Origin of the sequence: Sulfitobacter sp. G21635-S1 (assembly GCF_027213915.1) — a bacterium.
Taxonomy (GTDB): Bacteria; Pseudomonadota; Alphaproteobacteria; order Rhodobacterales; family Rhodobacteraceae; genus Sulfitobacter.
The window spans coordinates 1-55,394 of the sequence record NZ_JAPWGV010000002.1; the positions used below are offsets into that span (position 1 = coordinate 1).

The window sequence follows — 55,394 nt, forward strand, 5'->3', positions numbered from 1 at the left end:
TGCTGCGCTCACATCAGGGCGCCAGCGGCAAAATCCGTCTCGCGCGGGTGGGCGACAATGAATGTCAACACGACCTAGCCTGCCCGCGCAACAAGACCACCATCGCGACAGCGGTTATTTGCAAAGAATAATACGCCCGCCGGGGTCAAAGCTCCTGACCCTTTTTGCGCAATTCCTCCAGCAGCCCGCGATAGATCTCGCTGCTGTCGCCGCCGCCGAATATTGCCGCCCCGCCGGAATAGGCGGTGCCATAGGTGCGCGCCACGGTGATCGTCTGGACCAGACCCGACAGGAACTGATCCTTTTCAAGCGGCGACAGCGGATGAATGAAGACCCCCCAGAGCCGCCCGTGCGCAACCGCATAGCGCGCATCAAGGGCCGCGTCGAAATTCGCCTGCATCAGGCGCAGCAGATCCGCCTGTGTCAGGCCTTCCACGCTGGCGATGGGCACCATGGCGCGCATCCGGTCGGCCCGCACGTCCGTGATCACGATCACCGGAATATCCTCAAGGGTGAATTCCATCGCAGGTCCCTGCACCCGCATGTCCGGGTCCAGCGCCCGGATGATCCCGGCCATCCGCGCCAATGTCATCGGCGCTTCGCCCTGCTGGCCCTGCGGGGCTTCGGGCAGATCAGGCGACGCGGTCTGCGCCAGCGCGGCACCGGAGGTGAGCAGGGTCAGAACAACAAGGCTTCGGGCAATGATGCGGAACATGGCAATCTCCTCTGCCCCATCCTGCGCCGGAACAGCGTGAAATACACGTCACCTCTGAGTGAGCCGCGCCGAAAGGCCTGTTCAGGCAGAGCCCGCCATCTTTGCCTTGATCAGGGAAACGGCAGCTTCGACCGCCACCGCGATCTCCATCTCCGATGTGTCGATCTGCACCGCATCCTTGGCCGGTTTCAGCGGCGCATCCGCGCGGCCCATGTCGCGCGCATCGCGGGCCTGAACATCGGCCAGGACCTCTTCGAAGGTGGTCTCGATCCCCTTGCCCTGCAGCTCGGCAAAGCGTCTGCGGGCACGGACATCCGCATGGGCGGTGACAAAGAGCTTCACCTGCGCATCCGGGCAGATCACTGTCCCGATGTCGCGCCCGTCCAGCACCGCGCCACCTGCGCGGGTGGCAAAACTGCGCTGGAAGTCGACCAGGGCGGCGCGCACTTCCGGCACCGCGGCGACCCGGCTTGCCGCCTGCGCAACCTCGGGCGACCGCAGGCGGTCGTCTTCCAGATCACCGGGCACAAGCGCCTCTGCCGCGGCCTGGGCGGCCTGTCCGTCCAGCACCTTTGCCCCCACCGCCCGGTAGAGCAGCCCCGTATCGAGATGGGCAAAACCGAAATGCCGCGCCACGGCCTTGGAAATCGTCCCCTTGCCCGAGGCTGCGGGCCCGTCGATGGCCACCGTGAAACCGCTCAGTCTCATCCGTTGCTCCGGCTGATCTGCGCGCCCAGACCCTGCATCAGCGGTTCGAAGATCGGGAAGGAGGTGGCGATCGGCCCTGCGTCATCCACCTGCACCGGGGATTGCGTTGCCATGCCGAGGATCAGGAAAGACATGGCGATCCGGTGATCGAGCTGGCTGGCGCAGACCGCCCCGCCCGGCACCTTGCCATGCCCCCGGCCCGTGACAATCCACCAGTCGGGCCCTTCCTCCACCTCGATGCCATTGGCGCGCAGACCCTTGGCCATGGCGTCGATCCGGTCGCTTTCCTTGACCCGCAATTCCTTGACCCCGCGCATTTCCGTGCGGCCTTCGGCAAAGGCCGCAACCACCGACAGCACGGGATATTCGTCGATCATGCTGGCCGCACGTTCGGGCGGCACCGCGATGCCTTTCAGATCGGGCGAGAAACGTGCCCGCAGGTCGGCCACCGGCTCTCCCCCCTCTTCGCGTTCGTTCTCATAGGTCAGATCGGCCCCCATCTCGCGCAGCGTGGCAAACAGTCCCGCCCGCGTCGGGTTCAGCCCGATCCCCGGCACCAGCACATCCGACCCCGGCACGATCAGCGCCGCACAGACCGGAAAGGCCGCCGAAGACGGATCGCGCGGCACCTCGATGTGCTGCGGCTTCAGCTCCGGCTGGCCAGTCAGGGTGATCACCCGGCCCTGCGCCGTCTCCTCCACCGTGACCTCGGCGCCAAAGCCTGCCAGCATCCGTTCGGTATGATCGCGGGTCGCCTCCGCCTCGATCACCACGGTCTGCCCCGGCGCGTTCAGCCCTGCCAGCAGCACCGCCGATTTCACCTGCGCCGAAGGCACCGGCACCTCGTAGCGCACCGGCACCGGTTCCACCGCGCCGACCAGCGTCATCGGCAGCCGCCCGCCCGAGCGCCCCACCGCCTGACAGCCGAACAATGCCAGCGGGTCGGTCACCCGCGCCATCGGGCGGCCGTTCAGACTGGCATCCCCGGTAAACGTCGCCACGATGGGCGAGGTCGCCATCGCCCCCATGATCAGCCGCACCCCGGTGCCGGAATTGCCGCAGTCGATGACATTCCCCGGCTCGGCAAAACCGCCCACACCAACACCATGCACCGACCATTTGCCGCCGCCCAGCTGCGTCACCTCGGCCCCGAAGGCCCGCATGGCGCGTGCCGTATCCAGCACATCCTGCCCTTCCAGCAGACCGGTGATCGTGGTCTCGCCCACCGCCATCGCCCCAAGGATCAGGGATCGATGCGAAATCGACTTGTCGCCGGGCACCTCCGCCGTGCCGGTCAGCGGCCCGCAGGCCTGCGAAGTCATCGGAATTGGGTCACCATGGGCTGACATCTGAAGGTCCTTACCTGTTTCCGGGCGGTTTTAACCCAGCCTCCCGGCAGCGTCCATGCCAGCCTGCCCCCTTCATTGTTCCAAAAATATACCAGAGCGCGAGACAGCGTCTCGCACCGATTTGGCAGCGCCAAATCAATGAAATCGCTTGCGGGCCGCAGGCCCGCGCAATCAGGTCCGGCGGAAGGTCAGGTAATGCGGCCTGCGGCCCTCGCGCAGGGCCTTCTGCTCGTACCGCGTGGACAGCCAGTCCTCCCAGGGCGCGCGCCAGTCTTCCGGACCCTCTGCCAGCCATTCAAAGCCGAATTTCGGCACTTCCTCCAGGGTCTGGCGCACATAATCCTCGATATCCGTCGCCACCCGGAAAATCGCCCCGGGCTTCAGCACCCGCGCCAGCGGCACCAGATGTTCTTCGGTCACAAAGCGGCGGCGGTGGTGGCGTGCCTTGGGCCAGGGGTCGGGATAGAGCAGAAACGCCCGCGCAACCGAGGCCTCAGGCAGCACATCGAAGAGATCGCGGGCGTCACCGGGATGTACCGCCAGGTTCGAAACCCCGGCGCGCCGGATCCTGCCCAGCAACATGGCAACCCCGTTGATATAGGGTTCGCAGCCGATGATCCCGACATCGGGGTTCGCCGCGGCCTGATGCACCAGATGTTCGCCGCCACCAAATCCGATCTCAAGCCAGACCGGCCTGTCGCCGAAGAGGCCCGGCAAATCCAGCGGTGCGCGCGCGGGGTTTTCCTCCCAGCTCACCGCACCGGGCGACAGCGCGCCCAGATCTTCATCCAGGTAGGCTTTCTGCGACTTTTTCAGGGCCTTGCCCTTGAGGCGGCCATAGAAATTCCTGCGGGGTCTGACGGGATCATTCATGCCCCGCGCTTTAGCGCCCTGCGGGGCCTGCTGCAAGCCGCCGTTGCACGGCGATCTCCCCGGCTCCCGCGGCTTTCAGGCTGCCCCGAAACGAAAAGCGGCCCCCGGGGGGGGCCGCCTGATCGGATGCGCGCCGCCCGGTTCCTCACAATGAACCCGGCGGCCTGTGGTCTGCGGCTCAGACAGCTGCCCTGAGCTTGTCTGCCAGATCGGTGCGTTCCCAGCTGAAGCCGCCATCGGCCTCCGGCGCACGACCGAAGTGGCCATAGGCAGAGGTACGGGCGTAGATCGGCTTGTTCAGCTCCAAATGCTGGCGAATGCCGCGGGGCGTCAGGCTCATCGCGTTGCGAATCGCCTTTTCAACCGCCGCATCCTCGACCTCGCCGGTGCCGTGGGTGTCGCAATAGATCGACAGCGGCTCGCTCACGCCGATGGCATAGGAAAGCTGGATGGTGCATTTGCTGGCCATGCCGGAGGCCACGACGTTCTTGGCCAGGTAGCGCGCCGCATAGGCGGCGGAACGGTCCACCTTGGTCGGATCCTTGCCCGAGAAGGCCCCGCCGCCGTGCGGCGCGGCACCGCCATAGGTGTCCACGATGATCTTGCGGCCGGTCAGGCCCGCATCCCCGTCGGGGCCGCCGATCACAAAGACACCGGTCGGATTGACGTGCCAGACGGTGTCGTCGGTCACCCAGCCCTTGGGCAGAACCTCAAGGATGTAGGGTTCCACGATGGCGCGGATGTCATCGCTCGACTGGCTTTCGGATTCGTGCTGGGTGGACAGAACGATGGAACTGACTCCAACCGGCTTGCCGCCTTCGTAACGCACGGAAAGCTGGCTCTTGGCGTCGGGGCGCAGGGTCGGCTCGGTGCCGTCCTTGCGCACCTCGGCCAGGCGACGCAGGATCGCATGGGCATAATGGATCGGTGCCGGCATCAGCTCGGGCGTCTCGTCGGTGGCGAAACCGAACATGATGCCCTGGTCGCCCGCACCCTCGTCCTTGTTCTCGGCCGCATTCACCCCCTGGGCGATATGCGCGGATTGTTCGTGCAGCAGATTGGTGATTTCGCAGGTCTCGTGGTGAAACTTGTCCTGCTCATAGCCGATGTCCTTGATACAGGCGCGTGCGATATCCTCGATCCGGCCCATGTATTCGCTCAGCTTTGCCTTGTCGGACAGCCCGACCTCACCGCCGATCACGACGCGGTTTGTCGTCGCAAAGGTCTCTGCCGCGACGCGGGCCTCGGGTTCTTCGCTGAGAAATGCGTCGAGAACCGCGTCGGAAATGCGGTCACAGACCTTGTCAGGGTGACCCTCGGAAACGGATTCCGAGGTGAAAATATAGTTCTGTCGGGACATGTCGTGCTCCAAATAAAAATCAAGACGCCACGTCAGGAAGCCGTTGTGGCGCGATTGGGTTGGCTTATCCGGCCTTCAAAGAGGCGTCAATCGCTTAGGGGATTCAACCTGAAATCGGCGTAAGAGTGATGCGCCAAACGCAAAATCATGCCCGGTTCCGACGCAATGCGCGCCCGCCGAGGAACGCCAGCGCGATGGTCACAAGCAGGGCAAGCGGCAGATCGCCGCTGCGCGCATAGGGTGTCACCGCCCCCGGCGTCGGCAGGGCCGCGTCGATGTAGCCGGCGGTGTTCAGCGGCAGGCTGGCGGTGATCCTGCCATGGGGGTCGATCATTGCGGAGATGCCGGTATTGGCCACGCGGGCGAGCGGCAGGCCCTGTTCGATGGCCCGCATCCGGGCCTGGGCCAGATGCTGGCGCGGGCCGGCACCGCGCCCGAACCAGGCGTCATTGGTGATCTGGATCAGGAAATCCGGCCGTTCCGGCGCGGCATTCACGTCATGGGCAAAGACGGCCTCGTAGCAGATCAGCGGCAGCGCATGACCCAGCGGCCCGAAATCCAGCAGCCGCGCCCCCGGCCCTGCCGAATAACCGTGGCCCTGGTTTGCCGCCAACCCGTAGATGCCGAAACGGGCCAGCAGATCGCCCAGCGGCATGTATTCCCCGAAGGGCACCAGGTGGTGTTTGTCATAGGTCTGTGTGACCGCGCCGCTTTGGTCCAGGGTGATCATCGCGTTGAAATACCGCAGCCCGTCGCTGCGCTGCACCCCCAGCGCCACCGGGGCATCGCCCCCGGCGCGGGCGATCTCCTCCAGGGCGGTCCCGGCCCATTCAAGGCTCCAGGGGATCGCGGTTTCCGACCAGAGCACGAGGTCGGGCGCGGTCTGCTGGGGCGGGGCGGCTGTGAAGGCAAGTTGCCGTTGAAAGAAGACAGGGATCTTTTCCGGGTCCCATTTCTCCTTTTGCGGCGCATTGGGCTGGACCAGCCGCACCGTATGGCCCGAGAGCGGGGCATCGCCACGCATCACCGGCAGCAGCAGCGCCAGCAGCGTGGCCAGCACCACCGTTTCGCGCAGGATGCGCCAGCGCAGGGCGCGCGGCGGGCCTGTCAGCGCGCTGGCCGCCCAGACCGCCACCGCGATCAGGATCGCGTTCAGCCCGTGCGGCCCGATCCAGGCCAGGGCCTGTCCCGCCATCACCCCCACGCCGGACTGCGCCGGGCTGGCCCAGGGGAAGCCGGTAAAGATATAGGCACGCAGCAGTTCCGCCGCAGTCCAGCAGGGGATCAGCGCCCAGGGGCCTGCCCGCGACAACCGGCGCGCCCCCCAGAATGCCACGCCCCAGAACAGCGCCATGCCCGCCGCCATGAAGACAAGCGCAAAGGGAGCCATCCAGCCGTGGCGCGCCACATCCACCATGAAGGGCGACACGATCCATTGCAGCGCATGCATGAAATAGCCCAGCCCGAAGGCCCAGCCGGTAACGCCTGCCTGACGGGCCGTGACGCGGCCCTGAAACAGCCAGACCGCGCCGATCATGCCCAAAAGCATCAGCGGCGGCAGATCATAGGGTTGCTGGCCGAATGCACCCCCTGCCCCGAACATTGCCGCCAGAAGATATGCCTGCCACGCCGTCAGGCGCTGGGTCATCCCGAGGCTCCGGTGGTGCGCACGCGCAGGCGTTTGATCCGGCGCGGATCGGCGTCGATCACCTCGAACTCCGGCCCGTCCGGGTGCAGCACAACCTCGCCCCGTGCAGGCACCCGCCCCGACAGCATGAAGACGAGACCGCCCAGCGTGTCGATCTCTTCCTTGTCCACATCGTCGTGGTCGGTCAGGGAATGTCCGATCTCGGCCTCGAAATCCTCAAGCGGGGTCTTGGCAAGGGCCAGATAGGTGCCCGATTTTTCCTTGGTCCAGTATTTGCCTTCGTCGACGTCGTGCTCGTCCTCGATCTCGCCGATGACCTGTTCGATCAGATCCTCGATGGTCACCAGACCGTCCACACCGCCGTATTCGTCGATCACCAGCGCCATGTGCCGGCGTTCCGCCTGCATCTTGGTCAGCAGGACACCGATGGTCATGCTGGGCGGCACGAACAGCAAGGGACGCACCATGGCGGCCAGATCGAAATCATGGGCTTCGCCGTTGAACCCGTATTGCAGTGCCAGGTCCTTGAGATGTGCCATGCCGACGGGGGTGTCGAGCGTGCCGTCATAGACCGGCAGCCGGGTCAGGCCGCTTTCCTTGAACACTTCCACCAGCTCATCCATCGTGGCGGTAACCGGCACCGCGATGATATCGGCTGTGGGGACAGACACGTCATCCACCCGCATCCGCCGCAGGTTCATCATGCCGCGCGCGCTGACACGGTCCACGGGGGGCAGCGTCAGTTCGCTTTCATCATCTGAATCGGAGGGGCTGAGCGCCCCGATCACACGAGAGAAAAAGCCGCCCTGTCGGGCATTGCTGTCGTCGATTTCGTCCAAATTGTCTTCGGCCAGCGCGCTACGCGCTGCACTAGAAGATCCGTCTGTATCGCCCATTGGGTCCTGTCTTAGTATGCGGGCAAATGCCCCTTCAGTTCCTATATGGGTCATTCAGACCCATTTTGCCAAGTATTTTGACTTCCAGCCCCTCCATGAGGGCCGCATCGGCGTCGGTTTCGTGATCATAGCCGAGCAGATGCAACACTCCGTGAACCACCAGATGCGTGACATGGTCGGAGACCGGCTTTCCGGCGGCATGCGCCTCGCGTGTGCAGGTGTCAAAACTGATCGCGATGTCGCCCAGTTCGCACAGCCCGTCAAGGCCGGGTTCCAGCGCCTGCGGATTGCCGCCGGGCTGGTCGGCCGCGCGCTCCTCCGCAGGCCAGCTCAGCACGTTTGTGGGGGTCGGCTTGGCGCGGAAATCCCCGTTCAGCACTGCGATACGCGCATCGTCACAGGCCAGCAGCGTGACTTCGCAATTGTCAGGCTCCAGCGCCAGTTCGGTCAGCGTGGCGCGGATTGCCGCTTCGGCAAGCCCCGCCAGCCCCAGTGCCTCCCAGCGCGGATCCTCGATCACGATCGACAGGTCATCCACGGCGCACCGCCCGGTGCCCGACAGTGCCGGTCAGGAAATTGCCCCGATCCCGTTGCATCACCCGGTGCCTGTATCCGCCTCGTAGGCTTCGATGATGGCGGCGACCAGCGGATGGCGCACCACGTCCTTCGAGGTGAAATAGTTGAAGCTGATCTTGGGAATGGTCTTGAGCAGCCGTTCCGCATCCGCCAGCCCCGAGGCGACACCGCGCGGCAGGTCGATCTGGGTGCGGTCGCCGGTGATCACCATGCGCGACCCTTCGCCGAGGCGTGTCAGGAACATCTTCATCTGCATCGAGGTGGCGTTCTGCGCCTCGTCCAGCACCACAAAGGCATTCGACAGCGTCCGCCCGCGCATGAAGGCCAGCGGCGCGATCTCGATCCGCTTTTCCTCCAGCAGTTTGGCCAGCTGCTTGCCCGGCAGGAAATCGTTCAGCGCGTCATAAAGCGGCTGCATGTAGGGGTCGACCTTGTCCTTCATGTCGCCGGGCAGATAGCCCAGTTTCTCGCCGGCCTCTACCGCCGGGCGCGACAGGATGATGCGGTCCACATGTCCGCCGATGAACATGCTGACGCCCACCGCGACGGCCAGGTAGGTCTTGCCGGTGCCTGCCGGACCGATGCCAAAGGCCAGTTCATTGTCGAACAGAGATTTGACATAGGCCTTCTGCGCCGCCGTGCGCGGCTCGACCCGTTTCTTGCGGGTCTGGATCTCGACCGTTTCGCCGATCTGCATTTCGATCTGGTCACCCTGCCGCACCCCGGTGCCCGCATCGGACCCGCCCATGCGCAGCGCGCTGTCGATGTCCGCAGGTTCCACCGAACGCCCGCCTTCGAGCCGGGCATAAAGCGCGTTCAGCAGGCTGGCGGCGCGGTCGGCCGCATCGGCCTCCCCCAGCACGCTCAGGTGATTGCCCCGGCGGACGATCTGCACCTCCAGCGCCTTTTCGATGGCAGCAAGATGCGCGTCATAGGCACCGCAGAGGTCGATCAGCAGGCGGTTGTCGGGAAATTCAAGCACACGGTCCACCGGGATATCCGGCGCTGTGGTCAGGTCGCTTGGGGTCAAGGGATGCTCCTTGGTTGGGTCATGAAGCTGAACTTAGGGGAGTCGTTTAATGCAAGCATAGAAAAAGGGCCGGCGTGTGCAACACGCCGGCCCCGATATTGCGACAATTGAGGTCAAATCAGTTCGGGTCCCAGATTTTGGAGCCACCTTTGAAGTCACCCACGGTATGGTTGGGCGGTGCGACGCCGGAACAGACCGGCTTGCCATATTTGTCCAGACGCTGTGACAGGTATCCTTCGACACCATCGTCGATGATCCAGTGGTCACATCCGTTCGGGTCGACCCAGATGCCTGCCTGAAGCTGGCTCAGGTGTTTCTTGTCGATGCCCCGGTCCACGGATTTATCCGACGGATAGCCGCGGCCCAGGCCACCTTCGTAATCGGCGCAGGCTGACAGGCCAAAGGCACAGGCGGTCACCATAATAATTTTAGTTTTGATCACGTGACTGTCCCCTTAGCGAATGCAGATGATTTCGACGCGGCGGTTCTTGGCCATGCCTGCGGCGGTGTTGTTGGGTGCCGCAGGCAGACGCTCGCCATAGCCGCGCACATCCGCAATCCGTGCCCCGGCCTGGGATGCGATTGCAGCAACCGCATTGGCACGGTTGTAGCTCAGACGCATGTTATAGGCATCCGAAGCGCGGCTGTCGGTATGTCCGGTGATGATATAGCTGACGGCACCGGTGGTCTGGAAGAAGTTCAGCAACCGTGCGCGGCCCGCGCTGTGAATGCGATAGCTGTCTGTGGCAAAGAACTGGTCAGTCTCCATCACGCCGCAGACGTTGCCCCGGTGGCAGACCGGAATACCCTGACGGCTGACATGCGGCGACATGTACCCTTCGGCACCGTCATCCATCACCCAATGTTCACAGCCATCGGGATCAACCCAGATGGTCGGGACATAAACCCCTTTGTCGCGTCCCGATTGCGACCGTGTCTGCGCGTCGGCAGCTGACGCTTGCAAGGCGATTGCCGCCACCAGCGACAGGCTCGCCACGGTGCGGATCGCTTTGGAGATAATATTCACCACAGCATTTTCCTTTTTATTCCCCCACGATAGGGCCGTCCGTCCCAGGTTCGGAACAGCCCCGCATATTCGGCAAGGTTAGGTAAATTTTGCCAAGCTGTGAAGCATGTATCACAGATTTCCGCCCTGTTTGTGCCGCGCAATCAATGAAATAGCGGTTTTCTTTCACGAATGACTTGAATTGCGCGGGTTAAACTAGCTTTGCGGTGCCGGATCGGTGACAGAATGGCGCAATCGCAAGACAGCCTTGCCGCAAAACGAATCTCGCCAGTGCAATGTGCCGCCTTGGCGCGATTCACCCTGTCCGGCAGCGTCGGCGTGGTCGGTGCTATTTCGTGTTTCTCCGGGCAGATTTAGGGCAAAGTGGTGACGTGCAATTTCCCGATAAATACAAGTTGGAGTAGTGCCCCCACACTATTGATCACGACCCCGGCACAATACCCGTAGTCACATCAGGATTGTCCACTTTGCGCCCGATTTCCTTGAAGAATTAGCTTGAAATGCCCCAGTTCTGCCTTAATCGTTGTTCCATTCCGTTCATGTCGCGACGGCCAGGCTGCTAACTGGCGTCATCACATTCGACCAAAACGGGCTGCAATGCCGAGCGTATCGGCCTTAACACCGGGGTGTGGGAAATGATCAAGAAAATTGTACTGGCCGCCGCCGTGGCCGCCATGGCCGTACCGGCCGCTGCGGACCACAAGAGACACACGACCTACAGCTATCACTACGGCGATTACGGGCCATCCGGCAACCGCATCGTGGTCAGCTGCTGGCGCGGCCCCTGGCAAGAGGTGATCTGGGACCGCCCGAACGCCGTCTTCGTCGATACGCTGGTCTCTGTCGGCTACGATTATTCGACAGCCGATGCCATCGCCACGCGGATCTGCCGCGACCCGAACCTTGTGGGGCGCCCCGGTGCGCTGAAAGCCACGATGGAGCGGATCTGGGCCGATCCCGGTTCGCACCGCCGCCACAATTACTGAAAATTGAACCCGGGGCCTGACCTTCGGGTCAGGCTCTACGGGCTCAGATCTGGACGCCGCCGAGCGAATTCGTCTTGGCGTCCAGCACCCTGACGCGCGCAATCTCGCCCACCCCGGCAGAGCCATCCTGAACATGGACGGAATGCAGGTATTGCGATTTGCCGATCATCTGGCCGGGGTTGCGCCCCGGTTTCTCGATCAGCACATCCAGCTCGCGCCCGACCATGCTTTCCTGAATGTCACGCTGATGCGTGGTGATCAGCGCCTGCAGCCGTTGCAGCCTTTCGTCCGCCACCGCCGGGTCCACGCCCGGACGCTCTGCCGCCGGGGTGCCGGGGCGCGACGAATATTTGAATGAATAGGCATAGCCGTAGCGGACCTGCCGGACCAGCTCCATCGTCGCCTCGAAATCGGCGTCGGTTTCTTCGGGGAAGCCCACGATGAAATCGCCTGACAGCACAATGTCGGGCCGCGCTTCGCGGATGCGTTCGATCAGCCGCAGATAGCTTTCCGCCGTGTGGCTGCGGTTCATCCGTTTGAGGATGCGGTCACTGCCCGATTGCACCGGCAGATGCAGATAGGGCATCAGCTTGTCCACTTCACCATGCGCCGCGATCAGGTCGTCGCCCATGTCGTTGGGATGGCTGGTGGTGTAGCGGATACGTTCCAGCCCGTCGATGCAGGCCAGTTCTCGGATCAGCCCCGCCAGGGTCATGCCGCCGTGGTAGGCGTTCACATTCTGGCCCAGCAGGGTCACCTCGCGCACGCCCCGCTCCACCAGGTCGCGGGCCTCTTCCAGCACCCGGGTCGCGGGGCGCGAGACTTCGGCGCCGCGGGTATAGGGCACCACGCAGAAGGCGCAGAACTTGTCACAGCCTTCCTGCACCGTCAGGAAAGCCGCCGGTGCGCGCCGCGCCTTGGGGCGGCCCTTCAGGTGGTCGAATTTGTCCTCCGCCGGGAAATCGGTGTCGAGCGCCGGTTTGCCCGCGCGCACCCGCGCCTCCATCTCGGGCAGGCGGTGATAGGTCTGCGGGCCGACAACCAGGTCAACGGCCGGCTGGCGGCGCATGATCTCTTCGCCCTCGGCCTGGGCGACACAGCCCGCCACGCCGATCTTCAGATCCGGGTTCAGATCCTTCAGCGGCTTCAGGCGCCCCAGTTCCGAATAGACCTTTTCCGCTGCCTTTTCACGGATGTGGCAAGTGTTCAGCAGGATCATATCCGCATCTTCGGGCGTCTTCGTCTCCACATAGCCCTGCCCGCCCAGCGCCTCGGCCATGCGTTCGCTGTCATAGACATTCATCTGACAGCCGTAGGTCTTGATAAAGAGCTTCTTGGTCATCGGTCCGGTCCTGATGCGGGGGAGATTGCCGTCTAACAGGGCGCGGCAAGGCTTGCAATGCACCGGGAATTAACCGATTCTGCCGCATAAAACCATCCAGAGCGCAGATATGCAGTACCCCGGCCTGACCGCCATGATCAAAGACAATACCGCGAAACTGGCCAAGGGGCCGGTGGCGCTGATCATGGTCGAAGACGATGTGGAGGTGGCCACGACCCTGCGCCACCACCAGCAGGCCGGGTTTCCCAGCGTCGTCGCCCTGATGCCCGAGAGCTTCGATCTGCCCCGCGACCTGCAGGACACCGTGCTGCGGGTGGATTACAACATGAGCCTGGAAGGCGCGATGGAAACCGCCGTGAACACCGTCATCGACGCGGTGCCGGGCCAATGGCTGTATTATTGTTTCAACGCCGAATACCTGTTCCACCCCTTTTGCGAGACCCGCAATGTGATCGAGATGCTGGCGTTCCACAGCGAGGAACGCCGCGATGCGATGCTGACCTATGTCGTCGATCTATATGCCGAAGACCTGAAGCAATACCCGGACGCCGTATCGCTGGATCAGGCGCATATGGACCGCTCGGGCTATTACGCCCTGGCCCGCCCGGATGAGGACAACCACGGCCACCCCAAGGAACGGCAGCTTGATTTCTTTGGCGGTCTGCGCTGGCGCTATGAGGAACATGTGCCCGCCGTGCGCCGCAAGATCGACCGCATCGCGCTGTTCCGGGCCAAAAAGGGGCTGCGCCTGCGCTGGGACCACACTTTCAACGATGAAGAATACAATACCTATGCCTGCCCCTGGCATCACAACATCACGGCGGCCATCTGTTCGTTCCGCACTGCCAAGGCACTGAAAAGCAATCCCGGCAGCAAGTTCGAGATCGAGACCTTCAAATGGCACAACTCGGCCCCGTTCGAATGGCACTCGCGTCAGCTGCTTGACCTGGGTCTGATGGAACCGGGGCAGTGGTTCTGAGGAGATGCGATGTGTTTCCGGCAAGCATCGTGGCATGAAAATTTCGCCACAAGCGTCGCAAAGCTGACCTTGACCGCGACTTGGAGCAAGGGCCGCTGAGCGGACATTGCTGCCGTTCGCAACGAAAAGCCAAGCCGCGCATTGACGGGCCGTGGTGCGGCGATCCGACCGTCGTGACTGGCACTTTATGGCAGCCAAGCACTTCCAAGCTATCCGTGGAACATGACAGCAGCCAAATCGCCGTGCCAGGGGACGGCCCGTCATGTCGGAGACATGCCTCTGGCATGATGCGCGGCGGCCTGCGGCCTTGATTCCGCGCGAGGGCCTAGAAGAAAGGGCTCAAACCCGCAATTTGCCGCATCGCTCACGAAAATCAGCACCGCGCATCACGGTCAAATTCCTGACCGGATCAGAGTGCCAGAACAAACCTTTGTCACGCCCCCCAAAGCACCGGGAACCAGTCTTCGCGCAGTTTTTGCCCCGGCACCATGTCATGCCCTGGAAACGGCGGCGAAGTCGGGCCGGGCCGTTCCACATAGCGCGCATCGTCTCCCACCAGCCGCAGCGAAAACGCCCGCCTGCGCGCCGCGCTGGTGTTGCCCCGCGCCCCATGCAAGATGCCATAATTGAAGGCCACGGCATCGCCCGGCGCCATCTCCCATTCGCGGATATCCATGCCTTCGGCATCAGGGTCCGGCACGGGCATATAGGGTTCGGGGTCAAAAAACGCATCCCCCTTGACCCAGCGGGTCGGCAGCACCGGCTTTTCCCACAGGTGCGACCCTGCGACGCAGCGCAGCGATGCCTCGCGCACCGGATCAAGCGGTGACCAGAAGCTGACCGTCTGCTGCCCTTCGACAAAGTAATACGGCCCGTCCTGATGCCAGGGCGTGGCCATGGAGGTGCCGGGTTCCTTGACCAGAACATGATCGTGGAACACCTGCGCCGTGGCGCTTTGCATCAGCTCCGCCGCCACCCGGGCCGCGTCGGAGCCGCGGATCACATCCTCGAATTCGGGAATGCGCTGCCAGTTGCAATAATCGTCAAAGAAACGCCCGGTCTCGCCCGGTTTGTCATTGTTCGACGCATAGGGTCCGGGCTCGGCCATATTGCGTTCGACGCCGGCGCGCAGGGTGTCCACATGATCTGCAAACAACCCCTTGATCAGCACGACACCGTCGCGCTGATAGGTCTCGATCAGATCTTCGGAAAGCAGCGGATGGGTCATGGCCAGATAACCCTGAACGCGGTCAGGCCTTGCGCCGCAGGCGGATCACCACATCGACGGAGGCAATCTCGGCCCCTTCGGGGGCATCCGGCAGGTTCGAGATGATCAGCTGATCCGAGGGCGCGTCGGTCAGCTTGCCATCATCTTCCCAGTAGAAATGCGGGTGGTCATGGGTGTTGGTGTCGAAATAGCTTTTGGACCCGTCAACGGTGACTTCCTGCAAAAGCCCCGCTTCGCAAAAGGCGCGCAGCGTATTGTAGACAGTGGCAAGCGATACCGCATCGCCCTGCCCCTTGGCCGCCTCGAACAGGCTTTCGGCGGTGACATGGCGGTGCTTGCCGTCCCCCACCAGCAGACGCGCAAGTATGGCACGCTGACGCGTCGGGCGCACGCCCGCCTGCTCCAGCCATCTTGTTCCATTGTCCTGATGTGTCTGCGCCATCCCGGCCCCAATTGTCTGTTCCTCCTTCTGTACTAAGCACTTCGGGCGGGATTTTCAATTGATATTCGGAAATCGGGCAATAGGCTCGGGACCCTTGCGGCGCGCAATATCGCAATGCTAGACGGGACAGACTGGAATGACCCGAGCAGGAGAGCCGCCGCATGGCCGACTACCCCACGAGTTTCGACAAGGACGCACTGCTGAAATGCGCCGCCGGAGAATTGTTCGGCCCCGGCAATGCGCAATTGCCCGCGCCGCCGATGCTGATGATGGACCGGATTACCGATGTTTCCGGCGATGGCGGTGCCCATGGCAAGGGCCATATCACGGCCGAATTCGACATCACCCCGGATCTTTGGTTCTTCGAGTGCCATTTTCCCGGCAACCCGATCATGCCGGGCTGTCTGGGCCTTGACGGCCTGTGGCAGCTGACCGGCTTCAACCTGGGCTGGCGCGGCTGGCAGGGGCGCGGCTATGCGCTGGGTGTGGGTGAGGTCAAGCTCAAGGGCATGGTGCGCCCCGACCGCAAGATGCTGACCTACAAGATCGACTTCACCAAAGCGATCCAGACCCGCCGCCTGACCATGGGCGTGGCCGACGGCATCGTCGAGGCCGACGGCGAAGTGATCTATGAAGTCAAGGACATGAAGGTCGCGCTGAGCGAAAGCTGAGCCGCGCCGCCGCCCTGCCCCCTGCCGCCTGTGCGGCGGGGATGACAGGAAATACCGGCACGCGGCAAAGGGCCAGGGAAGGCGCCGGGCGCGCGCCCGCGATCACATCCGGCCCGCCCAATCCGGTTGCGTGTCACGACAGACCTGTCCTAAACAGAACAAAGACCATCAAAGGAGTGCGCCCATGCGCCGCGTCGTCGTCACAGGTTTGGGGATCGTCTCATCCATCGGAAACAACGCCGAAGAAGTGCTTGCCGCTCTCAAGGCGGGCACATCGGGGATCGTTGCAAGCGAGGAAATGGCCGAACACGGCTTTCGCAGCCGCATCGCCGGGACGCTCAAGATCGACGTGACCGACCACATCGACAAACGCACCCTGCGCTTCATGGGGCCGGGTGCGGCCTATGCCCATATCGCCATGGGCCAGGCGATTGCCGACGCGGGCCTGGATGAAGCCACCATCAGCAACCCCCGCACCGGTCTGATCGCGGGCTCCGGCGGGCCCTCGACCTCGGCCATGCTCACCGCGCACAACGTGGTCCGGGATACCGGCGCGACCAAGCGCATCGGCCCGTTTGCCGTGCCCAAATGCATGTCCTCGACGATCAGCGCGAACCTCAGCACCGCCTACAAGATCAAGGGCATCAACTATTCCATCACCTCGGCCTGTTCCACCTCGCTGCATTGCATCGGATCGGCGGCAGAGCAGATCATGATGGGCAAACAGGACGTGATGTTCGCCGGTGGCGGCGAAGAGCTGGACTGGACCCTGTCCTGCCTGTTTGACGCCATGGGCGCCATGAGCAGCAAGTACAACGACACGCCCGAAAAGGCCTCCCGCGCCTTTGACGCCAACCGCGACGGTTTCGTGATCACCGGCGGCGGCGGCATCGTGGTGCTGGAAGACCTGGAGCACGCGAAAGCCCGCGGCGCGAAGATCTACGCCGAGGTCACCGGCTTTGCCGCCACCTCGGACGGGCATGACATGGTCGCGCCCTCCGGCGAAGGCGGCCAGCGCGCCATGGAACTGGCGCTGGCCACCCTGCCCGAAGGCCGCAAGGTCAGCTATATCAATGCCCATGGCACCTCGACCCCCGTCGGCGATGTGGGCGAGATCGAAGCCGTGCGCCGCGTCTTTGGCCAGGGCAAGACCCCGCCGGTCAGCTCCACCAAGTCGATGACCGGCCACGGACAAGGCTCTGCCGGCGCGATGGAGGCGATCTTCTGCCTGCTGATGCTGGAACATGATTTCATCACCCCGTCGATCAACGTCGAATCGCTGGACCCCGCGCTGGACCCTGCCGAAATCGCGACCAGGCGGGTGGATAATGCAGGTCTGGATTCGGTCATGACCAACTCCTTCGGGTTTGGCGGCACCAACGGGTCGATGATCCTGTCGAAGTTTCAGGGATAGGACCGGATCATGTCGGATATGCTCAAGGGAAAACGCGGCCTCATCATGGGGGTCGCCAACGAACGCTCCATCGCATGGGGCATCGCAAAGGCGATGGCAGAGGCAGGCGCGGAACTGGCCTTCACCTATCAGGGCGAAGCCTTTGGCAGCCGGCTGAAGCCGCTTGCGGAAAGCATCGGCGCGGATTTCATGGTTGATGTGGATGTCACCGACGACGCCTCGCTCGACCGCGCATTCGACAATCTGGAGGCGCGCTGGCCGACCATCGACTTTGTGGTCCATGCGATTGCCTTTTCAGACAAATCCGAACTGACAGGCCGGTTCCTGAACACCAGCCGCGCCAATTTCAAGCATTCGCTCGACATTTCCGCCTATAGCCTCATCGAGGTGGCCCGCCGCGCCCATCCGCTGATGGTCGAGAAGGGCGGCACCCTGCTGACCCTGACCTACCAGGGATCGAACAAGGTGGTGCCGAACTACAACGTCATGGGGGTGGCAAAGGCCGCGCTGGAAAGCGCGACGCGCTATCTCGCCAATGATCTGGGCCCCGATGGCATCCGGGTGAACGCCATCTCGCCCGGCCCGATGAAAACATTGGCCGGTGCCGCGATCGGCGGGGCGCGCAAGACCTACAAGCACACCGACATGAACGCGCCTCTGCGCGCCAATGCGACGCTGGAGGCCGTGGGCGGCACGGCGGTCTACCTGGCCTCCGATGCGGGCGCCTGCACCACCGGTGAGATCATCCATGTCGATGGCGGCTTTCACGTTCTGGGAATGCCACAGGCCGAGAACCTCTGAACCCGGGCGCGCACCACGGAAGGGTCGCGCTGAAACCAAAGCGGTGCGAGAACCGGGCCTGAGACGTATTGATTGACGGAAACATAGCCCGCTTACCAGACTTTCACGCGCCTCGCGCCGAAGGTCCGGTTTGAGCCCGATCTGCGCTCTCAAAGTGACGACCTATTGCCAAAGCAAAGCTTTGGCAGCGCCCGAACCGCCCCCCGTCGCGCCAAGGTCCGGTTTGGACCCGAACTGCATGGCGCAATATGTGGATCCCCTGAAGTTCTGGCCGTCGAAAGAGGCAAGGCGTGGCCTTATCCAGACCTCCCCCCCCGCCTCAGCGCAGCACCGGTGTCTGCCAGAGCCAGATCTTCATGCCACCATGGGCCACCGGCGCGCCCTGCGGCTGCCAGGGCAGCCCTGTCGCCTTGGCCAGCGGCGGCTCGCTGGTGACCAGCCCGACACGCCAGCCCCTGAACCGGCTCAGCAGCGTCTGACCCAAAGTCCCGTAAAGCGGATAGAGCAGTTTCTTGTTGCCGATCCGCGCGCCATAGGGCGGGTTCACGATCACAAGGCCGGGGGGGCCCTCGGGCGGCATCACCTCGCCCGCCCCATGGCAGGCAAAGCTGATCCACTCCGCCACGCCTGCGCGCGCGGCATTGGCGCTGCTCATCCTTATGGCCCCCGCATCGCGGTCCGATCCGAAGAAGCGGTTTTCGGGCGGCGTGCCCGGCGCAGTGCTGCGCATTTCTTCCCAGCGCGCCGGATCGAAACTGGCAAGGTTCTCAAAGGTGAAGCTGCGGCTGCGCCCCGGGTTCAGACCCGCCGCGATCTCCGCCGCCTCGATCAGAAAGGTGCCGGAGCCGCACATCGGGTCCAGCACCGGCCCGGTGCCGTCATAGCCGCATTGCCGCAGGAAAAGCGCGGCCAGGTTCTCGCGCATCGGGGCCTTGCCCACCGCTTCCTTGTGGCCGCGCTTGTGCAAGGCCTCGCCGCTGGTGTCGAGGCTGATGGTCACCGTGTTGTCGTGGATCCGCACCTTGATGACCAGCTCGGCCTCTGCCGAGACCGTGATGCCGTGGCTTTCGCGCAGCGCCGTCTCGATCCGCTGGGTCGCGGCGCCCGCGTGATAGATTTTCGAGGCCTTGCAGGTCACCTGTACCTTCACCGGCACATCCGCACGCAGCACCTCGCCCCAGGGGAACTTGCGCGCGCGTTTGTCCAGCTGCGCCAGGTGAAAGGCCATGAACTGCCCGATGCGCACCAGCACCCGCGTGGCCCCGCGCAATTCAAGGTTCGCGCGCCAGACCTCGGGCCAGCCGCCGCTGACCGTCACGCCGCCCGGACCGGGTGCGGGCGCGGCAAAGCCTTTCTCGACGACTTCCTCAAGCAGGACGGTCTCCAGCCCCGGGGCGCAGACAAGGAAGATTTCAAAGGTGCTATCGCTGTTCATGCCCCTCCATAGGCCCAAGGACCGACATCTGCGAGGGGGGATCGGACTTTTCGAAAAGTCCGGCCCGGAAAATTCGAATTTTCCGTCCGCGTCAGAAATCAAAGGCGCGCCCTGTTTTTGCCGAATTCGGCTCGTAGAGGGCGGGCATGGACTTCTTCGAGACATACCGCCACGAGGTGCTGCAATCGCGCCGGGACCGGTCGCGCCGCGCGCTGTTCTGGTCCCGCATCCTGGGGATCGTGCTGATGCTGACCATCGCCGCCATCCTGCGGGCCGAGCCGGACCTGCGCCGGGCGCTGACCACTGCGGGCAGCGATGCGATCCTGGCCATGATGGGGCGCGATGCCGCGGCCACGCCGCAGGCCAGCCCGGCCGTGCTGCCGCAGGGCGCAGAGAACAACGCGGTTCAGGTCAGCACCCGCCCCCGCGACCGGGTCAAGGTGAACCGGCCCACCGCCGGCGCAACAGGCTCCGCGCTGGATCCGGCGGCAATGGCGAATGAAACAGGGGCGCAGCTTCAGACCCTGAAACCGCGCCCCTGAATTCCGGTTGCGGGGTCCGGCCCCGCCTGCAAGCCTCAGCCGATGCTGACAACTTCGATGTCGAACTGCAGGTCCTTGCCTGCCAGCGGGTGGTTGGCATCCAGCGTCACGGTTGCTTCGTCCACATCCACCACGGTCACCGGCAGGGCCTGCCCGTCCGGGGTCTGCATCTGCAACTGCGTGCCGATTTCAAGCGGGATGTCCGCCGGGATACCCTCGCGCGGGACAGCCTGGCGCATTTCGGGGTTCACCGCGCCATAGGCTTCGGTGCTGGGCACTTTGACCACTTTCTTTTCGCCCACGGCCATGCCCGGCAGGGCACCGTCGAGGCCCGGAATGATCTGGCCGGAGCCGACTTCGAATTCCAGCGGGTCGCGCCCTTCGGAACTGTCGAATGTGGTGCCGTCCAGCAGCGTGCCGGTGTAGTGAATAGCAACTTTATCGCCTGATTTAACCTCAGTCATGAAGATCTCCAATCTGTTCGGGAATGTATAAAAGGCCGCGTATCTGCGCGGGTGCTTCGGATTCGCGCTACCCTTTCAAAGCATGGCACGGGTGTAAACCCCCCGCGCCCGGGGCGCGCAAAGCGCCATTTCGGGTCTTTCAAGCCCGGACGCACCGTGACAATCTGCCCCCAAGCAAGGAGACCGCGCATGCCCATCACCACCTGCGTTTTCGACGCCTATGGCACGCTGTTCGATGTCGCCGCCGCCGCGCGTCAGGCCGCATCGGAACCGGCATTTACCGCGATTCGGGACGACTGGCCGGTGCTGGCAGAGCATTGGCGCAGCAAGCAATTGCAATATTCCTGGCTGCGCGCCGTCACCGGGGCGCATGAGGATTTCTGGATTGTCACCCAGAACGGATTGGACTGGGCGCTGGAAAAAACCGGCCACGCGGGCGATCCCGCCCTGCGCGAAAGGCTGCTGGCGCTTTACTGGGAATTGCAGGCCTATCCGGAAGTCCCTGCGATGCTTGCCGCATTGAAACAGGGCGGGATGAACACCGCGATCCTCTCCAACGGATCCCCCGCGATGCTGCAGGGCGCGGTCGACAGCGCCGGGATCGGCGATCTGCTGGATGTCTCGCTCTCGGTGGAAAGTGTCGGCATCTTCAAGCCCGACGCCTCGGTCTATGATCTGGTGGGCAAACATTTCGGTTGCGCGCGCGACGAGGTACTGTTTGTTTCCTCCAACGGCTGGGACGCGGCGGCGGCAACCGGCTATGGCTTTGTCACCGCCTGGGTCAACCGTGGCGGAGAGCCGCTGGACCGCCTGCCCTGGACCCCTGTGCACCGGCTGCAAGACCTGACCGGCATCCCGGCACTGGCGGGCCTGTGATGGGGAAATTCACCACGTCCGACGGGTTGTCCCTGCATTACACCGACGAAGGCGAGGGCCTGCCGATCCTCTGCCTTGCGGGGCTCACCCGTACCGGTGCCGATTTCGACTATGTCGCCCCGCATCTGGCGGGCAACCGGCTGATCCGGCTGGATTATCGCGGGCGCGGGCAATCCGGTTTCGATCCCGACTGGCGGAATTACACCCTGCCCGTCGAATGCCGCGACGTGCTGGAACTGCTGGCGCATCTGGGTCTCGACAAGGTGGCGATCCTGGGCACCTCGCGCGGCGGGCTGAATGCCATGGGGCTGGCAGCGGGGGCAAAGGACCGCCTGCTGGGCGTGGCGCTGAACGATGTGGGCCCCTTCATCGACCCGGCGGGGCTGGATTTCATCATGGGTTACATCGGGCGCAACCCGGCGGCAAAAACCCATGCGGAAGCCGCCGCCGCCATGGCCCGCGCCTTTCCCGAATTCGAAGGCGTGCCCGAAAGCCGCTGGCTGGAAGAGGCGCAAAAACACTATGTGCAGGACGCCGAAGGGCTGAAGATCACCTATGATCCGCAGATGCGCAAAGCGGTTGAGGCGGCGATGGGCCAGCCCGCGCCCGACCTCTGGCCCTTCTTCGATGCCATGGCGGGCCTGCCGCTGGCATGCATCCGGGGTGCCGCGTCAAACCTGCTGAGCGCCGAGACCCTGGCCGAAATGCAAAAACGCCGTCCCGACATGATCACCGCCGTGGTGCCGGGGCGCGGCCATGTTCCCTTTCTGGATGAACCGGAGGCGATTGCCGCCCTGAAAGAATGGATAGGAAAACTGTCATGAACATCGAGATGATCCGCGCCGCTGCCCAGCGCCTGGAGGGTCAGGCGCGGCGCACCCCGCTGCTGTCATCGCCCTTTCTGGACGAGATCGCGGGCCGCCGTCTCTGGGTGAAGCCGGAATGCCTGCAGCACACCGGCAGCTTCAAGTTTCGCGGCGCCTACAACGCGCTGGCGGCGATGGATGCGCAGGTGCGCAAGCGCGGGGTGATCGCCTTTTCCTCGGGCAACCACGCGCAGGGTGTGGCGCTGGCCGCGCGGATGCATGGCGTGCCCGCCGTCATCATCATGCCCGCCGACAGCCCCGCGCTGAAACTGGCGAACACCGCCGCCCTGGGGGCCGAGGTCATCACCTATGACCGCGCCACCGAAGACCGCGACGAGATCGGCGAAAGGCTCAGCGCGGAGCGTGGTCTGACGCTGGTCAAACCCTTCGACGAACCGCAGGTGATCGCGGGGCAAGGCACCTGCGGGCTTGAGATTGCACAGCAGGCGGCGGAACAGGGGATCGAGACCGCCGATGTCATTGTCTGTTGCGGCGGCGGCGGCCTGACCAGCGGCATCGCACTGGCGCTGGAGGCCGAAGCGCCGGGGCTGCGGGTGCGCCCGGCAGAACCTGCGGGGTTTGACGATGTGTCGCGGTCACTCGTCTCCGGGCGGATCGAGCGCAACGCGCAGGGTTCGGGCAACATCTGTGACGCGATCCTCACGCCGCAGCCGGGCAATATCACCTTCCCTATTCTCAGCCGCCTCTGCGGTCCCGGCCTTGTGGTGACCGAGGAGGAGGCGCTGGCGGCGATGGGTCAGGCCTTCAACCGGCTCAAGCTGGTGGCGGAACCCGGTGCTGCGGTGGCACTGGCTGCCGCGCTCTACCGCGCAGATCAGATCGCGGGGGAGGACGTGATTGTCACCATTTCCGGCGGCAATGTGGACCCCGCCATGTTTGCCCGGGCGCTCGCCACCCTATGACCGCTTTCACGATCGCCAGTTTCAACGTCAAGAACCTGATCGGGCCGGACAAGGAATATTACCGGTTCCAGTCCTACACGCCCGAGGAATACGCCTGGAAAGAGGATTGGCTGGCCGACCAGATCGCCACGCTGAATGCCGATGTGATCGGCTTTCAGGAAATTTTTGAAGAGGACCCCCTGCGCGCCACCATCACCCGCGCCGACCGTTATGGCATGGACAGCAATGCTGCCAGCCTGCCGGGCGCGGACAAGCGCTATCGCCACCGGGCGATTTTCGACCGGCTGGCCTACCGCGATTACGGCAATGCCGCGCTGGCCTTTGCGCCCAATGTGCATGACGGGGCGCCGGGCCAGCGCCGCCCCGGTGTGGCGGTGTTGTCGCGCCTGGGGTTTGCCGAAGAGCCGCAGATCATTCAGGTGCTGGACCGGCCCTTGCAGATCCCCTTTCAGACCTTCGGCGGCGACGAGGGCGGCCAATTCACCATCCACAAGCTGAGCCGCCCCATCCTGAAGGTACAAGTGCCGGTGGCAGGGCGGGTCATCACCGTTTTCAACTGCCACCTGAAATCGAAACTGGGCGAATACATCCGCCCGGAGGAGGCCGAATTCGCGCCGGAGGCCGACCTGACGCAGTATGATCCCATTGGCCGCGCGCTGGGTGCGGCCCGTGCCGCGATGCGCCGCATGGCCGAGGCCTGGGTGCTGCGCGGCGCCATCGTTCAGGAGCTGCGCGCAGGCAACCCGGTGATCGTGCTGGGGGATTTCAACGATGGCGAACATGCCGTCAGCACCGAGATCATCACCGGCGAAGTCCCCTTCAGGAACTATGCCTGGATGCTGCGCCATGATGCACAGCATCGCGGCGACCGTTATACCGAAGCCGAAAGCGCTCAGATCACTGAAGACATCGAAGCGCTGCGGCTGCATCCGGCGGAAAAGCTCTTTGTGCGCAAATCCCTGCGCGACATGGTCTATACGGCGGCCTTCGGCGGCAACTACGAGAGTATTGACCAAATCATGCTGTCGCGGCATTTCCTGCCGGACTGGAAGGGGCATATCGGCGAAATGACCTATTTCAGCGTGTTGAACGACCACCTGACCGATGGCAGCCACCCCGAGGCGCCCTATAACAAGCTGGCCTCGGATCATGGGCAGATCATGGCCACCATAGAACTGAACGGAGACCCTTGATGAAGATTTTCGATACCGGCGACGTGCGCCTGCATTACCGTGTGGACGGCCCCGAAGACGGCGCGCCGGTGGTCTTTGCCAATTCGCTGGGCACCGACATGCGGCTTTGGGATCCGGTTCTGCCGATGCTGCCTGAAGGGCTGCGGATCATCCGCTATGACAAGCGCGGGCATGGGCTGTCTTCCTGCCCGCCTGCGCCCTATTCGATGGGCGCGCTGATCACGGATGTCGAACGGCTGCTGGATTTCCTCGGCGTCCGGCAATGCGTCTTTGTGGGCCTCTCCATCGGCGGCATGATCGGCCAGGGGCTGGCGACCAAGCGGCTGGACCTGGTCCGCGCCATGGTGCTGAGCAACACCGCCGCCAAGATCGGCAACCCGGATATGTGGGCCGAACGCATCGCCACCGTGGAGAAAGACGGCATCGAAAGCCTGGCCGATGCGGTGATGGAACGCTGGTTCGCCGCCGATTTCCGCGCCCGGCCGGAACTAGAACTCTGGCGCAACATGCTGGTGCGCGGCGAGGATGCCGGATACGCGGGCTGTTGCGCCGCGATTTCCGGCACCGATTTCTACACGCCCACCGCCTCCCTGCGCCTGCCGCTGCTGGGCATCGCAGGCTCCGAGGACGGCTCCACCCCGCCCGATCTGGTGCGCGAAACCATTGACCTTGTCCCCGGCTCGAAATTCCACCTGATCCGCAAGGCAGGCCACCTGCCCTGCGTGGAACAGCCCCGGGAATATGCCGGCGTGCTCAGTGATTTTCTGAAAGGGGTCGGACATGTCTGACACATCCACTCTGCCGGAGGGCCAGTTCTGATGGCGGCCTCGGTTTTCGATTCACCGCTTTTCGCGCAATTGTTCAACCCCGGCGAGACCGGTCGGCTGTTCACCGACAGCGCGGCGCTGCGCGCGATGCTGCTGGTCGAAGGGGCGCTGGCCAAGGTTCAGGGCGCGCAGGGTGTGATCCCCGAAATCTCCGCCGCCGCAATCCACCGCGCATCGCTGGAAATTGCCGTGGATCCGGGGGCGCTGGGGGCCAGCACCGGGCAGAACGGCGTGCCGGTGCCGGGCCTCGTGGCGGCCTTCAGGGCCGAGATGAACGCACCGGAACATGCGCAATACGTCCATTGGGGGGCCACCAGTCAGGACATCGTCGATACCGGGCTGATGCTGCGCCTGCGGCAGGCCCTGGCGCTGGCCGAAGCGGACCTGCGCCATATCCTCAAGGCGCTGGGGCAGAAAGCGGCGGAACATGCGCATCAGCCGATGCCCGCCCGCACCTATGGCCAATACGCCACGCCCACCACATGGGGCGCCGTGCTGGCCCAGTTCGGAACGCCGCTGCTGGACGCGCTGGCCGGGCTGGATCACCTGTGCAAGACCTCGCTCTGGGTGTCGCTCTCCGGCGCCTCCGGCACCGCCTCGGCACTGGGCCATGACGCAGCGGCGACTCGCGCCGGTCTGGCAAAGGCCCTGGGCCTGCATGACCCGCAGCGGTCCTGGCACACCGACCGCACGCCGATCCTGCGCATCGCGGACTGGCAGGGTCAGGTCATGGCAGCGCTTGCGCATATGGGCCAGACCCTGATCGCCTTGTCGGGCAGCGACACGCAGGAAATCTCGCTCGGCTCCGGCGGGGCCTCCTCGACCATGCCGCAAAAGCAGAACCCGGTGGCCCCCTCGGCCATGGTGGCGCTGGGGCATCAGTTCACCGGCCTGCGCAGCAGCCTGCAATCCGCCGCCGCCCACCAGCACCAACGTGACGGCGCCGCATGGTTCGCCGAATGGATGGCGGTGCCGCAGCTGTCGCTGTCGCTGGCCGCTGCCCTCGGACATGCCAGGGAATTGGCCGACGGATTTGTCCCCCGCCCGGTCCGGATGCAATCCAACCTTGAAAGCGGGCTGGGCCTGATCCACGCCGAGGCCCTCAGCTTTGCCCTGGCCGAGATCATGCCGCGCCCCGAGGCACAGAAGGTCACCAAGGCGCTTTGCCTCGACGCGCTGGACAAACGCACCTCGCTGGAAACACTGGCGCTCGCCGATTACCCCCAGCTTGACCGCGCGGTCTTTGCCCCCGGCTCCGGCACCGGCGACGCCAGCAGGCAGGCGGAACGCTTTGCCGCACGGACCCAGTCGCTCTGACGCGGATGCGGCCCGCCGTCGTCTTCATCATGCTGACCGTGATGATCGATGCCATCGGCATCGGTCTGATGGTCCCGGTGATGCCGGATCTGATCCGCGAAGTACGCGGCGGCACATTGGGCGAAGCGGCGCTTTGGGGCGGCCTGCTGGCCACCAGCTTTGCGGTGATGCAGTTTCTCTGCGGCCCCGCGCTAGGCAGCCTTTCCGACCGCTTTGGCCGGCGGCCCGTCCTGCTGATATCGCTTCTGGTCATGGCAGCCGATTACGTGGTCATGGCGCTGGCGGGCAGCATCTGGCTGCTGCTGGCAGGCCGGATCGTCGGTGGCATCACCGCCGCCACCCAGAGCACCGCAACCGCCTATATGGCCGATGTTTCCGCCCCCGGCGAGCGCACCCGCAACTTTGGCCTGATCGGGGCCAGCTTTGGCGCGGGATTTGTGCTGGGGCCGCTGATCGGCGGCGTGCTGGCCGAATACGGCACCCGCGCGCCGTTCTGGGCCGCGGCGGGGCTTGCCAGCGGCAATGTCCTGCTGGGCTGGGTGGTGCTGCGTGAAACCGTCCGCCCGGAGAACCGCCGTGCCTTCGACTGGCGGCGCGCGAACCCTCTGGGCGTGGTGCGCCAGCTGGGCCACCTGCCCGGCCTGCGGCAATTGCTGCTGGTCTATTTCCTCTATCACGTGGCCTTTGCGGTCTATCCTTCGGTCTGGTCCTACTTTGGCCAGGAGCGTTTCGGCTGGACACCCGCCGTCATCGGCCTGTCACTGGGTGTCTTCGGCGCGGTAATGGCGCTGGTGCAGGGCGGCGCGATCCGGCTGGCGCTGCACTGGTTCGGGGAGCGCGGCACCGTCGTGCTGGGTCAGGTCTTTGCCATTGCCGCCTATGGCACGCTGGGGATCATCTCTTCCGGGCCGCTGGCATTGGCCCTGACACCGCTGGCGGCACTTGCCGGGGTGATCCCGCCTGCCCTGCAGGGCATCATGTCACAACGGGTCGCCGCCAATGCCCAGGGCGAATTGCAGGGCGCGCTGACCTCTGCCGCCTCGCTGGCGATGATCCTCTCTCCCCTGGCCATGACCTGGACCTTTGCCACTTTCGCCCAGCGCGACACTGCGCATTATCTGCCCGGCGCGCCCTTCCTGGTGGCCATGTGCCTCTCTGTTACGGCACTCTTGCTGTTCATCCGTCCCGCTGTGCGAACCGACGCAACGTAAAGCGACACTCCCCGCCGCTTCCACGGTTGCGCCGCACCGCAGTTCCGGGTCAGGCTGCCGCCCAGAGACCACGCCACTTGCCCCGGAAAGGATTTTACCCGTGCAAATGATCAAAGCCGCCGTCGCCCATGAATTCGGTGCTCCCCTCGTGATCGAAGAGGTGCAGCTGCGCGCGCCCGAGGGCAGCGAAGTCGAAGTGACGCTGGATGCGGTCGCGATCTGCCACTCCGACATTTCCTATGCCGAAGGGGCCTGGGGCGGCACATTGCCTGCGGTCTATGGCCACGAGGCGGCGGGCCGCGTATCGGCGGTTGGGGCCAATGTGCGGGGTCTCGAGGCGGGCGACAGTGTTGTCGTCACCCTGATCCGCGCCTGCGGCGCCTGCCCCAGCTGCGCCAGCGGCAGCCCGACGGTCTGCGAAACCCCCTATGACGGCGACAAGGGCCCGCTGAAGACGGCAGACGGCGGCACGCTGCATCAGGCCATGGCCTCGGGCGCATTTGCCGAAAAGGTCGTGGTCGAACAATCCCAGGTGGTCAAGGTCAGCCCTGACATCCCCAAGGAAGCCGCCGCCCTGATCGCCTGCGGCGTGATCACCGGGGTTGGTGCCGTGGTCAATGCGGCAGGTCTGCGCGCCGGTCAGGACGTTGTGGTGATCGGTGCAGGCGGCGTGGGGCTGAACGCCATCCAGGGCGCACGCATCGCAGGCGCGCGGCGCATCGTCGCCGTGGACATGAGCGAAGAGAAACTGGCCGTGGCAAAGGAATTCGGTGCCACCGACGGCGTGCTGGCCAGCGGGCCCAAGCCCTGGCGCGCGGCGCAAAAGGCGATGGGCCGCGGCGCTGACGCGGTCATCGTCACCGTGGGCGCGATCCCTGCCTATGACGCGGCACCGCGTTATCTGGCGGGCGGTGGCAAGGTGATCATGGTGGGCATGCCCCATTCCGGCGCAATGTCCTCTTACGAACCGGTGACCATGGCCTTCATGGGACAGGGCATGGTCGGCTCCAAGATGGGCGATGTGGTAATCCAGCGCGACATCCCCTGGATGGTGGACCTCTACCTTCAGGGGCGTCTGAAACTGGACGAGCTGATCTCCGGGCGCTGGTCGCTGGAGCAGATCAACGAGGCGATTGCCGATACCAAGGGTGGTGCCGCGCGGCGGAACGTGATCCTGTTCGACAGGTAACGCCCGGGTGGCCTGCCCCCCGGGGTACTTCGGACATAAAGAAGGATTGAAGGCATGAAGCTGGCCGATCTGGACATCATCGTGACCGCGCCCCCGGCCCCGGGCTGGGGGGGGCGCTACTGGATCCTGGTGAAGGTGACGACGGATACCGGCATCACCGGCTGGGGCGAATGCTATGCCGCCTCTGTCGGCCCGGAGGCCATGCGCGCGGTGATCAAGGATGTCTTCGAGCATCACATGGCCGGGGAGAACCCCGAAAACATCGAGCTGATGTTCCGGCGGGTCTATTCCAGCGGTTTCACCCAGCGGCCCGACCTGACGGTCATGGGGGCCTTTTCGGGGCTGGAGATTGCCTGCTGGGACATCCTGGGCAAGGACCGCGACCGCCCGGTGCATGCGCTGATCGGCGGGCGGATGAACGACAGGGTCCGCGCCTATACCTATCTCTACCCCCTGCCCCAGCACAGCCTGGCCGATTTCTGGACCTCACCCGGGATGGCGGCCGAAGCCGCCGCCGATTGTGTCGCGCGCGGCTATACGGCGGTGAAGTTCGACCCCGCCGGGCCCTATACCCTGCGCGGCGGCCATATGCCCGCGATGAGCGACATCAGCCAGTCCGTCGCATTCTGCGCCGCGATCCGCGCGGCAGTGGGCGACAAGGCGGATCTGCTTTTCGGCACCCATGGCCAGTTCACCACCGCAGGCGCGATCCGGCTGGGCCAGGCCATCGCGCCCTATTCCCCGCTCTGGTACGAAGAACCGGTGCCGCCCGACAATGTCGCTCAGATGGCGCAGGTGGCCGGTGCCGTGGGCATCCCCATCGCCACGGGCGAAAGGCTGACGACAAAGGCCGAATTCGCGCCCGTCCTGCGGGCCGGGGCGGCGGCGATCCTGCAACCGGCACTGGGCCGGTCCGGCGGCATCTGGGAGACCAGGAAAATCGCCGCCATGGCAGAGGTCTATAACGCCCAGATGGCACCGCATCTCTATGCAGGGCCGGTGGAATGGGCGGCCAACATCCAGTTCGCCGTCTCCATCCCCAACCTGCTGATGGCCGAAACCATCGAAACCCCGTTTCATGACGCGTTGATCAAGGGCAGCATCCGGGTGGAAGACGGCTTTATCCCCGCGCCCACCGCCGCCGGCCTCGGCATCGAGGTGGACGAGGAACTGGCCCGCGCCCATCCCTATACCGGCACCGGCCTGCATCTGGAAATGCAGGAAGCGCCCTGCGACTATGTGAATGGCAATAATTTCGAAGGGGGCGCACCCGCCCCGCGCGACCAAAGCGTCTGACGAATTACCTGAAGCATCAGAGATCACGTGACGCGTTGAAATCTATGATTTCAGGCAGCGTCAGGTGATTGTGGTTTTTCGCATGACGCAACAGGATCAGAGTTCCGCTTCCGGCCCGGTTGGCTGCAATGCGCCGACAGCCGCGAAATGCGCATGCCTGAGCGCCTCGGTATCACCGGCAGAGCTGCGCGGCGCGACCTGGCTCAGCACCTGAACCAGCACACCATTCAGCGCGGCATAGCTGTGCAACACGGTTGTCGCCTTCTTCGGACCCGCAAGGCGATAGGTCAAAGTGCCAAAAGGCGCGCCATTGATCGACCGGCTGTCCAGATCGACAAATTCGAAGTCCTGCCCGACCGCCCCGGCGCGCGCATTGATCATCTCGATGATCCGCGCCTCGATCGCCTGCTGGGTGGCGGCAATCGTGCCGTCCTTTTCGGCCAGAACCTTGGAAATGAAGCCATCAGGATGCAGCCAATAGCTGATCCCCATGCTCTGCCCCTTGTCGATGCGCATGAAATCTTCGCCCGCGCAGAAGTTCAGCCCCGGCCCGGCGCGGCTGCATGCCGGATGGCCATCAGCCGCCAGGACCGGCTGGACACAAACGGAAAGAAGACAGGCGGCAAAAAAATTTCGAAACATGGGAACTCCTGTTGCGCTTTGCGCGTTAAAGCTAACCCGCGAGCGTTTTCAAAAGCAAAACACGACTGCAATATTCCGTTCACAATCCGGTTTGATGCCCAAATATGGTGCAAAAATGCCCCGGCGGCACTCTCCGTTGTTGTGATTCCTCAACAAAACAGCGCCCGGCGGGGCCGGAGGCTGCGCCATGCCAGCGGGCATGGGGTCATTCTCTTTTTGGCAGGAAATATCCGGAGGGGGAGTTTGAGGGGGAGGAACGCCCCCTCAATCCGGTGCTTTGCAGCGTCCCGCCTTTGACCTGATACACTCCGTATCGCCGATGTCCCGAGAGCGCGAAGCGCGGCAGGATATCGGCGATTCAAATTTAAGGCGGGGCGCTTTAAAAGAACGCCTGCAAGCCGGTCTGCGCACGGCCCAGGATCAGGGCATGCACGTCATGGGTGCCTTCGTAGGTGTTCACGGTCTCCAGGTTCATCATGTGACGGATCACCTGGAATTCGCCGGAAATGCCGTTGCCGCCGTGCATGTCACGAGCGTGGCGCGCGACATCCAGCGCCTTGCCGCAGTTGTTGCGCTTGACGATGGAGACCATCTCGGGCGCCGCATTGGCCTGATCCATCAGACGGCCCACCTGCAGCGAGCCTTGCAGGCCCAGCGAGATTTCGGTCATCATGTCGGCCAGTTTCTTCTGGAACAATTGCGTCTGCGCCAGGGGCTTGCCGAACTGCTTGCGGTCCAGCCCGTATTGGCGTGCCGCGTGCCAGCAGAATTCCGCCGCCCCCATGGCACCCCAGGAAATGCCGTAACGCGCACGGTTCAGGCAGCCGAACGGCCCCTTGAGCCCCTGCACATGCGGCAGCAGCGCCTCTTCGCTCACTTCCACACCGTCCATGACAATCTCACCGGTGATCGAGGCGCGCAGCGACAGTTTGTTGCCGACCTTGGGCGCGCTCAGCCCCTTCATGCCCTTCTCAAGCACGAAGCCGCGGATCTTGCCGTCGTGTTCATCGGATTTCGCCCAGACAACAAAGACATCGGCGATGGGCGCGTTGGAGATCCACATCTTGGAGCCGGTCAGCTTGTAGCCGGTGGCGGTCTTGACCGCGCGGGTCTTCATCCCGGCGGGGTCGGAACCGGCATCGGGCTCGGTCAGGCCGAAACAGCCGATCCATTCGCCGGTGCAGAGCTTGGGCAGGTACTTCTTGCGCTGCGCCTCTGACCCATAGGCATAGATCGGATACATCACCAGGCTGGATTGCACGGACATCATCGACCGATAGCCGGAATCCACCCGTTCCACCTCACGCGCGACCAGCCCGTAAGAGACATAGCCGCTGCCCAAGCCGCCGTATTCCTCGGGGATGGTGATGCCCAGCAGGCCCATCTCACCCATTTCGCGGAAGATTTCCGGATCGGTTTCCTCGTTGGCAAAGGCGTCGATGACGCGGGGCTGCAGTTTTTCCTGGGCATAGGCATGCGCGGAATCGCGGATCATCCGCTCGTCTTCGGTCAGCTGGCTGTCCAGACGGAACGGGTCGGTCCAGTCAAAGGTGCCCAGATCGGGGGCATCCTTGGCGCGCAGGATTGGGGCTTCGGCGTTCATGGCAGTTCCTCCATTGGGGGGTGCGGTTGCGCGCAGTATTGCAAAAACGGCCCTGAATGACTATCGCTGCTTTGTCCTGCATATATGAGAAAAAGTCATAGATGATCGCCCCCCGCCGCTTCCTGCCGTCGATCTCTGCCCTGCTTGCCTTCGAGGCGGTGGCGCGGCTGGGCGCGGCCACCCGCGCGGCAGAGGAACTGTCGCTGACGCAATCCGCGATCAGCCGGCAGCTCAAGACGCTGGAAGCGCAACTTGGCGTCGAACTGCTGACCCGGCAGGGCCGGCAGCTTGTCCTGACCGAAGCCGGACAAACCTATGTCCGCCACGTCCGTGACATCCTGCACCGTCTGGCGCAGGCCAGCGTGGCGGCGCGGACCAACCCCCTGGGCGGCGCGCTGAACCTGTCGATCCTGCCCGCATTCGGGATGCATTGGCTGGCCCCCCGCCTGCGCGATTTCGCCCGCAGCCATCCGGAAGTCACCGTGAACCTCTCCACCCGGCTGAAACCCTATGCGATCGAGGACAGCACCTTTGACGCCGCGATCCATTTCGGGCGCGAGGACTGGCCCGGCGTCAGCTACCTGCCGCTGATGCCCGAAACCGTGGTGCCCGTCTGCGCCCCCGACCTGATGCAGGCGCCGGTGCATGACGCGGCAGAGATGCTGAACCACCCCCTGCTGCATCTGGAAACGCGACCAAAAGGCTGGGCGCGCTGGCTGGCCGCCCTGGGCGTTGAAGCGGAGCCGCCCGCGGGCATGGTTTTTGATCAGTTTTCCACCATGGCGCAGGCGGCGATCCATGGGCTGGGCGTGGCGCTGCTGCCAACCTTCTTTGCCGATCCCTATCTGCGCGACGGGCAGTTGATCCTGGCCTCCGACCAGACCACCCAGAGCATCGGCAGCTACTATCTGGTCTGGCCCCGGGACCGCGACACCGGCGCGGCACTTGGCTCCTTCATCACCTGGCTCGCGGCCCAGGCCGGACAGGCCGAGGAATGAAGCGCTCCGCCTTTACCTGAAACCTTCGTCATCCCCGCTTGAAATCATGGATTTCAGGCGACCTCGGGTCATTCAGACCGAAGCCCAAACCATTGGCTTTACGCATTACGCATTACACTTTCGACTTTTGCCGCCTGCTCCCTGCTCCCCTCACTTGCAGACATGTCATGCAAGACCTGTCATTTTTGACATGTCTTACATGACATGTCGTCGGTTGCGGAACGGCGCGCAGAGGCGTTTTTCGTAACGTTGAAATCCCTGATTTCAGGCAAGGTTGCGTGAGTCAGGCTTTGCGCGGGACGGTTTGGGAGCAGGACGCCGGTCAGGAACTTATCGCGCCCTGCCTTGAACCTGCATCGCCAATACCCTGCCACGCTACGCGCTCTCCGGACAGTGGCGATGTGATCTGCCCCGGGTCAAAGGCGGGACGCTGCAACAGGGGCACAAAGCGGCAATTCGCCAAATTTATGCCGCATTTACCTTCTAAGCAAATTTATCCGTAACCGGGTGGGGCCGTTACAAGGAGCACTTCGATGCTTACATCATTCTGCAAAGGCGCCTGCGCAATTGCCGCTGCCAGCACGCTTTGGGCCGGTGCGGCCCAGGCCGACAACCAATCCGTGCTGATCGTGGAAGGGTCCTATTTCCCTTCGACCATCTACGCAAAGCCCGGTGACAATGTCATTTTCACCAACCAGAGCGGCCAGGTTCAGCACCTCTCCGGCCCCGAGGATACATGGACATCCGGCCCGATCGAAGTGGATGCGACCTATCGCCTGAACCTGACCCATGCGACCCCCCTGACCTTCACCAACGGTGAAGACGGCGAAGGCCTGATGGAAGGCGAGATTTCATATGATCCCGCCCCGCTGAACGACTGAGATCAAAGACGACCCCGCAAAGGGCCGCGTGACAGTGACGCGGCCCTTTTCTGCGTTCAGATTTCTTCGATCAGTTCCGGCCCTTCGGCGCGATTGGAATTGACGGCACGGTCCACCCGATGCCAGGTCAGCAGATCATCGGCTGCGGGCACCATCAGGGTTGCCGCCCCCTTGCCCGCCTCGCCAAGCCAGAGCGGCCAGTCCGCCGCCTCGATGATGACCGGCATGCGGTGATGGATCGCCCGCATCGGATCATTTGCGGCGCAGGTCACCACCGCACATGTCCGCAGCCCCTCATCAGTCTCCGCGCGCCAGTCCTGCCAGATCGCGGCCAGGGCCAGGGGCGCCCCGTCGCGCCGGGTGATGTACCAGGGGTCACGCCCCCCTTCCGCATCCTTGGTCCATTCATAGAACCCTGACGCCACGACAAGCCCCCGCCGTTCCCGCGCCGCCGCGCCAAAGGCAGGCTTTTCGGCAATCGTCTCGGCCCGGGCGTTGATCAGCAAGGGACCATCGCCCGGTTTCTTGTACCATCGGGGGATGAACCCCCAGCGCATCGCGCCCAGCCTTCGCGGCCCACCGCCACTGCCAGTGACAATATGGACCTGGTTCGTCGGGCAGACATTATACTGCGGCACCTTCGGCAGGTTGTTGGCCGGCGTCGCCGCAAAGAGCCGCACCATGGCATCATGGGGCAAGGTCACTGCAATCCGTCCGCACATCTGCTGTCCTTTCCGGCCGTCACCGGCCTTGAGCCTGTCCTGCGCCCCGAAAACCTGCAAAAGCGGCGGTGCCCGGATAATCGCAGACCCCACCTGTAAAAGGCGGCGCATATCTGGCAAGCTTCGGGCAATTGGCCATAGGATATCAAGTGATGATCAGACAATTCCTGCCCGTCAGCGCGCTTCTGCTTGGCTCCGCCTTCCTGCTCTTTGCAGGCGGAATCAACGGGTTGATCCTGCCCGTGCGCGGCACGATCGAAGGGTTCTCGGCCATTTCGCTGGGGCTGTTGGGCACCGGCTGGGCCGTGGGATATGTGTCGGGCTGCATCATGACGCCGCCGCTGGTGGCGCGGGTGGGCCACATCCGGGCCTTTGGCGCGATGGCCGCGATTGCGGCGATTTCCATGCTGGCCAGCGCCATCCAGATCACCCCCTGGGCCTGGATCGTGCTGCGCGGCGTCTGCGGTTTCTGCTTCGCCGGGGCGGCGATGATCGTGGAAAGCTGGCTGAGCGAGCAATCCACCCCGGACACCCGTGGCCGCATTTTCGGGGTCTACACAATGGTCAACCTCGCGGCGAGCACGGCAGGATCACTGATGCTGACGGTGGGGGACCCCTCGGGCTTCCTGTTCTTTGCCCTGGCGGCGATCTTCTATTGCATGGCGCTGGTGCCGACCGCGCTCAGCTCCTCCTCCTCCCCCGCGCCGCTGGTCACCGTAAAGCTCAACCTCGCGGCGCTGTGGCGCAATTCGCCCGTCGCGGTCTTTGCGGTCTTCTGGGTTGGTGTCTCCAACGCCGCCTTTGGCACGCTGGCGGCGGTCTATGCGCAGAACGTGGGGCTGGTCCTGGCGGCGGTGTCCTTTTTCATCTCGATCCCGATCCTCGCGGGGGCCATCATCCAGATGCCCGTGGGGCTGATGTCCGACAGGATGGACCGCCGCAAGGTGCTGGTCGGCGTGGCGGCGCTGGCGCTGGTGGCCGACCTTGGGTTTATCCTGCTGGCCCCGCAGGGGCGGATGATGAACCTGACATTGGCCGCGCTGCTGGGCGGCTCGATCTATGCGATGTATCCGGTGATCGTGGCCCATGCCAATGACCACGCCGAACCCGGCACGGCGATCCAGATCTCGGGCGGGCTGCTGCTGACCTTCGGCATCGGCTCGATCATCGGGCCGACGGTGGCGGGCCTTGCCATGGCCGAGATCGGGATCCGCGCGCTGTTCATGACCACGGCGGTCTCGCACGGGGTAGTGATCCTTTACACGCTCTGGCGGATCTCCAAGCGCGAGGCGGTGGCCGATGCGGAGAAGTCCAGCTTTCAGCCCCTCAACGCGGGCCGCACCTCTGCCCTGCAGACGGCCGAGGCCGCGCAGCAGCCGTCGGAACCGGCACAGGCCGCGCGCTGACCCCGCCGTCCGGGCGGTGACGATTTTTTTGAAAAAATCGGCCCGGACTTTTCGAAAAGTCCGGCGCCCGGAGGCAAAGGAAAAGGCGCGGCCGGGACCGGTCGCGCCTTTCCGTACTCAGGGCTTATGCCTTACTTTACCGTTATGCGCCCGTCGGTATAGGGCTTGTAGGGCGCATTCGCCGCCAGGTAGTCGGCGGTCACATCGGCCAGATCGGGGCCGAAGTCATAGGCGTTCATTGCCGACTTGAACATGTCATAGCCGTCGCCACCGTTGCGCACATAGTTGTTGGAGACCACGCCATAGGTCTTGCCCATGTCCAGCGGTTCCCCCCCGACCATCACGTCGCTGACCCGGCTGCCCGGTTCGGCACTGGCATCAAAGGCAAAGGTGATGCCCGCAACCTGCGGGAAACGGCCCGCGCCTTCCTCGACCTGGCTGACACCGTTTTCCAGCGCCGCCTTCAGGGTTTCACCACTCACCTGGAAGGTGGACAGGGTGTTCTGGAACGGCAGGACCGTCAGCACCTCGCCCATGGTCACATCGCCCGCGTCGATGGAGGCACGGATGCCGCCGCCGTTCTGGATCGCCACGTCAATGCCCTGATCGGCCACCCGCGCCAGCATGGCGTCGGCAATCAGGTTGCCCATGGTGCATTCCTGGGACCGGCAGACCTCGCGGTCGCCGCCGATGGCTTCATCCGTATGGGCAACGACCTTGCTGCGGATCTCCTCCAGCGGTGCCGCCGCTTCGCTGATGCGCGCGACAGTGCCCTCGTCCTCGGTCACCGCGGCATCCATGATCAGCGGCTCGCCGCTGGCCTCGGTCACATTGCCTTCATCGTCGAAAGTCACGTTCAGCTCGCCCAGGAACTTGCCATAGGCATAGGCCTGCACAATGGCGGTATTGCCCACCATGGTCGGATATGGCCCCTCGGCACGGTCATTGGTGTTGCTCAGCAGCGTGTTGGAATGGCCGCCTACAATCACGTCCACGCCGGTGGTTTCAGCGGCAACGCGCTGGTCCACGCCGTAGCCGGAGTGCGACAGCACGATGATCTTGTTCACGCCCTCGGCGGTCAGCTTGTCCACCTCGCCCTGCACCGCAGCAACGGGGTCGGAAAAGGTGATGTTCTCACCGGGGCTTGCCAGCTCATCCGTATCTTCCGGCGTCAGCCCGATCAGGCCCAGCTTTTCACCGCCCCTTTCGATGATGGTGGATTTCGGCAGCTTGCCCGCAAGCAGCGGCTCCGCCGAGACATCGGCGTTGGACATCAGGATCGGAAAGTCGATCGTGTCCATGAAGCCTTTCAGAACCTCGGGCCCGTCGTCGAATTCGTGGTTGCCCACCGTCATCGCGTCATAGCCCATCTTGTTCATCATCTCGGCCGCCAGCGCGCCCTTGTAATAGGTATAGAACAGCGTCCCCTGAAACTGGTCGCCGCCATCCACCAGGATCGAGTTGTTGGACCGCGCACGGGCCTCGGTGATCGCTGTCATCAGCCGGGCGGAACCGCCAAAGCAGTCGCCTGCGGTATTGTCTTCGGCACCACAGGGACCGTCATATTTGCTGATCGGCTCGAACCGCGCGTGAAAGTCATTGGTGTGAAGAATGGTAAGCTGATAGTCGGCGGCAGCCGCACCGGCCGTCAGGCCCAGCGCTGCAACGCTTGTCAAGAATCGTTTCATTGCTTTTCCCCAGTTGGAACAGATGGCAGCATGGTGGCCTGCGCCCTTGCGACTGTCAAAGCGCTTGTGCGCGGCATGCCGTTGGGTCAAGCGACGCCGGCGGCAATGCCCTGCTCTGTTCCCGATGAAGCGCGGGCATTGGGGTCCGGACCGCGTATTTTTGGCAAAAAGAAGAGAAAACCGGACTTCTTTAAGCCCCAAATACTCAAATCCGACGGCAGGAGCACATCCAGGTGGTTGCGAGGGTCCGACCCGCCTTGACCCGCGTTGACTGCCGGGGCATGACTGCCTCATGTTGATTTTCAAGATATTTCTGGCCGACCAATGGACCACATTGCGCCAGGCCGGCAGCACCGATGGGGCGCCCATCGACATCGCCGATGGCTATGTGCATTTCTCGACCGCCGCACAGGTCGAAGAGACGGCAGCGAAGTATTTCGCCGGGGCCGAAGGGCTGATGCTGGTCGCGGTGGACGCGACAGCTGCAGGTGAGGCGCTGAAATGGGAACCCTCGCGCGGCGGGGCGCTGTTTCCGCATCTCTACCGCCGCATGACCATGGAAGATGTGGTCTGGGCGCAGCCGCTGCCGATCCTTGACGGGCGCCACCAGTTCCCCGCAGGTCTGGAGGAGGCCGGCCAATGAGCGATTTCATCGACCCGGACCGCGCCCAGTTCGACGCCTTCAAGGCGCTGGACCGCGATGCGCCGCTCAACATGCTCAACCTCGTGGCCTTCAACGATCTGGCGAATTACCCCGGCGATCACGAGCTGGCCCGGGACGGGCTGACCGGGGCGCAGGCCTATGCGCTTTACGGCAGGCATTCGGCCCCGGTTCTGGCGCGCGTGGGGGGCAGCATCCTGTGGCGGGGCCAGTTCGACATGACCCTCATCGGCCCCCAGGATGAGAACTGGGATGCGATGTTCATCGCGGCCTACCCCAATGCCCATGCCTTTCTGGCGATGGTCTCGGACCCCGAATATCAGCGCGCGGTCATCCACCGGCAGGCCGCTGTCCGCAGTTCGCGGCTGATCCGCAGCACCCCGCTTGCCACCCGGGATGGCTTTGCATGATGTCGCTGATCGAGCGTCTGGGGCTCGGCGCGCTGCATCGGCTTGACCCGGAAGTGGCCCATGGGCTTGCCCTGCGGGCGCTGCGCTGCAACCTGGCCCCCAGCCCCGGCCCGGTCACCACGCCACGGCTGCAAACCACCCTTGCCGACATGTACCTGCCCAACCCTGTCGGGCTGGCGGCAGGATTCGACAAGAACGGCACCGCCGTCGCCCCGCTGTCACGCGCCGGGTTCGGCTTTATCGAAATCGGGGCCGCCACCCCCCTGCCGCAGCCGGGCAACCCGCGCCCCCGCCTGTTCCGGCTGAGCGAAGACGCCGCTGCCATCAACCGCTTCGGCTTCAACAACGAAGGCGCCGATGCCATCTGTGGCAGGCTTGCGCGGCGCGGCGCTGGCATTCCGGTTGGCCTGAACCTCGGCGCGAACAAGACCAGCACGGACCGCGCGGATGATTTTGCCCGGGTCATGATCGCGGCCCGCAACCATGTCGATTTTGCCACCGTAAACGTCTCCTCTCCCAATACCGAAAAGCTGCGCGACCTGCAGGGCAAGGCCGCGCTTGCGGCCCTTCTGGACGGGGTGATGGAGGTGCGCGGCGCGACGCCTGTCTTCCTCAAGATCGCGCCGGACCTGTCGGAGGCGGAAATCGCCGATGTGGCCGAGGTGGCAAATGCCGCGGGCATCTCGGCGATCATCGCAACCAACACCACATTGGGCCGCGACGGGTTGCGCTCGGCCCATGCGCAGCAGGCGGGCGGCCTGTCTGGCGCGCCGCTGTTCGAAAAATCGACCCGGGTGCTGGCCCGGCTCTCCACCCTCACCGATATCCCCCTGATCGGGGTCGGCGGTGTCGGCTCGGCCGAACAGGCCTATGCCAAGATCTGTGCAGGTGCCAGCGCGGTGCAGCTTTACACCGCCCTGGTCTACGGCGGCATTGGCCTGGTCGGCGAAATCGCCCGCGGCCTTGACGCCCTGCTGGCCCGGGACGGGTTTGACCAGGTGGCCGATGCCGTCGGCAGTCGCAGAGGAGACTGGCTATGATCACCATCTGGCACAACCCGCGCTGCTCCAAATCCCGCCAGACCCTGGCGCTGATCGAGCAGAGCGGCACCGAGGTCACCATCCGCCGCTACCTTGATGACGCACCGACCGAGGCCGAGATCGACGCGGCCCGCAGGGCGCTGGGGCTGTCCTCCCTGCGCGACATGCTGCGCAAGGGAGAGAAGGCCTGCAAGGAGCTTGGCCTGAACAGCGAGACGCCGGAAACGGCGCTGCTGTCGGCCATGGCGCAGAACCCGGTCCTGATCGAGCGGCCCATCGTATTTTCAGGCAACCGTGCGGTGATCGGTCGCCCGCCCGAGGCCGTGCAGGACCTGCTCTGACGCGCGCTGCGGAATTTTGCAAAATTCCGGCGGCGATTTTTTCAAAAATCGCCTACAGCGTCCCGCCTTTTACCTGATACACGCCATATCGCCGATGTCCCGAGAGCGCGCAGCGCGGCAGGGTATCGGCGATACAAATTCAAGGCGGGGCGCTCTAAGCCGCCGCCCGTTCAAGCGCGGGATAGCGCAGCCCAAGGGTCACGGCCCGCGCCACGAAGGCAATCAGCATCGCTGCCCAGAGACCATGATTGCCGATGGCGGGCAGCAGCAGGGTCACCGCCCCCACGTAGATGCCGAAACTGATCGCCATCATGTTGCGCATGTCCCGCGACCGCGTGGCCCCGATAAAGACCCCGTCCAGCATGAAGGCCCCGCAGGCGATCAGGGGCAGGACAACGACATAGGGCAAAAAGACCCGCGCCATCTGCTGCACCTCCGGTGCCTTGACCATCAGGTCGATGATCTGCGGCCCGGCCAGCGCAAAAACCACCATGACCAGCGCCGAAGTGGCAAAGGCCCAGCCCATGCTCAGCATCGCGCTGCGGCGCAGGACAGCGCGCTGCCGCGCGCCCATGGCCTTGCCCACCAAAGCCTCCGCCGAAAAGGCGAAACCGTCCAGCCCGTAGGAGGTGATCATCAGGAAATGCAGCAGCACCTGATTGGCCGCCAGCGTCACATCACCCAACCCGGCCCCAAGAAACATGAAAGAGACAAACATCGCCTCCAGCAGCAGCGACCGGATCAGGATATCGGTGTTCAACCGCACCATCTGAACCCATTTCAACCGGTTGAAAACCTGCAGCCAGTTGCGCCAGCCCGGCCCCCGGAAGGCCGCGCGGCAGAACCACAGGCCAAGCATCGCCCCGGTCCATTCCGCGATGAAAGTGGCAAGGGCCACGCCCTGCACACCCCATTCCAGCCCCAGCACGAACCACAGGTCCAGACCGATGTTCAGCCCGTTCATCACCAACTGGATCACCAGCACCGCCCGGGTGCGCTCCTGTGCGATCAGCCATCCGGTGATGGCATAAAGCGCGATGGCCGCCGGGGCCGACCAGATGCGGATGGCCATATAGGACCGCGCGAGGCCCTCGACCTCCTCGGTGCCCGGAGAGACCAGGAAGGCCGCCCAGAACAGCGGCAACTGCAGAGCCACCACAACCAGACCGGCCCCGAGGCCCACCAGCAACCCGCGCGTCAGCAGGGCGGCCACCTCGGCCTCGTCACCGTTGCCGGTTGCCTGCGCGGTCAATCCGGTGGTCCCCATGCGCAGGAACCCGAAGACCCAGTAAAAGGCGGAAAGGATAATCGCGCCCAGCCCCACCGCCCCCACCGGCGCGGCCAGCCCGATCTGTCCCACCACCCCGGTATCCACCGCCCCCAGCAGGGGCACGGTGGCATTGGAGATGACGATGGGCAGCGCGATGTTCAGCACGCGCCGATGTGTGACCACATCGCGGGGCGCCAGCGCACCTGCCTTGATCGCGCGCACCTCGCCGTCGGAAATCGGATCTGTCACGTCACCCCTTGCGCTGCGGCATCACGAAATGGCCTGTCGCCTGGGCGAACATCCGTTCCCGGTTGTCCTGCCAGCCTTCGACGTGGACACTGGCATAGCGCCGCCCCGAGCGGTTGATCCGGGCGCGGGCATAGGCGTCGCGCGGCAGGCCGGAGCGCAGGTAGTCGACGGTGAAATCAATGGTCTTGGGCAGGCGCGGCAGATGCACATGGCTCAGGTCGCTGACATCCAGCGCGCCGCTTTCCATATCCTCCCAGATAAAGGCCCAGCTCAGCGTGATGATCGCCGTGACCTCCAGAAACGCCGCTGTGGCACCGCCATGCAGCGCGGGCAGGATCGGATTGCCGATCAGATCGTCCTTGTAGGGCATGATCCCCGTCAGCTCATCGCCCCGGCGTTCAAAGGTGATGCCCATGAACTGCACATAGGGCACCCCCTCGACCAGGGCGCGCAAGACGGCATCGCGGCGCTGTTTGACGATCTGAACCGGTTCAGGTCCGGGACGCCGGGTCATTTGCGCCCCTCCACCGTGAAGGTCCCTGTGGCCATGGCCACGGGCGTCGCGCGGTCCTCGTCATGGGCGGTGGCCCGCACAAAGGCCACGGAGCGGGTGACATGGTAACAGGTGGCTTCGGTGGTGATCGTCTGCCCGGGCGTGGCGGCCCGCAGGTATTCGATGCGCAGATCAATGGTTGCGGTGCCCGCCGGATTGCTGGGATGGCTCATCACCGCAGCGCCGCAGGCCGTATCCATCAGCGCCGACACGGCGCCGCCGTGCACAACGCCTGTCTTGGGGTCACCGATCAGCCTCTCGGCATAGGGCATGGAGATGATCGCGGTTCCCATTTCCAGAGATTGCAACTCCATCCCGAGCGCGCGCGCATGCGGCAGGGCGCGGATGAACTGGTTGGCTTGTTTCAATTTGTCCGTCATCGGCCCCTCTTTCGGGCACCGTTATCGGCTGGTGACACGCAAAGGACAAGACCACCTGTTGCGCTTGGCACGGCATCATCCTAGCTTGCGCTGCGGGAGATTGATGATGGCCGAAGAAAGACTGACCTTCAAACAGATGTGTGCACGGTTCGACGTCACACCACGCACGCTGCGTTACTATGAATACATCGAACTGCTGCAGCCGGAACGCGAAGGGCGGTCACGCTTTTACAGCCCCAGGGAATGCGCGCGGATGAAACTGATCCTGCGCGGCCGCAAGTTCGGTTTTTCCCTAGAGGGCATCCGGCAGTGGCTGCTGATCTACGAAAAGGAAGGAACCGAGGCGCAGATGCGCGCTTGGGTGACGGCCTCGGAGCGGCAGCTCAAGGAACTGGCAGAGCAGCGCGCGCAACTGGATGAGGCCATGGCCGAATTGCAGCGCCTGCACGATGACACCGTCGGAGAGCTGGAAAAGAGAAGCGCTTAGGGTGAGGATCCATTAATCAAAGGTTTTCGACCCCTTGATCCGCGGCTCAGTCCCCGTCGGATCAGGTTTTGACCCCTTCATCCTGCAGGCGGTCGGCGGGCGCGATGACTTTTGCGATTCGGTCCATCTCTGCGGCGATCACGATCAATTCCGACACCAGCCCGCTGGAATGCGATGACGCCAGGTCGTAAGCAGCGTCTTCTACCAGCTTGGCCGCTTCCAACAGACGTTCACGGGGATCACATGTGGGAAGGGATTTCGCGGAATCGTTCATTTAGGAGCCTTTCGCAGTGCATGCTGCATGTGCAGCATAGCGCATGGACGGGTCAGATAGCCGTGGCAAACGCGCGGGTCACGTCACGCGAATGCGCTACACGATATCAAGTTCTTTAATTTGCAAAAGTCCCGACCCGAGCCCTTTGATGGCTGCGGTCGTGCGATCGTTAACATCCAATTTGTCAAATAGTCTGCGGCCTATGGTGTCAACCGTATGCCTTGAAATGCCCAGAATTTCGGCAATCACGCTGTTGCTTTTGCCCCGTGCCATCCAGCGCAGTATTTCCAGCTCCCGGGGGGAAAGATCGATGTTGCGCAGCGTGTCCTCTATCAATTCGCAGAACCGGAGATGTGCGATCTGTGCCACGCATTGCATCTCGAAGGTGTTTTCGGGCCGGACCGTGACAACCGATTTTCCAAACCCGAGTCCGAAATACGCGTTGCGCCCCTTCGGGCCAAACACCGGAAGCGCGATCCCGTCGCCAAAGTCGGATGCCTTCCGCCGGCGTATGAAATCTGCTTCCTGCTCGGTCAGATTGGCGAGTTTCTCGATCTCGGACCACAGGAAAGGCCGGGACAATCTGGCCGCAAGTCCGGGTATCGGGTCGATGACCTGCAGATTCGAGTCGATGTATTCGCAGATCCATTCTTCGGGGAATCCATCCTCGACAAAGCCCGTTCGCCCCCCCGGAAGGTCCTCGGCGTTGTCCAGATGATAGCTGACCATCTCTATGCCACAATTGTGGAAAAACGCGACAATGGTCCGCCAGAGACACGCGGCATCCGATGCAGCCGCGCAGTCCTTTACGAAACTCCTGACCGTTGTCTGGGACATAGATCCTCGCGATCCTTGCGCTATTCTACAAGATTTTGCGACATAAGTAGATTGAAAACTGTCGTCAAACCCCAATTTAACAGGGGCAAAGACAGTTGCCCGGCATTGCAGCGGCTTGCCGCCTGTCCGGAAACGAAAGTGACGTGACGTATGACTTACGTAAACGTCAACCTCTGTTGTAAGAGACTTTCTGTATCCCCAGATCAAAATCAACGTGATGGTTTTCTGATGAGAGCAGAGATGATGACAACAGATACGCTGACCATTCGCCAGATGTGCGACACCTATGATGTCACCCCGCGCACTCTGCGTTTTTACGAGGCCAAGGAACTGCTTTTCCCGATCCGGGAGGGCCAGAAGCGCCTGTTCACCAAGCGGGACCGCGCGCGGCTGAAGCTGATCCTGCGCGGCAAGCGCTTTGGCTTCTCGCTGGAGGAAATCCGCCAGTTGCTGGACCTCTATCACATGGGCGACCAGCAGCAGACCCAGATCGCGCGGACCTATGAGATCGCGCGTGCCCGGCTTGCTGACATGGAAGCGCAGCGCGATGAGCTGAACGAGGCCATCGACGACCTGAAAGATCAGTTGAAATGGGGGGAAAAGATGATTGCCTCCATGACCCAATCCCGCAAGGCCGCCGAATAGGCGCCCTGCCCCACCGACACGCGTTTTAGGGAGAACCCCATGCCAAGCTACACCCCCCCCGTCAAAGACCTGCAATTCGTCCTGCATGATGTGCTGAACGTGACCGGCAGCAGCATCCCCGGCTATGATGAGCTGGAAGCCGATTTCACCTCTGCCATCCTCGAAGAAGCGGGCAAGCTGACCTCCGGCGTTCTGGCCCCGCTGAACGTGGTGGGCGACAAGGAAGGCTGCCGGCTGGAAAACGGCGTCGTCTATACGCCCAAGGGCTTCAAGGAAGCCTTCGAGCAGGTCAAGGAAGGCGGCTGGCCGGGTCTGGACATGCCGGAACAATACGGCGGGCAGAACATGCCCTATGTCGTGGGCACCGCAGTGGGCGAGATGTTCTCCTCTGCGAACCAGGCTTTCACCATGTATCAGGGTCTGACCCATGGTGCCGCCTCTGCCATCCTGGCGCATGGCACGGACGCGCAGAAAGACACCTATCTGCCGAAAATGGTCGCCTGCGACTGGACCGGCACGATGAACCTGACCGAACCGCATTGCGGCACCGACCTGGGCCTGATGCGCACCAAGGCGGCCCCGCAGGACGATGGCTCCTACAAGATCACCGGCCAGAAGATCTTCATCTCTTCCGGTGAACACGACATGGCCGAGAACATCATCCACCTGGTGCTGGCCAAGATCGAAGGCGGCCCGGAGGGGATCAAGGGCGTGTCGCTTTTCATCGTGCCGAAATTCATGGTGAACGAGGACGGTTCTCTGGGTGAGCGCAACGGCGTCGCCGTCGGCTCCATCGAGGAAAAGATGGGCATCCACGGCAATTCCACCTGCGTGATGAACTATGACGGCGCCACCGGTTTCCTGCTGGGCGAGGAACACAAGGGCATGCGCGCCATGTTCACCATGATGAACGAGGCCCGTGTGGGCGTGGGCATGCAGGGGCTGGCACAGGCCGAGGTTGCCTATCAGAACGCGCTGGAATACGCCAAGGACCGCCTGCAGGGCCGCGCGGTGACAGGTGCGCAAGCCCCCGACAAACCCGCCGATCCGCTGATCGTGCATCCCGACATCCGCCGCAGCCTGATGGATCAGAAAAGCTTTGCCGAGGGCGCGCGCGCCTTCATCCTCTGGGGCGCCACCATGATCGACGCGGCGCACCGCGCGGGCGACAAGGACGCGGACGGCCTCGTCTCGCTGCTGACGCCGGTGATCAAGGGCTTCCTGACCGATCAGGGTTACGACATGACCGTGAAGGCCCAGCAGGTCTATGGCGGGCATGGCTATATCGAGGAATGGGGCATGTCGCAGTTCACCCGCGATGCCCGGATCGCGATGATCTATGAGGGGGCCAACGGCGTGCAGGCGCTGGACCTCGTGGGCCGCAAGCTGGCGCAGGACGGTGGCAAGCACGTCATGGCCTTCTTCGACATGGTGAAAGGTTTCATCAAGGAGAACGCCGGTCAGGACGCGGAATATGATGCGGGTTTCCTCGATCCGCTCAAGGCGGCCAGCAAGGACCTGCAACAGGCGGGCATGTACTTCATGCAGAACGGCATGAAGAACCCCAACAACGCGCTCGCCGGCTCCAATGACTTCATGCACATGTTCGGGCATGTCTGCCTCGGGCTGATGTGGGCGAAAATGGGCTTGGCAGCCAAGAAGGCGCTTGCGGAGGGCAAGGGTGACGCTTCATTCTACGAGACGAAACTGGCCACCGGGCGCTACTACATGGCGCGGCAACTGCCTGCCACGGCGCTGCACCTGACCCGCATCCAGTCCGGCGCGGATACGGTGATGGCACTGGAGGCCGCGAACTTCTGAACCCCGGTTTCGCCGCGAAACCTTGATTATTAACAAGAGGTTAAGATGCCGAAACGCTTCCGCCTGACCCGCCGCTTTCCCGTCGCCATGACGGAGGACGGGTACAGGCGGCTGAAGAAATTCAGCAGCGAGGCGGGGCTTGACGAGGGCGAGGCGCTTTCATTCCTGTTCGAGAACTTCGGCAGCGTAATCAACGAGGAAAACCTGATCGCGCGGCTGAGGCTCTTCAACGCCGAACTCGACGACCGCAAGCGCTGAGCCGACAAGACAGACCTGGGGAGGGATCATGAACGACATGAGCACGACATCATCCAACTGGATGACGGACGAACACAGGATGATCGCGGATATGGCCGCGTCCTTCATCACCACCGAATGGGCCCCGAAGTTCGAGAAGTGGCGCAAGCAGGGCGAGATGGACCGCGAGACCTGGGCGCAGGCAGGCGAACTGGGCCTGCTCTGCCCCTCCATCCCCGAGGAATACGGCGGCGCGGGGGGCGACTTCGGCCATGAGGCGGCGATCCTGATCGAAAGCGCCCGGGCCAATCTGGCCAGCTGGGGCAATGGCATCCACTCAGGCATCGTGGCGCATTACATCCTGGCCTATGGCACCGAAGAACAAAAGAAACGCTGGCTGCCCAAAATGGTTTCGGGCGAGATGGTGGGCGCGCTGGCAATGACCGAACCCTCCGCCGGGTCCGACGTGCAGCGGATCAAGACCAAGGCGATCCGCGACGGCAACGCCTATCGGCTGTCGGGGCAAAAAACCTTCATCACCAATGGTCAGCATGCCAATCTGATCATCGTCGCGGCCAAGACGGACCCGAAGGAAGGTTCCAAAGGGGTCTCGCTGGTGGTGCTTGAAACCGAGGGCGCAGCGGGGTTCCAGCGCGGCCGCAACCTGGAAAAGATCGGCAAACATGCCTCGGATACCTCGGAGCTCTTCTTCGACAACGTGGAAATCCCACCCGAAAACATCCTGGGCCAGGAAGAGGGCAAGGGCTTTTACCAGATGATGCAGCAGCTTCCGCAGGAACGGCTGATCATCGGCTGCGAGGCTGTGGGCTCGATGGAGGGGGCCGTCGATCTGACGATCAGATATTGCAAGGAGCGCGAAGCCTTTGGCGGGCCGCTGACCCAGTTCCAGAACACCCGGTTCAAACTGGCGGAATGCAAGACCAAGGCCGCCGTGGGGCGAGCCTTTCTTGACACCTGCATCGCGGAGCACCTGCGCGGTGAGCTGACCGTGGACCGCGCCGCGATGGCGAAATACTGGCTGACCGACACCCAGGGCGAGGTGCTGGACGAATGCCTGCAACTGCATGGCGGCTACGGCTTCATGCAGGAATACGCGATTGGCGAAATGTGGACCGACGCCCGCATCCAGCGCATCTATGGCGGCACCAACGAAATCATGAAGGAGCTGATCGCGCGGGCGCTCTGACGCACGGGCACCTGCTCTTTTTGGTCATAAATATTCCCACGGGGGTCCGGGGGTGTGAAACCCCCGGTCCGGCCCCGGAAACAGGAGAGACAGCAGATGACGATCAAACTCCATTGCTTTGGCGAATCGGGCCACAGCTACAAGGCCGCGCTGGCGCTGGAACTGTCCGGCCTCGACTGGGAACCGGTCAAGGTGGACTTCTTTGGCGGCCAGGGCCGCTCGCCCGAATTCCGCAATGATCTCAACATCATGGGTGAGGCGCCGGTGATGATCGACGGCGATGTCCGGCTGACCCAATCCGGCGTGATCCAGGATTACATCTCCGAGAAAACCGGCAAGTTCGGTGGCCGCGACGCGGCAGAACGGCGCGAGATCCTGCGCTGGGTGCTGTGGGACAACCACAAGCTCAGCTCGCAGGCCGGGATGACCCGGTTCCTGATGAACTTCCTGCCCGAGGACAAGCGCCCGGCAGAAGTCATCGGTTTCATGCTTGGCCGTCTCAAGGCTGCTTATGCGGTGCTTGACGCACATCTGGCGGGCCGCGACTGGATCGTGGGCGACGGCGTGACCAATGCCGACCTGACCTGCTGCGGCTACCTCTATTACCCCGAGCCCTTCGGCTTTGACCGCTCTGCCTGGCCCAACATCGACGCGTGGCTGACGCGTCTGTCCGAACAACCGGGCTGGAAAGCCCCCTACGACCTGATGCCCGGCAGCCCCGCTGACCGCGCCTGAGAAAGGAAGATACCACCATGACCGAAGCCTATATCTATGACGCCCTGCGCACCCCCCGTGGCAAGGGCCGCAAGGACGGCGCGCTGCACGAGGTCACGGCGCTGCGCCTGTCCTCCCAGACGCTGAACGCCGTCAAGGAGCGCAACAACCTCGATGGCCATGCCGTGGAGGACGTGATCTGGGGCAATGTGACCCAGGTGATGGAACAGGGCGGCTGTCTGGCACGCACTGCCGTGCTGGCATCCGACCTGGATGAGCGTATTCCCGGCCTCGCCATCAACCGGTTCTGCGCCAGCGGGATGGAGGCGGTGAACCTGGCCGCCAACCAGATCAGGGGCGGTGCCGGCATGGGCTATATCGCGGGCGGTGTCGAAATGATGGGCCGTGTGGCGATGGGCAGCGACGGGGCGGCGATTGCCGTCGATCCTTCCATCGCGATGGAGGGTTATTTTGTCCCGCAGGGCATTTCCGCCGACATCATCGCAACCGAATACGGGTTTTCGCGCGATGACGCAGACCAGCTGGCGATTGCCAGCCAGCAGCGCGCGGCAAAGGCCTGGAAAGAGGGGCGTTTCGACAATTCCGTCATCACCATCCGCGACCAGAACGGGCTGACCATCCTGGACCGCGACGAATACATGCGCCCGGAAACCGACATGCAGAGCCTCGGCAGCCTGAACCCCGCTTTCCAGGCCATGGGCGAGGTCATGCCCGGTTTCGACAAGGTCGCGATGCTGAAATATCCGCATCTGGAAAAGATCAACCACATCCACCATGCCGGGAACTCTTCGGGCATCGTGGACGGTGCGGCGGCCGTGCTGATCGGCAACAAGAAATTCGGCGAGAAATACGGGCTGAAGCCCCGCGCCCGCATCCGTGCCACCGCCAAGATCGGCACCGACCCCACCATCATGCTGACCGGCCCGGTTCCGGTGACCGAAAAGATCCTCAAGGACAATGGCATGACCATCGGCGACATCGACCTTTTCGAGGTGAACGAAGCCTTCGCCTCGGTCGTGCTGCGCTTCATGCAGGCCTTTGACGTGGATCACGACAAGGTCAACGTGAACGGCGGCGCCATCGCCATGGGTCACCCGCTGGGGGCCACCGGCGCGATGATCATCGGCACTCTGCTGGACGAGTTGGAGCGCAGCGACAAGCAGGTGGGTCTGGCCACGCTCTGCATTGCCTCCGGCATGGGCGCCGCCACCATCATCGAGCGGGTGTGACATGATCCTGCGCGCAGGCAGCGTTCCCGGGACCGAAGCCCAGTCGAGCTATCCCGACCCCTTCAACCTGGGGCGGGGGTTCCTCAGCTATCTCAACTTCGGCGATGCCGGCGGGCTGACCCAGTTCGGCGTCGCGCTGGAGACCCTGCTTCCGGGCAAGCAATCCTCGCAGATGCACTGGCACGAGAAGGAAGACGAATTCCTGTACCTGCTGTCCGGTGCGCTGACCGTGGTCGAGGACGGCAAGGAAACCGCGCTGCAACCGGGCGACGCCTGCTGCTGGAAGGCGGGCGACCGCACCGCGCATTGCCTGCGCAACCACAGCGATGAACCCGCAACCTATCTGATTGTCGGCACCCGTGCCGAAGACGACATCTGCCATTATCCCGATCTGGACCTGCTGGCGACGCCACAGGGTTTCACCCATCTCGATGGCACCCCATACCCCAAAAAGGGAGAGACCAAATGACCGATTTCACCATGAAGACTGACGCCGACGGCGTCGCCATCATCACCTGGGACGTGCCCGGCAAATCCATGAACGTGATGTCCATCGACGGGCTGAGCGAGTTGGACGCGCTGATCGACACCGCCCTGGCCGACGACGCCGTGAAGGGCATCGTGATCACCTCCGGCAAGGAAGGCTCCTTTGCTGGCGGCATGGACCTGAACCTGCTGGCCAAGATGAAGCAGGACGCGGGCGATGACCCGGCCAGGGGCCTGTTCGAGGGCACGATGAAAATGCATGCCCTGCTGCGCAAGATCGAGCGCGCGGGCATGGACCCCAAGAAATTGACGGGGGGCAAACCCATCGCCGCCGCCCTGCCCGGCACGGCTGCGGGCATCGGGCTGGAGCTGCCGCTGGCCACCCACCGCATCTTTGCCGCCAACAACCCCAAGGCGCGCATCGGCCTGCCGGAAATCATGGTCGGCATCTTCCCCGGTGCCGGCGGCACCACCCGTGTCTCGCGCAAGCTGGGCGCGATGGCCGCCTCCCCCTTCCTGCTGGAAGGCAAGATGGTCGCCCCCGAGGCTGCCGTGAAGGCGGGCCTGATCGACGAGGTCGCCGATGACCCGGTGGCTGCGGCCAGGGAATGGGTGCTGAATGCCAAGGACGCCGATCTGGTCAAGCCCTGGGATGCCAAGGGGTACAAGATGCCCGGCGGCGCGCCCTATCACCCGGCGGGTTTCATGACTTTCGTGGGCGCTTCCGCGATGGTCAATGCCAATACCAAGGGCGTCTATCCCGCCGCCAAGGCGCTGCTGTCGGCGGTTTACGAGGGCGCGCTGGTCGATTTCGATACCGCGCTGAAGATCGAGGCGCGCTGGTTCACTTCCGTTCTGATGAACCCTTCGTCCTCGGCGATGATCCGGTCGCTGTTCCTGAACAAGGAAGCGCTGGAGAAAGGTGCTGTGCGCCCCGAAGGCGTTGCGGACCAGCGGGTGAAGAAGCTGGGCGTGCTGGGTGCGGGCATGATGGGTGCGGGCATCGCGCTGGTCTCTGCCCAGGCGGGGATCGAGGTGGTGCTGATCGACCGCGATCAGGAAGCCGCCGACAAGGGCAAGGGATATGCCGCCGCCTATTTCGACAAGGGCATCGCGCGCCGCAAATCCACGCCGGAGAAGAAGGAAGCCGCCCTTGGCCTGATCACCGCCACACCGGATCTGGAGCAGCTCAAGGGTTGTGACCTGATCATCGAAGCGGTGTTCGAGGACCCATCGGTGAAGGCCGAAATGACCCGGAAGGTCGAGGCCGTGATCCCGGAGGATTGCATCTTTGCCTCCAACACCTCGACCCTGCCGATCACCGGGCTGGCCCAGGCATCGAGCCGTCCTGAGCAGTTCATCGGCATCCACTTCTTCAGCCCCGTGGAACGCATGGCGCTGGTGGAGATCATCAAGGGCGAGAAGACCGGCGACCGTGCGGTGGCCAAATCGCTCGACTATGTGCGCCAGATCCGCAAGACGCCGATCGTGGTCAACGACGCGCGGTTCTTCTATGCCAACCGCTGCATCATCCCCTATGGCGGCGAGGCGAACCGCATGATCACCGAGGGCGTGGCCCCCGTGCTGATCGACAACGCCGCGCAATTGCTGGGCTTCCCCGTGGGGCCGGTGCAGCTGGGCGATGAAACTTCCGTCGATCTGGCGACCAAGATCATGCGCGCCACCAAGGCGGCCATGGGCAACGAATACCCCGCCTCCGAGGCCGACGACCTGATCGTCTGGATGGAAGACCTGGGCCGTCTGGGCCGCAAGGCCAAGGCGGGCTATTTCGACTATGACGAAAAGGGCAAGCGCCTGGGCTATTGGAAGGGCATCCACGACAAATACCCGCTGGCCGAGGAACAGCCTGACTTGCAGGAAATCCAGGACCGGCTGATGTTCGTGCAGGTGCTGGAAGCCGTGCGCGCGCTGGAGGAAGGCGTGCTGATGGACATCCGCGAGGGTGACGTGGGCGCGATCCTGGGCTGGGGCTTTGCCCCCTGGTCGGGCGGGCCTTTCTCTTGGCTGGACATGATCGGCACACCCTATGCGGCGGAACGCTGCGACCAGCTGGAGGCCAAATTCGGCCCCCGCTTCAAATGCCCCGACCTGCTGCGCGAGATGGCCGAGAAGAACCAGACCTTCTATGGCCGCTTCGGGCCAAAGGCTGAGGCGGCGGCCTGACCGCCCTTCGTATCTGATCGGAAAGGGGCGCTTCGGCGCCCTTTTTCATGCCCTGCCAAAAGGCTGCGACGATGGATCGCGTGGCGTCCGGCCGCTTTATCCTAGTTTTTTCCTCGGATACTATTTCCTTATCAATTCGCTCGGGTATAAAAGGGGCCAGCCAGCCCTTACCAACCTGCCGTCAACAGGTGGACGGCAGACCCAGATACCAAAAGGACATTCCGATGAAACGTTCCACACTTCTTTCCACCGTTGCTTTGCTGATCTGCGCCACTCCGGTCCTGGCTGTCGAGAAGGCCGAGGTGATCGAGACCTATGCCGATATCGCAGCGGCGAAATACGCGGACAGTTTGACCACCGCCCAGCGCCTGCAGGAGGCTGTTGCCAGCTTTCTGGACGCCCCCTCGGCGATGGGCCTGACCCGGGCGCGGCAGGCCTGGCTGGCGGCGCGGGTGCCCTATCAGCAATCCGAGGTCTACCGTTTCGGCAATGCCATCGTCGACGACTGGGAAGGCAAGGTGAATGCCTGGCCGCTGGATGAAGGGCTGATTGATTATGTCGATGCCAGCTATGGCGGGCCATCGGACGAAAACGGGCTGGCCGCGCTGAACGTCATCGCGAACCCGACCTTCACCCTGTCCGGGACCGAGGTGGATGCCAGCACCATCACCCCCGAACTGCTGGGCGAAACCCTGCACGAGGCCGACGGGATCGAGGCCAATGTGGCCACCGGCTACCACGCCATCGAATTCCTGCTTTGGGGTCAGGACCTGAACGGCCATGACGCGGGTGCCGGCAACCGCCCCTGGACCGATTATGCGATGGGCGAAGACTGCACCAATGGCAATTGCGACCGCCGCGCCGAATATCTGGTTGCCGCCACCGATCTGCTGGTCTCGGATCTGGAGTGGATGGCCGCACAATGGGCCGATGGCGGCGCCGCCAGAACCGCGCTGCTGGAAGACGAGAACGCAGGGCTTGCCGCGATGCTGACCGGCATGGGCTCGCTGTCTTATGGCGAGCAGGCGGGCGAGCGGATGCGCCTTGGCCTGATGCTGAACGACCCCGAAGAAGAGCATGACTGTTTTTCCGACAACACCCACAACAGCCATTACTACGACGGGCTTGGCGTGCAGAGCACCTATCTGGGTGAATATGTCAGTGTTGACGGCACGCTGGTTTCCGGCCCCTCGCTCTCCGATCTGGTCGCAGAGACCGACCCGGCGCTGGACACAGAAATGCGCGAAAAGCTGAGCTCAACGATGCTGGCGCTGGGGCGGATCAAGACCGCGGCCGAAGCCGGTTTTGCCTATGACCAGATGCTGGAGCGCGGCAATGCAGGCGGCGAGGCGCTGATCATGGGCGGGGTCAACGGGCTGATCGACCAGACCCGCACGATCGAACGTGTGGTCAAGGTTCTGGGGCTCGATCAGGTCGCCTTTGAAGGTTCCGACAGTCTGGACAATCCCAACGCCGTCTTCCAATAAGCAAACCGGATCAGCCAGCCTTACTGCCAGCCAGGTCTCAAATTCTCACAGGACAATAACAATGAAGAAACAGACACACCTTGCGGGGCTTTGCGGCCTCGCGGTGCTTTGTGGCCATGCGGCACAGGCTCAGGACGCAGGTTTCACCTGGGAAGCCGAAATCGAAATCGGCGTTGACAGCACGGTCAGCTCGGATGATCCGACGGCGGAATTCAGCGATCTCTACCTCAGCATCGAGGCCGCGTTCGAGGCGGCGATCACCGACCGCATCACCGCCTTTGGCGGGCTGACGCTGGAATCCGTCACAGACCCCACCGACGACCGCAGCTTCGATGACCTGGGGCTTTACGTCAATGAACTGGGCCTGCGCTTTGGCTTTGGTGAAACGCTGGTCTCCGTCGGCAAGCTGAGCCCGGTTTTCGGTGTGGCCTGGGACGATGCACCGGGATATTACGGCACCTCGCTCTCGGGCGATTACGAGCTGGCCGAGATGATCGGCCTGACCGTCGATACGCCCCTTGGCGCGGATGGCACCCTGTCCCTTGCGGTGTTTTATGCCGACAACAGTGTTCTGAGCGACAGCATCGGCAACCGGCGCGGGCGCAATTCGGTGGCGGCGGGCGGCGTCGGCAACACCGGCAAGCTGAACAACATCGCCCTGCAATTCAGCCGGGAATTTGGCGCCACCACCGCATGGGTCGGCGCACGCCACCTGGCAGCGGGCACGGGTGATGTCT

Annotated in this window: 58 protein-coding genes and 1 riboswitch (1 of these 59 running past the window's edge); of the genes, 33 read left to right on the forward strand and 25 right to left on the reverse strand. The window is 63.7% G+C overall.

Translation table 11 applies throughout. The features are described 5' to 3' along the window. Nucleotides 1-145: 145 nt before the first annotated feature. The 11 genes from O4H53_RS02220 to O4H53_RS02270 form a co-directional block, all read right to left on the reverse strand. The gene (locus O4H53_RS02220) at nt 146-715 is read right to left on the reverse strand and encodes a hypothetical protein (protein ID WP_269361064.1); all 570 of its coding nucleotides are present in this window, start codon (nt 713-715) and stop codon (nt 146-148) included. Nucleotides 716-796: 81 nt separating this feature from the next. Further along, a complete protein-coding gene (locus O4H53_RS02225) occupies nt 797-1,423 on the reverse strand; it encodes a (d)CMP kinase (RefSeq protein WP_269361066.1) in 627 nt (208 codons plus the stop codon). Next, entirely contained in the window at nt 1,420-2,772 is a 1,353-nt protein-coding gene (aroA, locus tag O4H53_RS02230; RefSeq protein WP_269361067.1) for a 3-phosphoshikimate 1-carboxyvinyltransferase, read from the reverse strand. The genes O4H53_RS02225 and aroA overlap by 4 nt, the downstream gene beginning before the upstream one ends. Nucleotides 2,773-2,943: 171 nt before the next feature. Then, nucleotides 2,944-3,645 carry a tRNA (guanosine(46)-N7)-methyltransferase TrmB gene (gene trmB / locus O4H53_RS02235; RefSeq protein ID WP_269361068.1) on the reverse strand — a complete coding sequence of 234 codons (702 nt, stop codon included), beginning with the start codon at nt 3,643-3,645 and terminating at the stop codon, nt 2,944-2,946. Nucleotides 3,646-3,823: 178 nt separating this feature from the next. Then, nucleotides 3,824-5,005 carry a methionine adenosyltransferase gene (gene metK, locus O4H53_RS02240; RefSeq protein WP_269361069.1) on the reverse strand — a complete coding sequence of 394 codons (1,182 nt, stop codon included), beginning with the start codon at nt 5,003-5,005 and terminating at the stop codon, nt 3,824-3,826. Nucleotides 5,006-5,009: 4 nt separating this feature from the next. Further along, nucleotides 5,010-5,060, reverse strand: a riboswitch (SAM-SAH riboswitch). Nucleotides 5,061-5,150: 90 nt separating this feature from the next. Continuing rightward, on the reverse strand, nt 5,151-6,653 hold the full coding sequence (gene lnt, locus O4H53_RS02245; protein ID WP_269361070.1) for an apolipoprotein N-acyltransferase: 1,503 nt from the start codon (nt 6,651-6,653) through the stop codon (nt 5,151-5,153). Next, on the reverse strand, nt 6,650-7,549 hold the full coding sequence (locus tag O4H53_RS02250) for a hemolysin family protein (protein ID WP_269361071.1): 900 nt from the start codon (nt 7,547-7,549) through the stop codon (nt 6,650-6,652). Before O4H53_RS02250 ends, lnt begins: the two co-directional genes overlap by 4 nt. Nucleotides 7,550-7,583: 34 nt before the next feature. After that, entirely contained in the window at nt 7,584-8,087 is a 504-nt protein-coding gene (gene ybeY / locus O4H53_RS02255) for an rRNA maturation RNase YbeY (protein ID WP_269361072.1), read from the reverse strand. Between the two features lie 57 nt (nt 8,088-8,144). Continuing rightward, complete coding sequence (locus tag O4H53_RS02260) at nt 8,145-9,155, reverse strand: PhoH family protein (RefSeq protein ID WP_114275349.1); 1,011 nt, start codon at nt 9,153-9,155, stop codon at nt 8,145-8,147. A 118-nt stretch (nt 9,156-9,273) separates the two neighbouring features. Beyond that, complete coding sequence (locus O4H53_RS02265; RefSeq protein WP_269361076.1) at nt 9,274-9,597, reverse strand: hypothetical protein; 324 nt, start codon at nt 9,595-9,597, stop codon at nt 9,274-9,276. A 12-nt stretch (nt 9,598-9,609) separates the two neighbouring features. After that, a complete protein-coding gene (locus tag O4H53_RS02270) occupies nt 9,610-10,185 on the reverse strand; it encodes an OmpA family protein (protein ID WP_443069508.1) in 576 nt (191 codons plus the stop codon). 632 nt (nt 10,186-10,817) lie between these two features. Between O4H53_RS02270 and O4H53_RS02275 the strand changes: the two genes are divergently transcribed. Then, entirely contained in the window at nt 10,818-11,168 is a 351-nt protein-coding gene (locus tag O4H53_RS02275) for a hypothetical protein (protein ID WP_114275351.1), read from the forward strand. A gap of 43 nt (nt 11,169-11,211) precedes the next feature. Here the strand turns inward: O4H53_RS02275 and miaB are convergent, their stop codons facing one another. Further along, nucleotides 11,212-12,510 (reverse strand): tRNA (N6-isopentenyl adenosine(37)-C2)-methylthiotransferase MiaB, encoded by a 1,299-nt coding sequence (miaB, locus tag O4H53_RS02280; protein ID WP_269361079.1) that lies wholly within the window; start codon nt 12,508-12,510, stop codon nt 11,212-11,214. Nucleotides 12,511-12,619: 109 nt separating this feature from the next. On the opposite strand from miaB, the gene O4H53_RS02285 reads away from it, so the two are divergent. Then, on the forward strand, nt 12,620-13,489 hold the full coding sequence (locus O4H53_RS02285) for a hypothetical protein (protein WP_269361081.1): 870 nt from the start codon (nt 12,620-12,622) through the stop codon (nt 13,487-13,489). A 433-nt stretch (nt 13,490-13,922) separates the two neighbouring features. Here O4H53_RS02285 and O4H53_RS02290 read toward each other — a convergent pair whose 3' ends face one another. Then, nucleotides 13,923-14,717 (reverse strand): phytanoyl-CoA dioxygenase family protein, encoded by a 795-nt coding sequence (locus O4H53_RS02290; RefSeq protein WP_269361083.1) that lies wholly within the window; start codon nt 14,715-14,717, stop codon nt 13,923-13,925. A 22-nt stretch (nt 14,718-14,739) separates the two neighbouring features. After that, nucleotides 14,740-15,159, reverse strand: a complete 420-nt coding sequence (gene irrA / locus O4H53_RS02295; RefSeq protein ID WP_269361085.1) for an iron response transcriptional regulator IrrA — start codon at nt 15,157-15,159, stop codon at nt 14,740-14,742. 161 nt (nt 15,160-15,320) lie between these two features. On the opposite strand from irrA, the gene fabA reads away from it, so the two are divergent. The 3 genes from fabA to O4H53_RS02310 all read left to right on the forward strand — a co-directional run bounded on the left by fabA (nt 15,321) and on the right by O4H53_RS02310 (nt 18,045). Continuing rightward, nucleotides 15,321-15,830 carry a bifunctional 3-hydroxydecanoyl-ACP dehydratase/trans-2-decenoyl-ACP isomerase gene (gene fabA / locus O4H53_RS02300; protein WP_067287173.1) on the forward strand — a complete coding sequence of 170 codons (510 nt, stop codon included), beginning with the start codon at nt 15,321-15,323 and terminating at the stop codon, nt 15,828-15,830. Nucleotides 15,831-16,014: 184 nt separating this feature from the next. Beyond that, nucleotides 16,015-17,244, forward strand: a complete 1,230-nt coding sequence (gene fabB / locus O4H53_RS02305; RefSeq protein WP_269361087.1) for a beta-ketoacyl-ACP synthase I — start codon at nt 16,015-16,017, stop codon at nt 17,242-17,244. Between the two features lie 9 nt (nt 17,245-17,253). Then, nucleotides 17,254-18,045, forward strand: coding sequence for an enoyl-ACP reductase FabI (locus tag O4H53_RS02310; RefSeq protein ID WP_269361088.1), 792 nt, complete (start codon nt 17,254-17,256; stop codon nt 18,043-18,045). Nucleotides 18,046-18,364: 319 nt separating this feature from the next. On the opposite strand, the gene O4H53_RS02315 is transcribed toward O4H53_RS02310, so the two are convergent. After that, complete coding sequence (locus O4H53_RS02315) at nt 18,365-19,480, reverse strand: THUMP domain-containing class I SAM-dependent RNA methyltransferase (protein ID WP_269361090.1); 1,116 nt, start codon at nt 19,478-19,480, stop codon at nt 18,365-18,367. Nucleotides 19,481-19,626: 146 nt separating this feature from the next. On the opposite strand from O4H53_RS02315, the gene O4H53_RS02320 reads away from it, so the two are divergent. Further along, nucleotides 19,627-20,022, forward strand: a complete 396-nt coding sequence (locus O4H53_RS02320) for a hypothetical protein (RefSeq protein WP_269361092.1) — start codon at nt 19,627-19,629, stop codon at nt 20,020-20,022. 35 nt (nt 20,023-20,057) lie between these two features. Here the strand turns inward: O4H53_RS02320 and O4H53_RS02325 are convergent, their stop codons facing one another. Continuing rightward, nucleotides 20,058-20,486 carry an FKBP-type peptidyl-prolyl cis-trans isomerase gene (locus O4H53_RS02325; protein WP_114275354.1) on the reverse strand — a complete coding sequence of 143 codons (429 nt, stop codon included), beginning with the start codon at nt 20,484-20,486 and terminating at the stop codon, nt 20,058-20,060. 189 nt (nt 20,487-20,675) lie between these two features. Between O4H53_RS02325 and O4H53_RS02330 the strand changes: the two genes are divergently transcribed. The 9 genes from O4H53_RS02330 to O4H53_RS02370 all read left to right on the forward strand — a co-directional run bounded on the left by O4H53_RS02330 (nt 20,676) and on the right by O4H53_RS02370 (nt 30,184). Beyond that, nucleotides 20,676-21,362: a haloacid dehalogenase type II gene (locus O4H53_RS02330; RefSeq protein WP_269361095.1), complete on the forward strand. Its 687-nt coding sequence runs from the start codon at nt 20,676-20,678 to the stop codon at nt 21,360-21,362. Continuing rightward, a complete protein-coding gene (locus O4H53_RS02335; protein WP_269361096.1) occupies nt 21,362-22,186 on the forward strand; it encodes an alpha/beta fold hydrolase in 825 nt (274 codons plus the stop codon). Before O4H53_RS02330 ends, O4H53_RS02335 begins: the two co-directional genes overlap by 1 nt. Then, nucleotides 22,183-23,151 carry a threonine ammonia-lyase gene (locus tag O4H53_RS02340; protein ID WP_269361097.1) on the forward strand — a complete coding sequence of 323 codons (969 nt, stop codon included), beginning with the start codon at nt 22,183-22,185 and terminating at the stop codon, nt 23,149-23,151. Before O4H53_RS02335 ends, O4H53_RS02340 begins: the two co-directional genes overlap by 4 nt. Continuing rightward, on the forward strand, nt 23,148-24,344 hold the full coding sequence (locus O4H53_RS02345) for an endonuclease/exonuclease/phosphatase family protein (protein ID WP_269361099.1): 1,197 nt from the start codon (nt 23,148-23,150) through the stop codon (nt 24,342-24,344). The genes O4H53_RS02340 and O4H53_RS02345 overlap by 4 nt, the downstream gene beginning before the upstream one ends. Continuing rightward, nucleotides 24,344-25,132, forward strand: a complete 789-nt coding sequence (pcaD, locus tag O4H53_RS02350; protein ID WP_269361101.1) for a 3-oxoadipate enol-lactonase — start codon at nt 24,344-24,346, stop codon at nt 25,130-25,132. The genes O4H53_RS02345 and pcaD overlap by 1 nt, the downstream gene beginning before the upstream one ends. 30 nt (nt 25,133-25,162) lie before the next feature. Further along, a complete protein-coding gene (locus tag O4H53_RS02355) occupies nt 25,163-26,488 on the forward strand; it encodes a lyase family protein (RefSeq protein WP_269361103.1) in 1,326 nt (441 codons plus the stop codon). A 5-nt stretch (nt 26,489-26,493) separates the two neighbouring features. Next, nucleotides 26,494-27,699 (forward strand): TCR/Tet family MFS transporter, encoded by a 1,206-nt coding sequence (locus O4H53_RS02360; protein WP_269361105.1) that lies wholly within the window; start codon nt 26,494-26,496, stop codon nt 27,697-27,699. 100 nt (nt 27,700-27,799) lie between these two features. Next, a complete protein-coding gene (locus tag O4H53_RS02365) occupies nt 27,800-28,888 on the forward strand; it encodes a zinc-binding dehydrogenase (protein ID WP_269361107.1) in 1,089 nt (362 codons plus the stop codon). 54 nt (nt 28,889-28,942) lie between these two features. After that, nucleotides 28,943-30,184: a mandelate racemase/muconate lactonizing enzyme family protein gene (locus O4H53_RS02370; protein WP_269361108.1), complete on the forward strand. Its 1,242-nt coding sequence runs from the start codon at nt 28,943-28,945 to the stop codon at nt 30,182-30,184. 96 nt (nt 30,185-30,280) lie between these two features. On the opposite strand, the gene O4H53_RS02375 is transcribed toward O4H53_RS02370, so the two are convergent. Together O4H53_RS02375 and O4H53_RS02380 are read right to left on the reverse strand one after the other, a co-directional pair. Then, on the reverse strand, nt 30,281-30,826 hold the full coding sequence (locus O4H53_RS02375) for a hypothetical protein (protein WP_269361109.1): 546 nt from the start codon (nt 30,824-30,826) through the stop codon (nt 30,281-30,283). Nucleotides 30,827-31,205: 379 nt separating this feature from the next. Beyond that, complete coding sequence (locus O4H53_RS02380; RefSeq protein WP_269361110.1) at nt 31,206-32,429, reverse strand: acyl-CoA dehydrogenase; 1,224 nt, start codon at nt 32,427-32,429, stop codon at nt 31,206-31,208. 101 nt (nt 32,430-32,530) lie between these two features. On the opposite strand from O4H53_RS02380, the gene O4H53_RS02385 reads away from it, so the two are divergent. Further along, nucleotides 32,531-33,427, forward strand: coding sequence for a LysR substrate-binding domain-containing protein (locus O4H53_RS02385; protein WP_269361111.1), 897 nt, complete (start codon nt 32,531-32,533; stop codon nt 33,425-33,427). 533 nt (nt 33,428-33,960) lie between these two features. Further along, nucleotides 33,961-34,308: a hypothetical protein gene (locus tag O4H53_RS02390; RefSeq protein ID WP_269361112.1), complete on the forward strand. Its 348-nt coding sequence runs from the start codon at nt 33,961-33,963 to the stop codon at nt 34,306-34,308. Nucleotides 34,309-34,364: 56 nt separating this feature from the next. On the opposite strand, the gene O4H53_RS02395 is transcribed toward O4H53_RS02390, so the two are convergent. Next, a complete protein-coding gene (locus tag O4H53_RS02395; RefSeq protein WP_269361597.1) occupies nt 34,365-35,030 on the reverse strand; it encodes an SOS response-associated peptidase in 666 nt (221 codons plus the stop codon). 152 nt (nt 35,031-35,182) lie between these two features. On the opposite strand from O4H53_RS02395, the gene O4H53_RS02400 reads away from it, so the two are divergent. Continuing rightward, nucleotides 35,183-36,436, forward strand: a complete 1,254-nt coding sequence (locus O4H53_RS02400; RefSeq protein WP_269361113.1) for an MFS transporter — start codon at nt 35,183-35,185, stop codon at nt 36,434-36,436. 131 nt (nt 36,437-36,567) lie between these two features. On the opposite strand, the gene O4H53_RS02405 is transcribed toward O4H53_RS02400, so the two are convergent. Next, a complete protein-coding gene (locus O4H53_RS02405; RefSeq protein ID WP_269361115.1) occupies nt 36,568-38,124 on the reverse strand; it encodes a bifunctional metallophosphatase/5'-nucleotidase in 1,557 nt (518 codons plus the stop codon). 292 nt (nt 38,125-38,416) lie between these two features. Here O4H53_RS02405 and O4H53_RS02410 point away from each other — a divergent pair, with 292 nt between their 5' ends. The 4 genes from O4H53_RS02410 to arsC are packed head-to-tail and all read left to right on the forward strand — an operon-like array spanning nt 38,417 to nt 40,576. Beyond that, the gene (locus O4H53_RS02410; protein ID WP_114275093.1) at nt 38,417-38,767 is read left to right on the forward strand and encodes a DUF952 domain-containing protein; all 351 of its coding nucleotides are present in this window, start codon (nt 38,417-38,419) and stop codon (nt 38,765-38,767) included. Beyond that, on the forward strand, nt 38,764-39,195 hold the full coding sequence (locus tag O4H53_RS02415) for a DUF1330 domain-containing protein (RefSeq protein WP_269361117.1): 432 nt from the start codon (nt 38,764-38,766) through the stop codon (nt 39,193-39,195). The genes O4H53_RS02410 and O4H53_RS02415 overlap by 4 nt, the downstream gene beginning before the upstream one ends. Then, entirely contained in the window at nt 39,195-40,235 is a 1,041-nt protein-coding gene (locus tag O4H53_RS02420; protein WP_269361598.1) for a quinone-dependent dihydroorotate dehydrogenase, read from the forward strand. The genes O4H53_RS02415 and O4H53_RS02420 overlap by 1 nt, the downstream gene beginning before the upstream one ends. Then, nucleotides 40,232-40,576 carry an arsenate reductase (glutaredoxin) gene (gene arsC, locus O4H53_RS02425; protein ID WP_269361119.1) on the forward strand — a complete coding sequence of 115 codons (345 nt, stop codon included), beginning with the start codon at nt 40,232-40,234 and terminating at the stop codon, nt 40,574-40,576. Before O4H53_RS02420 ends, arsC begins: the two co-directional genes overlap by 4 nt. 154 nt (nt 40,577-40,730) lie before the next feature. Here the strand turns inward: arsC and O4H53_RS02430 are convergent, their stop codons facing one another. From O4H53_RS02430 to O4H53_RS02440, 3 genes are read right to left on the reverse strand one after another with little or no spacing between them, the layout of a single operon-like run. Next, nucleotides 40,731-42,095 carry an MATE family efflux transporter gene (locus O4H53_RS02430; RefSeq protein ID WP_269361121.1) on the reverse strand — a complete coding sequence of 455 codons (1,365 nt, stop codon included), beginning with the start codon at nt 42,093-42,095 and terminating at the stop codon, nt 40,731-40,733. A 1-nt stretch (nt 42,096) separates the two neighbouring features. Continuing rightward, nucleotides 42,097-42,609, reverse strand: a complete 513-nt coding sequence (locus O4H53_RS02435) for a PaaI family thioesterase (RefSeq protein WP_269361123.1) — start codon at nt 42,607-42,609, stop codon at nt 42,097-42,099. Continuing rightward, complete coding sequence (locus tag O4H53_RS02440) at nt 42,606-43,028, reverse strand: PaaI family thioesterase (protein WP_269361125.1); 423 nt, start codon at nt 43,026-43,028, stop codon at nt 42,606-42,608. Before O4H53_RS02440 ends, O4H53_RS02435 begins: the two co-directional genes overlap by 4 nt. Before the next feature lie 106 nt (nt 43,029-43,134). Between O4H53_RS02440 and O4H53_RS02445 the strand changes: the two genes are divergently transcribed. After that, complete coding sequence (locus O4H53_RS02445) at nt 43,135-43,515, forward strand: MerR family transcriptional regulator (RefSeq protein ID WP_114275099.1); 381 nt, start codon at nt 43,135-43,137, stop codon at nt 43,513-43,515. 61 nt (nt 43,516-43,576) lie between these two features. Here the strand turns inward: O4H53_RS02445 and O4H53_RS02450 are convergent, their stop codons facing one another. Both O4H53_RS02450 and O4H53_RS02455 read right to left on the reverse strand, forming a co-directional pair. Further along, the gene (locus tag O4H53_RS02450) at nt 43,577-43,789 is read right to left on the reverse strand and encodes a hypothetical protein (protein WP_269361127.1); all 213 of its coding nucleotides are present in this window, start codon (nt 43,787-43,789) and stop codon (nt 43,577-43,579) included. 96 nt (nt 43,790-43,885) lie between these two features. After that, complete coding sequence (locus O4H53_RS02455; RefSeq protein ID WP_269361129.1) at nt 43,886-44,626, reverse strand: helix-turn-helix transcriptional regulator; 741 nt, start codon at nt 44,624-44,626, stop codon at nt 43,886-43,888. A gap of 243 nt (nt 44,627-44,869) precedes the next feature. On the opposite strand from O4H53_RS02455, the gene O4H53_RS02460 reads away from it, so the two are divergent. From O4H53_RS02460 to O4H53_RS02505, 10 genes are all read left to right on the forward strand, one after another. Further along, on the forward strand, nt 44,870-45,271 hold the full coding sequence (locus O4H53_RS02460) for a MerR family transcriptional regulator (RefSeq protein WP_114275358.1): 402 nt from the start codon (nt 44,870-44,872) through the stop codon (nt 45,269-45,271). Nucleotides 45,272-45,310: 39 nt separating this feature from the next. After that, a complete protein-coding gene (locus tag O4H53_RS02465; RefSeq protein WP_269361131.1) occupies nt 45,311-47,092 on the forward strand; it encodes an acyl-CoA dehydrogenase C-terminal domain-containing protein in 1,782 nt (593 codons plus the stop codon). 45 nt (nt 47,093-47,137) lie between these two features. Continuing rightward, nucleotides 47,138-47,350, forward strand: a complete 213-nt coding sequence (locus O4H53_RS02470) for a hypothetical protein (protein WP_114275103.1) — start codon at nt 47,138-47,140, stop codon at nt 47,348-47,350. Nucleotides 47,351-47,387: 37 nt separating this feature from the next. Then, nucleotides 47,388-48,536 (forward strand): acyl-CoA dehydrogenase family protein, encoded by a 1,149-nt coding sequence (locus tag O4H53_RS02475; RefSeq protein ID WP_269361599.1) that lies wholly within the window; start codon nt 47,388-47,390, stop codon nt 48,534-48,536. Nucleotides 48,537-48,632: 96 nt separating this feature from the next. Next, the gene (locus tag O4H53_RS02480) at nt 48,633-49,271 is read left to right on the forward strand and encodes a glutathione S-transferase family protein (protein WP_269361134.1); all 639 of its coding nucleotides are present in this window, start codon (nt 48,633-48,635) and stop codon (nt 49,269-49,271) included. Nucleotides 49,272-49,288: 17 nt separating this feature from the next. After that, nucleotides 49,289-50,500, forward strand: coding sequence for an acetyl-CoA C-acetyltransferase (locus O4H53_RS02485; RefSeq protein WP_269361136.1), 1,212 nt, complete (start codon nt 49,289-49,291; stop codon nt 50,498-50,500). 1 nt (nt 50,501) lies between these two features. Beyond that, nucleotides 50,502-50,969 (forward strand): cupin domain-containing protein, encoded by a 468-nt coding sequence (locus O4H53_RS02490; protein ID WP_269361137.1) that lies wholly within the window; start codon nt 50,502-50,504, stop codon nt 50,967-50,969. Beyond that, the gene (locus tag O4H53_RS02495; protein WP_269361140.1) at nt 50,966-53,170 is read left to right on the forward strand and encodes a 3-hydroxyacyl-CoA dehydrogenase NAD-binding domain-containing protein; all 2,205 of its coding nucleotides are present in this window, start codon (nt 50,966-50,968) and stop codon (nt 53,168-53,170) included. The genes O4H53_RS02490 and O4H53_RS02495 overlap by 4 nt, the downstream gene beginning before the upstream one ends. A 224-nt stretch (nt 53,171-53,394) precedes the next feature. Next, complete coding sequence (locus O4H53_RS02500; RefSeq protein ID WP_269361141.1) at nt 53,395-54,657, forward strand: imelysin family protein; 1,263 nt, start codon at nt 53,395-53,397, stop codon at nt 54,655-54,657. A 61-nt stretch (nt 54,658-54,718) separates the two neighbouring features. Further along, nucleotides 54,719-55,394, forward strand: partial view of a hypothetical protein gene (locus tag O4H53_RS02505; RefSeq protein ID WP_269361143.1) — the 5' portion only. Its footprint extends 332 nt past the window's final position; only the first 676 of its 1,008 coding nucleotides appear in the window; it begins with the start codon at nt 54,719-54,721; the stop codon falls past the right edge of the window.

Coding starts and splice junctions, on each gene's coding strand:
- O4H53_RS02220 (WP_269361064.1), bottom strand. CDS start 715: ATGTTCCGCATCATTGCCCGAAGCCTTGTTGTTCTGACCCTGCTCACC.
- O4H53_RS02225 (WP_269361066.1), bottom strand. CDS start 1,423: ATGAGACTGAGCGGTTTCACGGTGGCCATCGACGGGCCCGCAGCCTCG.
- aroA (WP_269361067.1), bottom strand. CDS start 2,772: ATGTCAGCCCATGGTGACCCAATTCCGATGACTTCGCAGGCCTGCGGG.
- trmB (WP_269361068.1), bottom strand. CDS start 3,645: ATGAATGATCCCGTCAGACCCCGCAGGAATTTCTATGGCCGCCTCAAG.
- metK (WP_269361069.1), bottom strand. CDS start 5,005: ATGTCCCGACAGAACTATATTTTCACCTCGGAATCCGTTTCCGAGGGT.
- lnt (WP_269361070.1), bottom strand. CDS start 6,653: ATGACCCAGCGCCTGACGGCGTGGCAGGCATATCTTCTGGCGGCAATG.
- O4H53_RS02250 (WP_269361071.1), bottom strand. CDS start 7,549: ATGGGCGATACAGACGGATCTTCTAGTGCAGCGCGTAGCGCGCTGGCC.
- O4H53_RS02275 (WP_114275351.1), top strand. CDS start 10,818: ATGATCAAGAAAATTGTACTGGCCGCCGCCGTGGCCGCCATGGCCGTA.
- miaB (WP_269361079.1), bottom strand. CDS start 12,510: ATGACCAAGAAGCTCTTTATCAAGACCTACGGCTGTCAGATGAATGTC.
- O4H53_RS02285 (WP_269361081.1), top strand. CDS start 12,620: ATGCAGTACCCCGGCCTGACCGCCATGATCAAAGACAATACCGCGAAA.
- O4H53_RS02290 (WP_269361083.1), bottom strand. CDS start 14,717: ATGACCCATCCGCTGCTTTCCGAAGATCTGATCGAGACCTATCAGCGC.
- irrA (WP_269361085.1), bottom strand. CDS start 15,159: ATGGCGCAGACACATCAGGACAATGGAACAAGATGGCTGGAGCAGGCG.
- fabA (WP_067287173.1), top strand. CDS start 15,321: ATGGCCGACTACCCCACGAGTTTCGACAAGGACGCACTGCTGAAATGC.
- fabB (WP_269361087.1), top strand. CDS start 16,015: ATGCGCCGCGTCGTCGTCACAGGTTTGGGGATCGTCTCATCCATCGGA.
- O4H53_RS02310 (WP_269361088.1), top strand. CDS start 17,254: ATGTCGGATATGCTCAAGGGAAAACGCGGCCTCATCATGGGGGTCGCC.
- O4H53_RS02315 (WP_269361090.1), bottom strand. CDS start 19,480: ATGAACAGCGATAGCACCTTTGAAATCTTCCTTGTCTGCGCCCCGGGG.
- O4H53_RS02320 (WP_269361092.1), top strand. CDS start 19,627: ATGGACTTCTTCGAGACATACCGCCACGAGGTGCTGCAATCGCGCCGG.
- O4H53_RS02325 (WP_114275354.1), bottom strand. CDS start 20,486: ATGACTGAGGTTAAATCAGGCGATAAAGTTGCTATTCACTACACCGGC.
- O4H53_RS02330 (WP_269361095.1), top strand. CDS start 20,676: ATGCCCATCACCACCTGCGTTTTCGACGCCTATGGCACGCTGTTCGAT.
- O4H53_RS02335 (WP_269361096.1), top strand. CDS start 21,362: ATGGGGAAATTCACCACGTCCGACGGGTTGTCCCTGCATTACACCGAC.
- O4H53_RS02340 (WP_269361097.1), top strand. CDS start 22,183: ATGAACATCGAGATGATCCGCGCCGCTGCCCAGCGCCTGGAGGGTCAG.
- O4H53_RS02345 (WP_269361099.1), top strand. CDS start 23,148: ATGACCGCTTTCACGATCGCCAGTTTCAACGTCAAGAACCTGATCGGG.
- pcaD (WP_269361101.1), top strand. CDS start 24,344: ATGAAGATTTTCGATACCGGCGACGTGCGCCTGCATTACCGTGTGGAC.
- O4H53_RS02355 (WP_269361103.1), top strand. CDS start 25,163: ATGGCGGCCTCGGTTTTCGATTCACCGCTTTTCGCGCAATTGTTCAAC.
- O4H53_RS02360 (WP_269361105.1), top strand. CDS start 26,494: ATGCGGCCCGCCGTCGTCTTCATCATGCTGACCGTGATGATCGATGCC.
- O4H53_RS02370 (WP_269361108.1), top strand. CDS start 28,943: ATGAAGCTGGCCGATCTGGACATCATCGTGACCGCGCCCCCGGCCCCG.
- O4H53_RS02375 (WP_269361109.1), bottom strand. CDS start 30,826: ATGTTTCGAAATTTTTTTGCCGCCTGTCTTCTTTCCGTTTGTGTCCAG.
- O4H53_RS02380 (WP_269361110.1), bottom strand. CDS start 32,429: ATGAACGCCGAAGCCCCAATCCTGCGCGCCAAGGATGCCCCCGATCTG.
- O4H53_RS02385 (WP_269361111.1), top strand. CDS start 32,531: ATGATCGCCCCCCGCCGCTTCCTGCCGTCGATCTCTGCCCTGCTTGCC.
- O4H53_RS02390 (WP_269361112.1), top strand. CDS start 33,961: ATGCTTACATCATTCTGCAAAGGCGCCTGCGCAATTGCCGCTGCCAGC.
- O4H53_RS02395 (WP_269361597.1), bottom strand. CDS start 35,030: ATGTGCGGACGGATTGCAGTGACCTTGCCCCATGATGCCATGGTGCGG.
- O4H53_RS02400 (WP_269361113.1), top strand. CDS start 35,183: ATGATCAGACAATTCCTGCCCGTCAGCGCGCTTCTGCTTGGCTCCGCC.
- O4H53_RS02405 (WP_269361115.1), bottom strand. CDS start 38,124: ATGAAACGATTCTTGACAAGCGTTGCAGCGCTGGGCCTGACGGCCGGT.
- O4H53_RS02410 (WP_114275093.1), top strand. CDS start 38,417: ATGTTGATTTTCAAGATATTTCTGGCCGACCAATGGACCACATTGCGC.
- O4H53_RS02415 (WP_269361117.1), top strand. CDS start 38,764: ATGAGCGATTTCATCGACCCGGACCGCGCCCAGTTCGACGCCTTCAAG.
- O4H53_RS02420 (WP_269361598.1), top strand. CDS start 39,195: ATGTCGCTGATCGAGCGTCTGGGGCTCGGCGCGCTGCATCGGCTTGAC.
- arsC (WP_269361119.1), top strand. CDS start 40,232: ATGATCACCATCTGGCACAACCCGCGCTGCTCCAAATCCCGCCAGACC.
- O4H53_RS02435 (WP_269361123.1), bottom strand. CDS start 42,609: ATGACCCGGCGTCCCGGACCTGAACCGGTTCAGATCGTCAAACAGCGC.
- O4H53_RS02440 (WP_269361125.1), bottom strand. CDS start 43,028: ATGACGGACAAATTGAAACAAGCCAACCAGTTCATCCGCGCCCTGCCG.
- O4H53_RS02445 (WP_114275099.1), top strand. CDS start 43,135: ATGGCCGAAGAAAGACTGACCTTCAAACAGATGTGTGCACGGTTCGAC.
- O4H53_RS02450 (WP_269361127.1), bottom strand. CDS start 43,789: ATGAACGATTCCGCGAAATCCCTTCCCACATGTGATCCCCGTGAACGT.
- O4H53_RS02455 (WP_269361129.1), bottom strand. CDS start 44,626: ATGTCCCAGACAACGGTCAGGAGTTTCGTAAAGGACTGCGCGGCTGCA.
- O4H53_RS02460 (WP_114275358.1), top strand. CDS start 44,870: ATGACAACAGATACGCTGACCATTCGCCAGATGTGCGACACCTATGAT.
- O4H53_RS02465 (WP_269361131.1), top strand. CDS start 45,311: ATGCCAAGCTACACCCCCCCCGTCAAAGACCTGCAATTCGTCCTGCAT.
- O4H53_RS02470 (WP_114275103.1), top strand. CDS start 47,138: ATGCCGAAACGCTTCCGCCTGACCCGCCGCTTTCCCGTCGCCATGACG.
- O4H53_RS02475 (WP_269361599.1), top strand. CDS start 47,388: ATGAGCACGACATCATCCAACTGGATGACGGACGAACACAGGATGATC.
- O4H53_RS02480 (WP_269361134.1), top strand. CDS start 48,633: ATGACGATCAAACTCCATTGCTTTGGCGAATCGGGCCACAGCTACAAG.
- O4H53_RS02485 (WP_269361136.1), top strand. CDS start 49,289: ATGACCGAAGCCTATATCTATGACGCCCTGCGCACCCCCCGTGGCAAG.
- O4H53_RS02490 (WP_269361137.1), top strand. CDS start 50,502: ATGATCCTGCGCGCAGGCAGCGTTCCCGGGACCGAAGCCCAGTCGAGC.
- O4H53_RS02495 (WP_269361140.1), top strand. CDS start 50,966: ATGACCGATTTCACCATGAAGACTGACGCCGACGGCGTCGCCATCATC.
- O4H53_RS02500 (WP_269361141.1), top strand. CDS start 53,395: ATGAAACGTTCCACACTTCTTTCCACCGTTGCTTTGCTGATCTGCGCC.